This window comes from Streptomyces sp. NPDC091376 (assembly GCF_044757085.1).
GTDB classification, from domain to species: domain Bacteria; phylum Actinomycetota; class Actinomycetes; order Streptomycetales; family Streptomycetaceae; genus Streptomyces; species Streptomyces pratisoli.
The window spans coordinates 1-57671 of the sequence record NZ_JBIVUF010000003.1 but is presented as its reverse complement, the minus strand read 5'-3'; the positions used below and the strand labels follow the sequence as shown (position 1 = coordinate 57671).

At 72.4% G+C, this 57671-nt stretch carries 46 protein-coding genes; 27 read left to right on the top strand and 19 right to left on the bottom strand.

Annotation, left to right across the window (positions count from 1 at the left end; genetic code table 11):
• Positions 1 to 92 precede the first annotated feature (92 nt).
• The 3 genes from ACIQMR_RS08000 to ACIQMR_RS07990 all read left to right on the top strand — a co-directional run bounded on the left by ACIQMR_RS08000 (position 93) and on the right by ACIQMR_RS07990 (position 3948).
• Positions 93 to 1265, top strand: a complete 1173-nt coding sequence (locus tag ACIQMR_RS08000; RefSeq protein WP_401384235.1) for an acyl-CoA dehydrogenase family protein — start codon at positions 93 to 95, stop codon at positions 1263 to 1265.
• A gap of 390 nt (positions 1266 to 1655) precedes the next feature.
• Positions 1656 to 2777: a hypothetical protein gene (locus ACIQMR_RS07995; RefSeq protein ID WP_401384232.1), complete on the top strand. Its 1122-nt coding sequence runs from the start codon at positions 1656 to 1658 to the stop codon at positions 2775 to 2777.
• Between the two features lie 100 nt (positions 2778 to 2877).
• Positions 2878 to 3948, top strand: coding sequence for a phosphotransferase family protein (locus tag ACIQMR_RS07990; RefSeq protein WP_401384229.1), 1071 nt, complete (start codon positions 2878 to 2880; stop codon positions 3946 to 3948).
• Positions 3949 to 3976: 28 nt separating this feature from the next.
• On the opposite strand, the gene ACIQMR_RS07985 is transcribed toward ACIQMR_RS07990, so the two are convergent.
• Positions 3977 to 4381 carry a hypothetical protein gene (locus ACIQMR_RS07985; protein WP_401384227.1) on the bottom strand — a complete coding sequence of 135 codons (405 nt, stop codon included), beginning with the start codon at positions 4379 to 4381 and terminating at the stop codon, positions 3977 to 3979.
• A gap of 205 nt (positions 4382 to 4586) precedes the next feature.
• Here ACIQMR_RS07985 and ACIQMR_RS07980 point away from each other — a divergent pair, with 205 nt between their 5' ends.
• The 4 genes from ACIQMR_RS07980 (at position 4587) to fxsA (ending at position 8648) form a co-directional block, all read left to right on the top strand.
• On the top strand, positions 4587 to 5027 hold the full coding sequence (locus ACIQMR_RS07980; RefSeq protein ID WP_328724654.1) for an Lrp/AsnC family transcriptional regulator: 441 nt from the start codon (positions 4587 to 4589) through the stop codon (positions 5025 to 5027).
• Positions 5028 to 5037: 10 nt separating this feature from the next.
• Entirely contained in the window at positions 5038 to 6660 is a 1623-nt protein-coding gene (locus tag ACIQMR_RS07975; protein ID WP_401384223.1) for an amidohydrolase, read from the top strand.
• A gap of 564 nt (positions 6661 to 7224) precedes the next feature.
• Positions 7225 to 7992 (top strand): polyprenol monophosphomannose synthase, encoded by a 768-nt coding sequence (locus ACIQMR_RS07970; RefSeq protein WP_401384221.1) that lies wholly within the window; start codon positions 7225 to 7227, stop codon positions 7990 to 7992.
• A gap of 77 nt (positions 7993 to 8069) precedes the next feature.
• The gene (gene fxsA / locus ACIQMR_RS07965; protein WP_401384220.1) at positions 8070 to 8648 is read left to right on the top strand and encodes an FxsA family membrane protein; all 579 of its coding nucleotides are present in this window, start codon (positions 8070 to 8072) and stop codon (positions 8646 to 8648) included.
• Between the two features lie 263 nt (positions 8649 to 8911).
• On the opposite strand, the gene ACIQMR_RS07960 is transcribed toward fxsA, so the two are convergent.
• The 4 genes from ACIQMR_RS07960 to ACIQMR_RS07945 all read right to left on the bottom strand — a co-directional run bounded on the left by ACIQMR_RS07960 (position 8912) and on the right by ACIQMR_RS07945 (position 12397).
• Positions 8912 to 9286, bottom strand: a complete 375-nt coding sequence (locus ACIQMR_RS07960; RefSeq protein ID WP_003959706.1) for an RNA polymerase-binding protein RbpA — start codon at positions 9284 to 9286, stop codon at positions 8912 to 8914.
• A 268-nt stretch (positions 9287 to 9554) separates the two neighbouring features.
• The gene (locus tag ACIQMR_RS07955) at positions 9555 to 10916 is read right to left on the bottom strand and encodes an MFS transporter (protein WP_401384217.1); all 1362 of its coding nucleotides are present in this window, start codon (positions 10914 to 10916) and stop codon (positions 9555 to 9557) included.
• A 42-nt stretch (positions 10917 to 10958) separates the two neighbouring features.
• Entirely contained in the window at positions 10959 to 11732 is a 774-nt protein-coding gene (locus tag ACIQMR_RS07950; protein WP_401384214.1) for a glycerophosphodiester phosphodiesterase family protein, read from the bottom strand.
• Positions 11729 to 12397, bottom strand: coding sequence for a YitT family protein (locus ACIQMR_RS07945; RefSeq protein ID WP_401384211.1), 669 nt, complete (start codon positions 12395 to 12397; stop codon positions 11729 to 11731). The genes ACIQMR_RS07950 and ACIQMR_RS07945 overlap by 4 nt, the downstream gene beginning before the upstream one ends.
• A 101-nt stretch (positions 12398 to 12498) precedes the next feature.
• On the opposite strand from ACIQMR_RS07945, the gene ACIQMR_RS07940 reads away from it, so the two are divergent.
• Positions 12499 to 13998: a PLP-dependent aminotransferase family protein gene (locus ACIQMR_RS07940; protein ID WP_401384208.1), complete on the top strand. Its 1500-nt coding sequence runs from the start codon at positions 12499 to 12501 to the stop codon at positions 13996 to 13998.
• Between the two features lie 54 nt (positions 13999 to 14052).
• Here ACIQMR_RS07940 and ACIQMR_RS07935 read toward each other — a convergent pair whose 3' ends face one another.
• A complete protein-coding gene (locus ACIQMR_RS07935) occupies positions 14053 to 15756 on the bottom strand; it encodes a hypothetical protein (protein ID WP_401384206.1) in 1704 nt (567 codons plus the stop codon).
• 46 nt (positions 15757 to 15802) lie between these two features.
• Complete coding sequence (locus ACIQMR_RS07930; protein WP_266375929.1) at positions 15803 to 15997, bottom strand: hypothetical protein; 195 nt, start codon at positions 15995 to 15997, stop codon at positions 15803 to 15805.
• Positions 15998 to 16309: 312 nt separating this feature from the next.
• Between ACIQMR_RS07930 and ACIQMR_RS07925 the strand changes: the two genes are divergently transcribed.
• From ACIQMR_RS07925 to ACIQMR_RS07900, 6 genes are all read left to right on the top strand, one after another.
• Positions 16310 to 16702 carry an ankyrin repeat domain-containing protein gene (locus ACIQMR_RS07925; protein ID WP_401384204.1) on the top strand — a complete coding sequence of 131 codons (393 nt, stop codon included), beginning with the start codon at positions 16310 to 16312 and terminating at the stop codon, positions 16700 to 16702.
• Positions 16703 to 16921: 219 nt separating this feature from the next.
• Entirely contained in the window at positions 16922 to 18340 is a 1419-nt protein-coding gene (locus ACIQMR_RS07920; RefSeq protein ID WP_401384203.1) for a HEAT repeat domain-containing protein, read from the top strand.
• Between the two features lie 271 nt (positions 18341 to 18611).
• A complete protein-coding gene (locus ACIQMR_RS07915) occupies positions 18612 to 19727 on the top strand; it encodes a glycosyltransferase family 4 protein (RefSeq protein ID WP_401384200.1) in 1116 nt (371 codons plus the stop codon).
• Positions 19724 to 20905 (top strand): glycosyltransferase, encoded by a 1182-nt coding sequence (locus tag ACIQMR_RS07910; protein ID WP_401384198.1) that lies wholly within the window; start codon positions 19724 to 19726, stop codon positions 20903 to 20905. The genes ACIQMR_RS07915 and ACIQMR_RS07910 overlap by 4 nt, the downstream gene beginning before the upstream one ends.
• Complete coding sequence (locus ACIQMR_RS07905; protein ID WP_401384196.1) at positions 20902 to 21978, top strand: SGNH/GDSL hydrolase family protein; 1077 nt, start codon at positions 20902 to 20904, stop codon at positions 21976 to 21978. The genes ACIQMR_RS07910 and ACIQMR_RS07905 overlap by 4 nt, the downstream gene beginning before the upstream one ends.
• On the top strand, positions 21975 to 25604 hold the full coding sequence (locus ACIQMR_RS07900) for a hydantoinase B/oxoprolinase family protein (RefSeq protein ID WP_401384193.1): 3630 nt from the start codon (positions 21975 to 21977) through the stop codon (positions 25602 to 25604). The genes ACIQMR_RS07905 and ACIQMR_RS07900 overlap by 4 nt, the downstream gene beginning before the upstream one ends.
• Before the next feature lie 79 nt (positions 25605 to 25683).
• Here ACIQMR_RS07900 and ACIQMR_RS07895 read toward each other — a convergent pair whose 3' ends face one another.
• From ACIQMR_RS07895 to ACIQMR_RS07880, 4 genes are read right to left on the bottom strand one after another with little or no spacing between them, the layout of a single operon-like run.
• Positions 25684 to 26547 (bottom strand): biotin-dependent carboxyltransferase family protein, encoded by an 864-nt coding sequence (locus ACIQMR_RS07895; RefSeq protein WP_401384191.1) that lies wholly within the window; start codon positions 26545 to 26547, stop codon positions 25684 to 25686.
• A complete protein-coding gene (locus ACIQMR_RS07890; RefSeq protein ID WP_401384188.1) occupies positions 26544 to 27170 on the bottom strand; it encodes an allophanate hydrolase subunit 1 in 627 nt (208 codons plus the stop codon). The genes ACIQMR_RS07895 and ACIQMR_RS07890 overlap by 4 nt, the downstream gene beginning before the upstream one ends.
• Entirely contained in the window at positions 27167 to 27931 is a 765-nt protein-coding gene (locus ACIQMR_RS07885; protein ID WP_401384185.1) for a LamB/YcsF family protein, read from the bottom strand. The genes ACIQMR_RS07890 and ACIQMR_RS07885 overlap by 4 nt, the downstream gene beginning before the upstream one ends.
• 14 nt (positions 27932 to 27945) lie before the next feature.
• The gene (locus ACIQMR_RS07880; RefSeq protein ID WP_401384182.1) at positions 27946 to 29223 is read right to left on the bottom strand and encodes an MFS transporter; all 1278 of its coding nucleotides are present in this window, start codon (positions 29221 to 29223) and stop codon (positions 27946 to 27948) included.
• A gap of 213 nt (positions 29224 to 29436) precedes the next feature.
• On the opposite strand from ACIQMR_RS07880, the gene ACIQMR_RS07875 reads away from it, so the two are divergent.
• The 5 genes from ACIQMR_RS07875 (at position 29437) to ACIQMR_RS07855 (ending at position 38035) form a co-directional block, all read left to right on the top strand.
• Positions 29437 to 30153 carry a GntR family transcriptional regulator gene (locus tag ACIQMR_RS07875; RefSeq protein ID WP_401384179.1) on the top strand — a complete coding sequence of 239 codons (717 nt, stop codon included), beginning with the start codon at positions 29437 to 29439 and terminating at the stop codon, positions 30151 to 30153.
• A 92-nt stretch (positions 30154 to 30245) separates the two neighbouring features.
• The gene (locus ACIQMR_RS07870) at positions 30246 to 31772 is read left to right on the top strand and encodes a hypothetical protein (protein ID WP_266375942.1); all 1527 of its coding nucleotides are present in this window, start codon (positions 30246 to 30248) and stop codon (positions 31770 to 31772) included.
• Positions 31769 to 32152 (top strand): hypothetical protein, encoded by a 384-nt coding sequence (locus ACIQMR_RS07865; RefSeq protein WP_401384176.1) that lies wholly within the window; start codon positions 31769 to 31771, stop codon positions 32150 to 32152. The genes ACIQMR_RS07870 and ACIQMR_RS07865 overlap by 4 nt, the downstream gene beginning before the upstream one ends.
• The gene (locus tag ACIQMR_RS07860) at positions 32149 to 33060 is read left to right on the top strand and encodes a hypothetical protein (protein WP_401384173.1); all 912 of its coding nucleotides are present in this window, start codon (positions 32149 to 32151) and stop codon (positions 33058 to 33060) included. Before ACIQMR_RS07865 ends, ACIQMR_RS07860 begins: the two co-directional genes overlap by 4 nt.
• A 79-nt stretch (positions 33061 to 33139) precedes the next feature.
• Positions 33140 to 38035: a hypothetical protein gene (locus tag ACIQMR_RS07855; RefSeq protein WP_401384170.1), complete on the top strand. Its 4896-nt coding sequence runs from the start codon at positions 33140 to 33142 to the stop codon at positions 38033 to 38035.
• A 25-nt stretch (positions 38036 to 38060) separates the two neighbouring features.
• Here the strand turns inward: ACIQMR_RS07855 and ACIQMR_RS07850 are convergent, their stop codons facing one another.
• Complete coding sequence (locus tag ACIQMR_RS07850; RefSeq protein ID WP_401384167.1) at positions 38061 to 38474, bottom strand: hypothetical protein; 414 nt, start codon at positions 38472 to 38474, stop codon at positions 38061 to 38063.
• A gap of 436 nt (positions 38475 to 38910) precedes the next feature.
• Between ACIQMR_RS07850 and ACIQMR_RS07845 the strand changes: the two genes are divergently transcribed.
• The 4 genes from ACIQMR_RS07845 to ACIQMR_RS07830 are packed head-to-tail and all read left to right on the top strand — an operon-like array spanning position 38911 to position 43252.
• Positions 38911 to 41820: a nitrate- and nitrite sensing domain-containing protein gene (locus tag ACIQMR_RS07845; protein WP_401384164.1), complete on the top strand. Its 2910-nt coding sequence runs from the start codon at positions 38911 to 38913 to the stop codon at positions 41818 to 41820.
• Positions 41817 to 42251, top strand: coding sequence for a roadblock/LC7 domain-containing protein (locus tag ACIQMR_RS07840; protein ID WP_266375950.1), 435 nt, complete (start codon positions 41817 to 41819; stop codon positions 42249 to 42251). The genes ACIQMR_RS07845 and ACIQMR_RS07840 overlap by 4 nt, the downstream gene beginning before the upstream one ends.
• 10 nt (positions 42252 to 42261) lie before the next feature.
• A complete protein-coding gene (locus ACIQMR_RS07835) occupies positions 42262 to 42666 on the top strand; it encodes a DUF742 domain-containing protein (protein WP_266375952.1) in 405 nt (134 codons plus the stop codon).
• Positions 42647 to 43252, top strand: a complete 606-nt coding sequence (locus ACIQMR_RS07830) for a GTP-binding protein (RefSeq protein WP_401384160.1) — start codon at positions 42647 to 42649, stop codon at positions 43250 to 43252. The genes ACIQMR_RS07835 and ACIQMR_RS07830 overlap by 20 nt, the downstream gene beginning before the upstream one ends.
• A 141-nt stretch (positions 43253 to 43393) precedes the next feature.
• On the opposite strand, the gene glpK is transcribed toward ACIQMR_RS07830, so the two are convergent.
• The 4 genes from glpK to ACIQMR_RS07810 all read right to left on the bottom strand — a co-directional run bounded on the left by glpK (position 43394) and on the right by ACIQMR_RS07810 (position 47683).
• Entirely contained in the window at positions 43394 to 44914 is a 1521-nt protein-coding gene (gene glpK, locus ACIQMR_RS07825) for a glycerol kinase GlpK (protein WP_401384156.1), read from the bottom strand.
• A gap of 42 nt (positions 44915 to 44956) precedes the next feature.
• Positions 44957 to 45718 (bottom strand): MIP/aquaporin family protein, encoded by a 762-nt coding sequence (locus ACIQMR_RS07820; protein ID WP_401384154.1) that lies wholly within the window; start codon positions 45716 to 45718, stop codon positions 44957 to 44959.
• Positions 45719 to 46019: 301 nt separating this feature from the next.
• Complete coding sequence (locus tag ACIQMR_RS07815) at positions 46020 to 47195, bottom strand: lipid-transfer protein (RefSeq protein WP_401384915.1); 1176 nt, start codon at positions 47193 to 47195, stop codon at positions 46020 to 46022.
• 26 nt (positions 47196 to 47221) lie between these two features.
• The gene (locus ACIQMR_RS07810; RefSeq protein ID WP_401384151.1) at positions 47222 to 47683 is read right to left on the bottom strand and encodes a Zn-ribbon domain-containing OB-fold protein; all 462 of its coding nucleotides are present in this window, start codon (positions 47681 to 47683) and stop codon (positions 47222 to 47224) included.
• Positions 47684 to 47877: 194 nt separating this feature from the next.
• Between ACIQMR_RS07810 and ACIQMR_RS07805 the strand changes: the two genes are divergently transcribed.
• Together ACIQMR_RS07805 and ACIQMR_RS07800 are read left to right on the top strand one after the other, a co-directional pair.
• On the top strand, positions 47878 to 48717 hold the full coding sequence (locus tag ACIQMR_RS07805; RefSeq protein WP_401384149.1) for a M15 family metallopeptidase: 840 nt from the start codon (positions 47878 to 47880) through the stop codon (positions 48715 to 48717).
• Between the two features lie 41 nt (positions 48718 to 48758).
• On the top strand, positions 48759 to 49388 hold the full coding sequence (locus ACIQMR_RS07800) for an NUDIX domain-containing protein (RefSeq protein WP_401384147.1): 630 nt from the start codon (positions 48759 to 48761) through the stop codon (positions 49386 to 49388).
• On the opposite strand, the gene ACIQMR_RS07795 is transcribed toward ACIQMR_RS07800, so the two are convergent.
• On the bottom strand, positions 49379 to 51742 hold the full coding sequence (locus tag ACIQMR_RS07795; protein WP_401384144.1) for a glycoside hydrolase family 31 protein: 2364 nt from the start codon (positions 51740 to 51742) through the stop codon (positions 49379 to 49381). The two genes, ACIQMR_RS07800 and ACIQMR_RS07795, sit on opposite strands and share 10 nt — an antisense overlap.
• A gap of 247 nt (positions 51743 to 51989) precedes the next feature.
• Here ACIQMR_RS07795 and ACIQMR_RS07790 point away from each other — a divergent pair, with 247 nt between their 5' ends.
• Together ACIQMR_RS07790 and ACIQMR_RS07785 are read left to right on the top strand one after the other, a co-directional pair.
• On the top strand, positions 51990 to 53966 hold the full coding sequence (locus tag ACIQMR_RS07790) for an acetoacetate--CoA ligase (RefSeq protein ID WP_401384143.1): 1977 nt from the start codon (positions 51990 to 51992) through the stop codon (positions 53964 to 53966).
• 96 nt (positions 53967 to 54062) lie between these two features.
• On the top strand, positions 54063 to 54956 hold the full coding sequence (locus ACIQMR_RS07785; RefSeq protein WP_401384140.1) for a hypothetical protein: 894 nt from the start codon (positions 54063 to 54065) through the stop codon (positions 54954 to 54956).
• A 68-nt stretch (positions 54957 to 55024) separates the two neighbouring features.
• Here the strand turns inward: ACIQMR_RS07785 and ptsP are convergent, their stop codons facing one another.
• Positions 55025 to 56695: a phosphoenolpyruvate--protein phosphotransferase gene (gene ptsP, locus ACIQMR_RS07780; RefSeq protein WP_401384138.1), complete on the bottom strand. Its 1671-nt coding sequence runs from the start codon at positions 56693 to 56695 to the stop codon at positions 55025 to 55027.
• A 97-nt stretch (positions 56696 to 56792) separates the two neighbouring features.
• Entirely contained in the window at positions 56793 to 57242 is a 450-nt protein-coding gene (locus tag ACIQMR_RS07775) for a PTS glucose transporter subunit IIA (RefSeq protein ID WP_358662329.1), read from the bottom strand.
• Between the last annotated feature and the right edge of the window lie 429 nt (positions 57243 to 57671).

The following is a 57671-nucleotide window of genomic DNA, read 5'->3' as shown; positions in this document are numbered from 1 at the left end:
GGCAGCATCGGCGCATCAGGTGACATCCGGCGGCGCCGCCCAACCCTTCGCGCGCGACCGCCGCAGCGCCCGACAGGGAGGAGAGCGCCGCTATGCCCGACCGCGCCCCGCAGCCGGTGGACCGCATACTGCCCACCGAGGAGGCCAGGGATCTGATCACCCTGGTCCGTGAGATCGTCCAGCGGGAGATCGCTCCACGCGCGGCCGAGGAGGAGGACGCGGGACACTTCCCGCGCGAGCTGTTCTCCCTGCTCTCGGAGTCGGGACTGCTCGGTCTTCCGTACGATTCCGAGTACGGCGGCGGTGACCAGCCGTACGAGGTCTACCTGCAGGTTCTGGAAGAGCTGGCCGCGGCCCGGCTCACCGTGGGGCTGGGCGTCAGCGTCCACTCCCTCGCCTGCCACGCGCTGGCCAACTACGGCACCAAGGAGCAGCAGGGCGAGCATCTCGCCGCCATGCTGGGCGGCGGGCTGCTCGGTGCCTACTGCCTCTCCGAGCCGTCGTCCGGTTCGGACGCCGCGTCACTGCGGACGAAGGCCGTGCGGGACGGCGACGACTGGGTCATCACCGGCACCAAGGCCTGGATCACGCACGGCGGGGTGGCCGACTTCTGCACCGTCCTGGCCCGCTCCGGCGGCGAGGGGGCCCGTGGCATCACGGCGTTCCTGGTGCCGGGCGACGCCGAGGGGCTGAGCGCCGCGGCTCCCGAGAAGAAGATGGGCATGAAGGGCTCGCCCACCGCCCAGCTGCACTTCGACGGAGTGCGGGTCCCTGACTCGCGCCGGATCGGCGACGAGGGGCAGGGCTTCGCTATCGCACTGTCCGCTCTCGACTCGGGGCGTCTCGGCATCGCCGCCTGTGCGATCGGCGTCGCCCAGGCGGCGCTGGACGAGGCCCTCGCGTACGCCACCGACCGGAAGCAGTTCGGCCGCCCGATCGCCGACTTCCAGGGGCTGCGCTTCATGCTCGCCGACATGGCGACGAAGGTGGAGGCGGGCAGGGCGCTGTATCTGGCCGCCGCCCGGCTGCGCGACGCCGGCCGGCCGTTCTCGCGGCAGGCGGCCATGGCCAAGCTCTTCTGCACGGACACGGCGATGCAGGTGACGACGGACGCCGTGCAGATCCTGGGCGGCTACGGCTACACCGCGGACTTCCCGGTCGAGCGGCTGATGCGCGAGGCGAAGGTGCTGCAGATCGTCGAGGGCACGAATCAGATCCAGCGCATGGTCATCGCCCGTCACCTCGCTGGGCCAGAGTCCCACTGACCCAGCCGGTCCGCCCGGTCCACACCGGTGCCGCCGTGAGCCTGTTCCACTCCTGGTCACGGCGGCCCGGAAGGGTCCGTCCCGCACTGGCCCAGCGATGCATCAGATCGCTGTAGATGGGCGGATCGGCCGCATGCGGAACCGATTCTTCCTGACGTGGCGTCATCAGCCGGCGGCGGCCCGGGCCGCTCTTGGGGTGCTGCGCGGTCATGTCCGTCCAAACGGCGATCGGGCCCGCGGGGTCACCGCCGGTGTCATTCGAGCCCCTGTTCGTGACGTACCCATCGGGTGCCGGGGCGCCCGGTCCGCCCGTTTCCCCCGTCGGCACGCGTATGGCTCCCCCAAGGGTTCTGACGTACCGTCATCCTCCCGCCCGGCGAGGAGGCCGTCGTGTCCCAGGATCGTCCCATCGCGCTCGACGAGTACCCGGTCCATCAGGCTCCGCTCTCCATGAAGCACGTCGTCACCGGCGACCGGAACGCCTACGACCGGTGCATCTTCCAGGTGTTCGACCACCGGGGCCGCGCTCTGCTCGTCGCGGGGCTGGGGGTGTACCCCAACGCCGGGGTCATCGACGCCTACGCCACCCTGCGCACCGGGGACCGGCTGCACGCCGTACGCGCCTCCGACGCGCTCGGGGACGACCGGCTGCGGCTGACCGTCGGGCCGCTGAGCATCGTCGTCGAGGAGCCGCTGCGCCGGATACGCCTGCGCTGCGCGGACGATCCCGCGGATCCCGGGTCGTTCTCGTACGACCTCGTCTGGGAGGCCGACTTCCCGGCCGTCTGGGAGCCGCATCATGTGCAGCGCCGCGGAGACCGGCTCACGCTCGAAGGCCGGCGCTTCGTCCAGGCCGGCCGCTGCACGGGCACGATCCGGGCCGCGGGCGAGGAGATACCCGTCACGGCGGGGGAGTGGACGGGCACACGCGACCGCAGCTGGGGCGTGCGGCCCCTGCCCGGCGAAGAGGCGGGCCGCGGCGACGAGTTCCGCCCCGAGGGGTTCCACTGGCTCTGGATACCCGTCCGGTTCGACGACCGCTTCCTGATGGTCATCACCCAGGAGGACGCCGACGGACACCGCTCGCTCAACGAGGCCGTCGTCGTCCGCGACGGGGAACGCGACGTCCAGCTCGGCTGGCCCCGGACCGAGATCCGCTACCGCCCGGGCAGCCGCCACCCCGAACGGGCGGTCGTCCACCTCACGGATCCCGCGGGCAAGCCTCTCGAACTCACCGCGGAAACCCTCTGCTCCTCCCCCCTGGCCGTGGGGGCGGGCTATCCGCCCGCCACCGACTGGCAGCACGGCACCTGGCAGGGCCGCGGATGGACCGACCGGCGCACCTACGACCTGTCGGACCCGGCGACCCACCCCATGGCAGCCTTCGGCGTCACCGACCACGCAGCCCGGTTCACCCTCGAAGGCCGGACCGGCTACGGGATCTTCGAGCACGGCAGCTTCGGCCGCCACGACCCGAGCGGGTTCACCGGCTACGACTCCGTCGCCGGCTGACCCGCACGGCGCACGTTCCACGGCCTGTGGCGCACGGCCGCCGACCGGCCGACTCCCGTCGGCCCGCCCGCAGTTGAGCGAGGAGCAGAGGAGCACCGACATGGCCACGGCACCACGCCCCCGCACCACCACCCGCGACCCGCAGGCACTCGCCCTCCGGCTCACCGCCTGGCTCGACGCCCGGCTGCCCGGCGCCGAAGTCACCGGCGTCCGGGCCCCCGAGTCCAACGGCATGTCCAGCGAGACGCTGCTCTTCGACATCGACCATCCCGGAACTCCGCTGCGCGCCTGCGCCGTGCGCCTCGCCGCCGACCCCGACGCCTACACGGTGTTCCCCGTCTACGACCTGCGCCGGCAGTACGAGACGATGAGGGACGTCGCCCGGCACACCGATCTGCCCGTGCCACGGGTGCTCTGGCTGGAGGAGGACCCGGCTCCGCTCGGTGCGCCCTTCTTCGTCATGGAGCGCGTCGAGGGCCGTGTGCCGCCGGACGTGATGCCTTACACGTACGAGGGGAACTGGCTGCACTCGGCGACCGACGGCGAACGTGCCCGGCTGGAGGAGGCCACGATCTCCGTCATCGCCCGGCTCCACGACCAGTATCCGGTGGGGAGTCGCGAGGGGAGCGCGCTGCGGCGGCACGTGGACGCCCAACGCGCCTACTACGCCTGGGTGGTGGACGGGCTGCCGCGCTCACCGCTCATCGAGAGCGCTTTCGACCGGCTGGAGGCGCACTGGCCCGACGACGAGGGCCCGGCCGTCCTCACCTGGGGCGACGCCCGCATCGGCAACATCATCTACGACGGCTTCGAGCCCGCCGCCGTCCTCGACTGGGAGATGGCCGCCCTCGCCCCGCGCGAGGTCGACCTCGGCTGGACGGTGTACCTGCACCGCTTCTTCCAGGATCTGACGGCCGTCTCCGGACAGCGAGGGCTGCCGGACTTCCTGCGTCGTGAGCACATCGAGCGGCGCTACGCCGAACTGACCGGCCACACACCGCGCGACATGGACTTCCACACCCTCTACGCCGCCCTGCGGCACGCCATCGTGATGCTGCGCGTGGCATACCGCCAGGTGCACTTCAGGGAGGTGGCGGTGCCGGAGAACCCGGACCGGATGATCCTGCACCATGACAGCCTCGCCGCCATGGTGCGGGGAACCTACTGGTAGCGCCGGACGGACCCGGCGGACGATCCGCTCAGGCGGCCCGTCGCATCGGCGGCATCTTGAACGGGCGCGAGCCGGGACCGCCCACGTGCGAGAAGGGCTGCGTCCGCCAGTCGAGCCCCTGAGGGAGCGTCAACAGCAGTGCGGTGTCCTGCTCCTGGACCTCCAGCGACTCGTCGGCCGGACGCGCCTCCGTGGCGGACCGGCCGGTCCCGGCACAGACCGAGAGCACGAACGGGTTCCACGGTGTCGGGCACAGTGCGTGCTCCGGCAGCGCGACCTCGTCGGCGAGCAGCGCGATCGGCTGCGCGCAGTCCGGGCAGATCACCCGGTACATCTCGAAGGTGTCGTAGAAGTCCAGCTCGTCGTCCTCTTGAGGGCCAACGGGTTCAACAGGCTCCGGTTCGGTACGTCCGGTGCGCTTCACACTCTGCATGCAGTTTCTCCCCCTCGGGTGGGGCCGACCAGGCGCTTGCGGCCTCGACCACACCAAGCACTTCCCTTCGCGCCCCGGGGGTAACCGTGAGGTCCCGAAGGACACGGCCGCGTGGCTGTGGCATTCGTCACATGCCCCCCGCAGGTGCCCTTCCTGGACGGCGCCGACTGTGCCGATGGGCATCCGGGGCAATAGGTTGACCTGCATGGAGGAGCTGGATCGTCAGATCGTCGAGTTGCTCGTCAAGGACGGGCGCATGAGCTACACCGACCTGGGCAAGGCCACCGGCCTGTCCACCTCGGCGGTGCATCAGCGCGTCCGACGGCTCGAGCAGCGCGGCGTCATCCGGGGATACGCCGCTGTCGTGGACCCCGAAGAGGTCGGACTGCCCCTCACCGCGTTCATCTCGGTGAAACCCTTCGACCCCAGTGCCCCCGACGACATCGCCGAGCGCCTCGCCGGCGTGTCCGAGATCGAGGCCTGCCACAGCGTCGCCGGTGAGGAGAACTACATCCTCAAGGTGCGCGTGGGCTCCCCGCTGGAGCTGGAGGAGCTGCTCGGCCAGATCCGCTCGCTGGCCGGTGTCTCGACCCGGACGACCGTGGTCCTGTCCACCCCGTACGAGGCACGGCCGCCGCGAATCTAGGCTGTTCTCCATGAGTGAGAGCGTGCCCCCGGCCGAACACCGCACCGTGCTGCTGCGCGGTGGAGAAGTCCACAGCCCCGCCGACCCCTTCGCCACCGCCATGGTGGTCGAGCGCGGGCACATCGCCTGGGTTGGCTCCGAGGGGGCCGCGGACGCCTTCGCCTCCGGTGTGGACGAGGTCGTCGACCTGGAAGGGGCTCTGGTCACTCCCGCGTTCGTCGACGCGCACGTCCACACGACGGCGACCGGACTCGCGCTCACCGGACTCGATCTGTCCGGCGCCGAGTCGCTCGCCGGGGCGGCGGAGCGCGTCCGGTCCTACGCGGCGGCCCGTCCCGCCGACCGCATCCTGATCGGGCACGGCTGGGACGCCTCCCGCTGGCCCGAGCAGCGGCCGCTGACCCGGGCCGAGCTGGACGAGCTCACCGGAGGCCGTCCGCTGTACCTGACCCGGATCGACGTCCACTCGGCGCTCGTGACGACCGCGATGCTCGATCTGGTGCCCGCGGTCCGCGGCATGGACGGCTTCCGTGACGGCGAGCCGCTCACGGGCGACGCACATCACGCCGTGCGCTCCGCCGCGTACTCCGCCGTGTCGCCCGAGCAGCGCATCGAGGCCCAGCGCATCGCCCTGCGGCACGCCGCGTCCCTCGGGATCGGCACCGTCCACGAGTGCGGCGGGCCCGACATCTCCTCCGAGGACGACTTCACGGGCCTGCTGAAGACCGCCACCGACGAGCCGGGGCCCCGGGTCGTCGGCTACTGGGCCGACACCGACGTGGAGCGGGCTCGCGCCCTCGGAGCCGCCGGAGCGGCCGGAGACCTCTTCGCCGACGGCTCGCTCGGCTCGCACACCGCCTGTCTCCACGAGCCGTACGCCGACGCCGCCCACGCCGGCGTCGGCCACCTCGACGCGGCCGCCGTCGCCGCGCACGTCACGGCCTGTACCGAGGCGGGGCTCCAGGCCGGCTTCCACGCCATCGGCGACCGGGCGATCACCCATGTCGTCGAGGGGATGCGGGCCGCCGCGGCCGCCCTGGGCCTCGCCCGCGTCCGCGCCGCCCGTCACCGCGTCGAACACGCCGAGATGCTCACCCCGGAAACGGTCGCCGCCTTCGCCGAGTTCGGGCTCACCGCCTCCGTCCAGCCCGCCTTCGACGCGGCCTGGGGCGGTGACACCGGAATGTACGCACAGCGCCTGGGCATCGAGCGTGCCCGCACCCTCAACCCGTACACGGCGCTGCTGCGCGCCGGAGTCCCCCTGGCCTTCGGCTCCGACAGCCCCGTCACCCCGCTCGACCCCTGGGGCACCGTCCGGGCCGCCGCGTTCCACCGCACGCCCGACCACCGGATCTCCGTACGCGCCGCCTTCACCGCCCACACCCGTGGCGGCTGGCGCGCGATCGGACGGGACGACGCGGGCACCCTCGTGCCCGGCGCGCCCGCCGACTACGCGGTCTGGCGCACCGGCGAACTCGTCGTCCAGGCGCCCGACGACCGGGTCGCACGCTGGTCCACCGACCCCCGTTCCGGCACCCCTGGCCTGCCCGATCTCACCCCGGGCAGTGCCCTTCCCGTGTGCCTGCGGACCGTGGTGTTCGGACAAACGGTCTACGTACGGCCGGACGAGTGACATCGGGTCGATTCGCACCGTGGGCCACTGCTCCATGTGCTCCGTCGCGACCTGCGGATCTTCGTCGCTGACCAGCCGAATCGGTCAATCGCCGCAGATCGCACGACTGTTGACAGAGTGCGCCCACCGGCCGGTAGGTTCGGCCGAGTCCACCACAGGACGTCCGACCGGTCGAACCTCCACGCAGTCGTCGAACGCCGCTGGGTCATGGGGTGGCGCGCCGCACCGGCGCACCACCACTGGGAGCCAGGTTCAGCGCCCGCGCCTCGGGGGCGAGGGAGGGTTTCGACCGGTGGGGGTCCCCCCTGCTCCGCAGGAGCTCGGGGGAAGGTGCGACCCGGGTGGGGCCCGGCGTTCAGTAGACAACGGCTCTCGGTCGACCCGCAGCCAGCGGTTCCCAGGCCGGCCCGAAGGACGCCGGGCCCGATCCGTTCCCGTTTCTTCCGGGCCCCTTCTCCCACCGTCCGCTCTCCCACCCGTCCGCCCGCCCGTCCGTGCCGTCGCGGCTCCGTCACCGGCGCTCGCTATGGTGGGTCTCTGCGTACGGAGAATTAAGGGGCAGCAGTGAACGACGGCGGTCAGAGGCGGTACGGCCCGCTCGGCAGAGCCTTGGTGATCATTCCGACCTACAACGAGGCGGAGAACATCAAGCCGATCGTCGCCCGTGTGCGCGCCGCCGTTCCGGAGGCGCACATCCTGGTCGCCGACGACAACAGCCCCGACGGCACCGGCAAGATCGCCGACGAGCTGTCTGTCGAGGACGACCACGTCCACGTCCTGCACCGCAAGGGCAAGGAGGGCCTCGGCGCCGCCTATCTCGCGGGGTTCCGCTGGGGCATCGAGCAGGGATACGGCGTCCTGGTCGAGATGGACGCCGACGGCTCCCACCAGCCCGAGGAGCTGCCTCGGCTGCTCACCGCCCTCAAGGGCGCCGATCTCGTCCTCGGCTCCCGCTGGGTGCCCGGCGGGCGCGTCGTGAACTGGCCGAGGTCCCGTGAGTTCCTCTCCCGGGGCGGCAGCACGTACTCGCGGCTCCTGCTCGGTGTGCCGATCCGCGATGTCACCGGCGGCTACCGCGCCTTCCGCAAGGAGACCCTCGAAGGGCTGGGGCTCGACGGCGTCGCCTCCCAGGGCTACTGCTTCCAGGTCGACCTCGCCCGCCGCGCCGTCGAGGCCGGCTTCCATGTCGTCGAGGTCCCGATCACCTTCGTGGAGCGCGAGCTCGGCGACTCCAAGATGAGCCGCGACATCGTCGTGGAGGCCCTGTGGCGGGTCACGGCCTGGGGCATCGGGGCACGGGCCGGAAGGATCATCGGCCGCAAGCCCTTCTGATCCCCGGATTCCTCGGGAATCTCCGCACTGGTCCCGCCTTTACGACACTCCTGCGAGCGCCCAGGCACACTGGAGCCATGACGACCGGCGTAACGACACCGACCGCCCGCAGGCGCTCACGCGCGCGCACCTTCCTCCCTCTCGGCATCGCCGCCTGGCTGGTGCTGGAGATCTGGCTGCTGACCGTCGTCGCCGAAGTCGCCGGCGGGCTCACCGTGCTCATGCTGCTCGTGGGTGGCGGTGTGCTCGGCGCCGTGGTGATCAAGCGGGCCGGCCGGCGTGCCTTCCGGAATCTCTCGGAGACCCTCCAGCGGCAGCAGTCGGGCGTCGCGCCGGCCACCGGAGACGACCGGCCGAGCACGGGCAACGGGTTTCTGATGCTCGGTGGAGTGCTCCTCATGCTGCCGGGGCTGATCTCCGACGCGGCGGGTCTGCTGCTGCTCCTTCCCCCGGTCCGCACGGCCCTCGGCCGCTATGCGGAGAAGTCGCTGGAGCGGCGGGTGCGGCAGTCCGCTCCCGGTTCCCTCGGCGATGCCTTCCAGCAGGTCCGCATTCACCGCCCGGACGGAAAGATCGTGCAGGGTGAGGTCGTCCGTGAGGACGCGCCCACGGCTCACCACCATGAGCCGGATCCGCGCCCTCCGCTCACCTCGTAGCGTCCGAGCCGCCCTACTCGTGGCCCTGGCCCAGCTGTGGTCCGGGCGAGCAAGCGGTCCGGGCGAGCATGTGGTCCGGGCCGGGCAAGCGGTCCGGCTCACCTCGCGCAGTCCGTCCTCGCCTCGCGCTCCGCGGCGCGCTGTGCGCGCCGGCGGAGCGACGCAGACGCAAAGGAGCCGCGGGCTGCGGCACACAATCCGTGTGCGGCAGCCCGCGGCTCCTGTGTTCTGTCGCGCTCCCTGGGAGCGCTTGTGGTGCGTCGTTACGCGGACTTCCGGCTGTCGCGCGGATGCACCGCGATGTTCATGGCTCCGGAGCGAAGGACCGCCAGCCGCTCGGCCAGCACCTCCTCGAGCTCCTCGCGGGTGCGCCGCTCCATGAGCATGTCCCAGTGCGTACGCGCGGGCTTGCCCTTCTTCTCCTCGGGGCCATCCCCGTCCACCAGGAGTGCCTGGGCGCCGCACGCCTTGCACTCCCACTCCGGCGGAATTTCCGCCTCTACCGAGAACGGCATCTCAAAACGATGTCCGTTCTGGCATGCGTACTCCACCGCCTGGCGCGGGGCCAGATCGATGCCGCGGTCGGTCTCGTAGCTGGTCACCACGAGGCGCGTGCCGCGAAGAGCTCGCTCACTCATGAATCGTGCCTCCCGGGCTTGTCGCCCACAGGACAGGTGTCGCTGTCGTCGTCATCCGGTCAACGTCCGGTCGGCGGTAAAGATTCCCGTTGCCGGTCATGCGTCGTCGCCCGTCGTGCCGCTGCTTTTCCAGGGTTTGGGTACCCACCAGTGCCCGGTTTGTCACATCTGGCAGAAAGTGTCACCCAGCGTTCTGAGTTTCTGAGCGCGCAGTAACGGTCCGCCTGGCAGGCCAAAGGCGTACACTACCGGCCTTTCACTTCAACGTCTAAATCCGTTCCGGGACCGGGTTCCCCGCGGCGGCCACCGCGCGCCGTACCGGAACCCGTGCGAGCAGCACGAATCCCAGTCCGAAGAAGATCACCAAAGAGATGATCGCATCCCGGTAGCTGCCCGTCAGCTGGAACGTCAGACCGAACACGAGGGGCCCCATCCAGCTCAGTCCGCGGTCGCTCATCTCGTACGCGGAGAAGTACTCCGCCTCCTTGCCGCGTGGCACCAGATGAGAGAACAGTGACCGCGACAGCGCCTGGCTGCCGCCCAGCACCAGACCGATCGCGGCGGCCAGCGCGTAGAACCACACCGGTGTCCGCGCGGGCAGGAAGTATCCGGCGGCGAGGATCAGCGTCCACACCGCGAGTGAGCCGAGGATCGTGCGCTTCGCCCCGTACGAGCGGGCCAGCCGGCCCATCCCCAGCGCGCCCGCCACCGCCAGCACCTGCACGAGCAGCACCGCCGTGATCAGCGTGGTCTGATCCAGCTTCAGCTCCTCCGAGCCGTACACGGACGCCTGTGAGATCACCGTCTGCACGCCGTCGTTGTAGACGAGGTAGGCCAGCAGGAACGACAGCGTCAGCGGATGCCGGCGCATGTCCCGCAGGGTCGCCACCAGCTGCCGCCAGCCGGCCCCGACCCCGCCGCCGGCCGCGACCTCGCCCGCGGCCACCCGCCGGTCCCGCAGCCGCCGCAGCGGCACCAGCGTGAACGCGCCCCACCAGAGCCCGGCCGAGGCCAGACAGATGCGGACCGCCTCCGACTCGGACAGACCGAAGGACTCGTGGCCGCTGTAGAGGACCAGGTTCAGGAGGAGGACGAGCGCTCCCGACGTGTAGCCGAAGGCCCAGCCGCGGGAGGACACCGTGTCCCGTTCCTCGGGCTCGGCGATCTGCGGCAGATACGCGTTGTAGAGGACCATCGACACCGACAGCGAGGCGTTGGCGACGATCAGCAGGAACGCGCCGAGCAGGTAGCGGTCGCCGTCCAGGAAGAACATCGCCGCCGTGGCGCCCGCCCCGAGGTACGCCGTGACGGCGAGGAGCGGCTTCTTGCGGCCCGTACGGTCGGCGATGGCCCCCACCATGGGCATCACCAGTACCGCCAGCAGCACCGAGACGGACACCGCGTACGGGAACAGCGAACCGGCGCGGACCGGGACGCCCAGCGGATGGACGAAGCCGTCGTCGTCCGCCGCGGCCTTCGCCACGGCGGTGAGATACGGGCCCAGGAAGACCGTCACGACGCTCGTCGAATAGACGGAGCAGGCGAAGTCGTAGAAGTACCAGCCACGTTGCTCGCGCCGACGGCCTGCGTCGTCCGTCCCGGCGGTGCCCTCCGCGGTGTCAGCGGCCACGCCGCGCCCCCTCGCTCGTCCCCGTGGTGAGACGCGCGACGCTCAGACCCAGACTCCCCTGTCGGTCATCACCGTGCGCAGCATCTCCAGATGATCGGTCATGATGCCATCCACTCCGAGGTCCAGGAGAGCGGCCACCCGATCCGGGTCGTTCACGGTCCACACATGCACCTGCAGCCCGCGCGCGTGGGCCTCGCGTACGAAGCGGCGGTCCACCACCCGGACGCCGCCCTGGGACTCCGGCACCTGTGCGCACACCGCGCCCGCGCGCACCGCCGCGGGGATGCCGAGCGAGCGCAGCCGCAGCCCCAGCACCCCGCGCACACCGTACGAGGTCGCCAGCCGCGGTCCCGCGAGCCGGGACGCCCGGGAGACCCTGCTCTCCGAGAAGGAGCCGACGCACACCCGGTCCCAGGCCGCCGTGCGCCGCACGAGGTCCACCAGCGGTTCCAGTGCCCCCTCGGCCTTGATGTCCACGTTCCAGCGGACCTCCGGGAACTCCTCCATCAGGTCCTCGAACAGCGGGAGGGGCTCCTTGCCGGCCACCCGGGCCCGGCTCACCTCGCTCCACGGCAGCTGTGCGATGCGGCCGCGGGCGTCCGTCACGCGGTCGAGCGTCGGGTCGTGGAACGCGACGAGCCTGCCGTCGGAGGTGGTGTGCACATCCGTCTCGAAGTAGCGGTAACCGGCCGCGGCCGCGCGCCGGAAGGCAGCCGCCGTGTTCTCCAGCCCGTCGGCCGTGCCGCCGCGGTGGGCGAACGGTATGGGGGAGGGGTGGTCGAGGTAGGGGTGCCTGGGGCGCGCTGCGGGAGTCACGTTCGCAGTATGGCCTGCTCCGGTGTCGAGCCGGCGACCACCGTGCTTCCTGCTTCCGCAGACGGGATGGCGAACACGCGCAGGAACAGCTGCGCGAGCGGGCCGATCGACAGCGCGTACACGACCGTGCCGGCGCCGACCGTGCCGCCGAGGACGAATCCGGTGGCCACGACCGCCACCTCCAATGCCGTACGGACCAGCCGGACCGACCGGCCCGTGAGCCGGTGCAGACCCGTCATCAGACCGTCGCGCGGGCCGGGGCCGAAGCGGGCCGAGATGTAGAGGCCGGTCGCGACTCCGTTGAGCGCGATCCCGGCGAGCATCACCGGGATCTGTACGGCCAGTCCGCGAGCGTCGGGCACGACGGCGAGGGTGCCGTCCATCGCGACGCCGACGACGAAGACGTTGGAGACGGTGCCGAGCCCGGGCTTCTGCCGGATCGGGATCCACAGCAGCAGAACGACGGCGCCGACGATGATCGAGACGACGCCGATGGTGAGCCCGGTCCGCTCGGCCAGCCCCTGGTGCAGCACCCCCCAGGGTTCGAGCCCGAGGCCGCCGCGGACCAGGAGCGCGGAACTGGCGCCGTACAGCGCCAGACCGACGTAGAGCTGCAGCAGCCTGCGGGGCAGACGCGCGCCCCGCAGGCCGGAGGTGATGGACAAGGTTCCGGCCCCCAGTGGTGTGAGTGGACTGATGCATGACACTCTGTGGCAGGGAACGAGAGGCCAACCACGGCCAATTCGAGGAAGGTGGACCGACTTCCATGGCGGAGTGGACTTCGGCGGTCGGAGCGGTCGCGCTGGCCCGGCAGCTCCAGGCACAACAGGCCCGTCCGGCCGGCCCCGGCACCCGCAGGCCGCCCGCCTACCGGGCACTCGCCGACGGCGTACGGCTCCTCGTCCTCGAAGGCCGGGTCCCCGTCGCCGCCCGGCTGCCCGCCGAGCGTGAGCTCGCCGTGTCCCTCGCCGTCAGCCGCACGACCGTGGCGGCGGCGTACGAGGCGCTGCGGGCCGAGGGATTCCTGGAGTCCCGCAGGGGCGCCGGCAGCTGGACGGCCGTGCCCGCCGGGAACCCGCTGCCCGCCCGAGGACTCGAACCCCTGCCGCCGGAGTCGCTCGGCTCGATGATCGACCTCGGCTGCGCGGCCCTCCCGGCGCCCGAGCCCTGGCTCACCCGGAGCATCCAGGGCGCGCTGGAGGAGCTGCCGCCGTACGCGCACACCCACGGCGACTACCCGGCGGGTCTGCCCGCGCTGCGCCGGACGCTCGCCGACCGGTACACCGAGCGCGGCATCCCCACGATGCCCGAGCAGATCATGGTCACCACGGGCGCGATGGGCGCCATCGACGCCATCTGCCATCTCTTCGCCGGACGGGGCGAGCGCATCGCCGTCGAGTCGCCCTCGTACGCGAACATCCTGCAGCTGATGAGGGAGGCCGGGGCCCGGCTGGTGCCGGTGGCCATGGCGGAGGGCCTGCGGGGCTGGGACATGCCCCGCTGGCGGCAGGTGCTGCGCGACGCCGCGCCCCGGCTCGCCTATGTCGTCGCCGACTTCCACAATCCGACCGGGGCGCTGGCGGACGAGGACCAGCGGCGCCGGCTTGTCGACGCGGCCCGGTCCGCCGGTACGGTCCTCGTCGTGGACGAGACGATGTCCGAGCTCTGCCTCGACGACGACACCGACATGCCACGGCCCGTCTGCGCCTTCGACCCCGCCGGCTCCACCGTCCTCACGGTCGGCTCGGCCAGCAAGGCCTTCTGGGCGGGCATGCGGATCGGCTGGGTCAGGGCGGCCCCCGATGTGATCCGCTCCCTCGTCGCCGCCCGGGCCTATGCCGACCTGGGCACCCCCGTCCTGGAGCAGCTCGGCGTCAACTGGCTGATGGGGACGGGCGGCTGGAACGAGGCGGTGGCCCTGCGCCGCGACCAGGCGCGCCGGAACCGCGACGAGATGGTGACGGCGCTGCGCCGGGAACTGCCCGGCTGGGAGTTCGAGGTGCCGCACGGCGGTCTGACGCTGTGGGTCCGCGCGGGCGGTCTGTCCGGTTCCCGCCTCGCGGAGGTGGGCGAACGCGTCGGCGTGCGGGTCCCGTCGGGGCCGCGCTTCGGCGTGGACGGCGCCTTCGAGGGGTACGTACGCCTGCCGTTCACCGTCGGCGGTCCGGTCGCCGACGAGGCGGCGGCCCGGCTCGCGGCGGCGGCCCGGCTGGTCGAAACGGGTGTGACGACGGGCACGGATGCCCCGAGGACGTTCGTGGCCTGATGCCGCCGGGGGCGGCGTGCCTCGCGCGGCGAGGCCGGCGCAGGGCGGGGCGGGTCAGCCCTCGGCCGGCACCGGCGTCGTGGCGGGCCGCGGCCGGGCGCTCGCGGCCGGTTCCGGGGCCGGCCCGGTCAGCGGCTCGGCGAGAGGCTCCATCGAGGGTTCGGGCAGGGGATCGGTGAGCGGCTCCGCCACCGGCCCGGTCCGCGGGTCTGCCGCGCGCCGCTCGTCCTCCGCTCGCTGCTCGTCCGGCGCGTTCTGCCGCTCCGGGAGCAGCTCCAGCACCGCCTGGCGATGGGCCTCGCTGGTCGCGTCGTCGTACGGGTCGGGCGTCGCCGGCACCTGGAGCCTGAGGACTCCGCCGGTTCCCATCCGGGCGTAGCCCCGCCCGGGCGGGACCTCGGACGTCGGTGTCGTGTGCGGGGGCGTGCCCAGCACGTTCTCCACCTGCGCCGGAGTGGCCGGGCCGAGCACGGCACGGGCGCGGGTGTGCGTGCGGACCGTCTCGCTCAGGAACTCCAGGCTGTCGAACTGGTCGGCCACGACCACGGTGACGTGCACGGCTCGGCCGTGCCGCAGCGGCACCTGGAGCAGTTGCTGGGGGTCGGTCCGCCCGTCGGCCGCCGCGAGGTGGCTGAACACGCTGGGCCGGTCGACGAGGACGTACAGCGGCCGTCTGGTGTCCTCGGGCGCGGGATGCCCCGCCTGCCGGGCCCGGTTCGCGGTGATGAGCCGCCGCTCCGTCTCGTGCGCCGCCCATTCCAGGCTCGCCAGCGCACCGGCCAGGCCGCATTCGACGGCGAGCACACCGGCCCGCCCGGTCAGACAGGCGTACTCGCCGGTCCCGCTGCCCTCCACGATCAGGACGTCGCCCTGGGTCAGCGCCTGAAGGGCGATCGAGCGCAGCAGCGACGTCGTACCGCTGCCGGGATGCCCCACCGCGAGCAGGTGCGGCTCCGTCGAACGGGGGCCGGTGCGCCAGACCACGGGCGGCGCGTCCCGGCTCTCCTCGCCGTCCACGACCGGAACCGTGCGCTGGACGGCGCCGGGATCGGTGAAGCCCAGGACCAGCTCGCCGGGGGCGGTGACGAAGCGCTGGGCGGCGACCGTGGTCGGGAGCGGGGACAGCACGCTCATGAGCAGCTGATTGCCTTCTTCGTCCCAGTCGAACAGGTACTCGCGCCCGCGTCCGGACTTGGCGTGCAGCAGCTGTTCGATCCGGGCGCGTGCCTCGGCCTCGCCGTCGGTGAAGTACGCCGGGTACTTCACCCGCAGCCGGGTCAGCCGCCCGCCGCTGTCGAACCGGTGGTCGCTGAACGTCTTGGCCCACTCCCCGCCGTGGGCGAAGAGCGGACTCGGATCCTCGGGGACGGAGAAGTACGGGACGAGCGCGTCGTAGAGGGCCTGCAGCCGCGTGGTCTCCGCCTCGGTCGGCCCGGTCCGCGCCGGGGTGCGTTCGCGCCCCCGCCACGCGGCCACTCCCATCAGTGTGATCAGGGCGAGCAGCGGCCCGTACGGCGCGAGCCCGACTCCCAGCACGCAGACCGCCGCCAGGAACAGCGTCGGGCCACGCCGTTCCTTGGGCGTGTCGGCCCACTTGCGCAGTCCGGCGGCGGCCAGCAACCGTAGTCCGCGGCTGATCGTGATGAGCGGGTGGAGGACGTCGGTGGCGTTGTCGGCGGCCGTCCGCGCCAGCTCTCGGGTGCGAGCGATCCGGTCGCTGCCGCTGATCGGAAGGCGGGGGAGTGGTCGCCGGGCCACGTGGTTCTCCTGCTCCTCGAGTGGTGGAAGGGGCGGTGCGGGAAGGTCAGAACTTGATCCCACCCAGGAGGCTGGCCAGGCTCGCGCCTCCCGCGGTGATGCTCGGGGCGATGGCCGTGCCCGCGAGGTAGAAGCCGAAGAGAGCCGAGATCAGTGCGTGCGACGCCTTCAATCCGTCCTTCTTGAAGAAGAGGAAGACGATGATTCCGAGCAGCACGACGCCTGAGACGGAGAGGATCATGAGGAGTTCTCCTGGTTGAGGGGACAGTCACCATGAGTTCTTCCATCCTCACAGAAGGTACCTATGTGACAAAAGCGGCATTCGGGTGAAAATTCAGTATTTTCACTGAAGTGGCGGATATCGGATCGTTGCCTTGAGCGTGTCGATCTTGGTGGCGGGTATGGACGATCTTCGCCGTGCGTGCGGCGCCGGACCCCGCTGTACGGGCGGAGCCGTGCTCGCCCACCGGGCAGTACGCTGTCGGTTCACTCGTGCGGGGCTGCCCGGCCCGTACGCCGTGCCAGGTCAACGCAGTGAGAGGCGGTCCTTCCGATGAGTGAAGTCCCGGATCCCGAGGTGGTCGAGCTGGCCTCCAAGATCTTCGATCTGGCTCGCCAGGGGGATGCCGAGGCACTCGCCGCCTACGTGGACGCCGGTGTACCGGTGAACCTCACCAACGACAGGGGCGACTCGCTCCTGATGCTCGCCGCGTACCACGGGCACGCCTCCGCGGTGACGGCCCTCCTGTCCCGCGGCGCCGAGGCGGACCGGGCCAACGACCGCGGCCAGACCCCGCTCGCGGGCGCCGTCTTCAAGGGCGAGGACGCCGTGATCCGTGCCCTGCTCGACGGCGGGGCGGATCCGGAAGCAGGAACTCCGTCCGCGGTGGATACCGCGCGGATGTTTGGGAAGGCGGACCTCCTGGAGCTGTTCGGCGCCCGGTGAACGGGTGTTGAACACCAGGTGAGACGGTCGCCGTAAATGTGGTCGCGGCGACGAAACGGCTGGGTCATCATGACGTCGGGCCCGCAAGGGGCCACCGACGAGAGGCAGTGGAAGATGGTTTACACCAAGCGGAAGACGACGGGCAGCCGATCATGTTGCCGCGTGGCCTAGGCGAACACACCCCCGGTCGCGTCGACAGCTTGATGTGAGGCACTTTCCATGTTCGAACCAGTCATAGCGCCGAGCGGTACCCTCCTCGGCCTGCTGCAGAGGGGCCGCGGTGACGGCACCCTGCACGCGCTCGCCGCCCCCCGCGCCGAAGCCCTCGCGGCCCTCAACCACTGTGTGCTGAGCGACCCCCGCCACGACTGGCAGGTCGAGAACCGCTCCCTCTACTACGCGCGCCTCTACCTCGATCTCGGCGGCGGCCTCGAAGAGATCGAGGCCCACCTCTTCGCTGCCGAGGACCACTTCGACAGCGACGACACACGGACCGGGCTCGCGCTCTCCGTGCTCGGCCACCTCGCCTCCTACGGACGCGACGACGCCCTGCTGCTGCTGCGGCGGTACGCCGCGACCGGATCCAACTGGGCCTGGGCCCTCGACGAGCTGGCCCTGCGCGACGACGACTCCGGACTGCGCTCACTCGCCGGCGCCGTCCTCGGCCGCTTCCCGGCCACCCCGGAGGGCGACGCCGAGCTGGCCGCCGCCGTACGGGACGCCTTCGAGCCGCGGCCGTGGCGCCTCTGGGCGGAGGACCGGCGGGACACGGTCGGGACCCGGGTGCGCGCCGCACAGGAACACGGATCCTTCGACCGCTGGCAGCGACAGCTCCGGCCGACCGGGCCCCGCCCCGGCTGGAGTGTCCAGGCCGTCTTCGAATGGGCCCAGCAGGGACTGGAGCGCGGCAGCGCGCTGCACGTTCCGGCGGCACGCTGTCTCGGCGCGGTCGCCGGGCCCGAGGACCGTCCGCTGATCGTCGAGGCGGCGCGCGGCGGCCCCGACGGCGCGCGCTGCGCCGCACTGCACTACCTGGCGGAGGCCCGTGACCCCGCGGTGCTCGATCTCATCGACACCGCGGCCGCCGATCCGTCCCGGACGGTCGCCGACGCCGCCGTCGCCGCGTTCGAGCGGATGTGCGGCGAAGCCGCCGTCGACCGGGCGCGCGGCTGGGTCCACCGCCCGGACGCCCTCGGCGCCTCGGCCGCCGGCGTCCTCGCCTGCCGCGGCGGCGCCCAGGACACCCAGCTGGTCCTCGGCGCGCTCCGCGAGACCGTCCGGGCCGACGGACCCGACGCTCCCCTGCTGTGGACCCTCGTCGACGGCACCGGCCGGCTCGGCATCGGCTGCGCGGCCCCCGTGCTGCGCCATGTCTACCGCGAGACCACCTCCTCCCAGTTGCGCGGCCGCGCGGCCCGCGCACTGGCCGCGACCGACCCCTCCTTCGCCACGGGCTTCGCCGTCGAATGCCTCTGGGACTGCGAGGAGACCACGAGAGAGGTCGCCGCGCTGCACGCCGAAACCGGTGACGCGCGTGTCGCCGAACGCCTGCGCCGGCTCGCCGCCGACCCGGCCGAGGAGGCCGAGGTCCAGACGGCCGTCCGCAGCCGCATAGCGCCGGACGTACCGCCGCTCTGACGCGACGGCGGGCACGCGCATCGCCCGTCCCCGCTTTCCCGGGCCCGGGTGATCGGGCCCATGATCACGCGCCACGACGGCGCGCGTGGCGCCCTCGCCGGAACTCCGTCCTGCCCTTGGCCGAAAGGCATGGCCGAAACGGGCAGGGTGGGGCATCGCGGGGCAGGTCCGGTCGGTGGACGGGGGGCGTGGCACAAACGCTCATGGGACGTTTCACGTGCGGAAAGATCCACGTTGGCCGGACCACCCCCGGCGGGACGAGAACACCCATATGCGTGTCGTCATCGTCACCGAATCCTTCCCGCCCGACGTCAATGGTGTGGCGCACTGCGCCCTGCAGACCGCCCGGCATCTCGCCGCGCGCGGTCATGACCCGCTCGTCATCGCCCCGGCCGTGGCCGGGCCCGACATCGAAGCACCCTGCCCCGTGGTGCGTGTGCCGTCGCTGCCGCTACCCGGCTATCCGCAGGTCCGTGTGGCCCTGCCCAGTCGGCGGCTGGCCGCGGCGCTCACAGCGCACCGGGCCGATGTCGTCCATCTCGCCAGCCCGTTCGTACTCGGGGTGCGCGGGATGGGGGTCGCGGCGAAACTCGGGCTGCCCGCCGTCGCCATCTACCAGACCGACCTCGCCGGATACGCCCGTACGTACATGGGCGCGGGCGAGAACACGGCGTGGCGACGCATCCGTACCGTGCACACCGCCGCCGACCGGACGCTCGCTCCCTCCACCGCCGCCGTGCGGGACCTGGAGGAGCACGGAGTCCCCCGAGTACGGCTGTGGCCGCGCGGTGTCGACACCGTACGGTTCCGGCCCGAGCTGAGGGACGAGGCACTGCGGCGCGAGCTCGCCCCGAACGGCGAGACGATCGTCGGATACGTCGGCCGGCTGGCGCCCGAGAAGTGCGTCGAACTGCTCTCGGGAGTCTGCGGACTGCCGGGGGTCAAGGTCGTGGTCGTGGGCGACGGGCCCAGCGGCACGTCGCTGCAGAGCTCCCTGCCCGGGGCCGTGTTCCTCGGCCGCCGCACCGGCGAGGACCTCGCCCGGATCTTCGCGTCCTTCGACGTGTTCGCGCACACCGGCCCGTACGAGACCTTCTGCCAGACGGTGCAGGAAGCCATGGCCAGTGGCCTGCCGGTCATCGCACCGGCCGCAGGCGGACCCCTGGACCTCGTCGACCACGGCCGCACCGGGCTGCTCGTACCGCCGCACGACGCGCGCGAGGTGCGCGACGCGGTGGCGGCGCTCGTGGCCGACCCGGCGCGCAGTCAGGCGTACGGGCAGGCCGGCCGGGCCACGGTCGAGGGCCGGACCTGGGCCGCGGTCGGCGACCTGCTGGTGGGCCACTACACCGAGGTGCTGCGCGAGCGTACGGCGGTGGCGGCATGAGCGGCTCGCGGGTCACCGACGGGACGGGCGGGCTGCGGATCGTACGGCTCGCGAACTTCGTCACGCCCGCGTCCGGCGGGCTGCGCACGGCCCTGCGCGAGCTGGGCCGCGGCTATCTGGCGGCCGGCCACGAACCGGTGCTGGTCGTCCCCGGCGACGCGGAGACCGACGAACTCACCCCGCAGGGACGGGTCATCACCATCCCCGGACCCGAGCTGCCGGGCACCGGCGGCTACCGGGTGCTCGCCGGCCGGACCCGGCTGCGGCAGCTCCTGGAGGAGCTGGCCCCGGACCGGCTGGAGGTCTCCGACCGCACCACCCTGCGGTGGACCGGGGAATGGGCACGGCGCCATCGCGTCCCCTCGGTCATGGTGTCGCACGAGACGGCCGACGGTGTGCTGCGCACCTGGGGCGTGCCCGGCGCGTTCGCCGAGCGCACCGCGGACCGGCTGAACAGGCGCAGCGCCTGGTCGTACTCGCGGATCGTCTGCACGACCGAATGGGCGGAACGGGAGTTCATCCGCATCGGGGCGGGCAACGTGGTGCGCGCGCCGCTCGGGGTCGAGCTCGAACGGTGCCGGCCGGGGCGGCGCAGCAAGGTGCTCCGCGCCCGCTACGCGGAAGGCGCCGAGGTCCTGCTGCTGCTCTGCTCGCGGCTGTCCGTGGAGAAGCGCCCGGGCATGGCGCTCGACGCGCTCGCCACGCTCCGCGCGAGCGGCGTCCGCGCGTCGCTGGTGGTCGCGGGGGAGGGACCGCTGCGCAGCGGGCTGACCCGGCGGGCCCAGGACGCCCGGCTGCCGGTGCACTTCCTCGGTCATGTCGCCGACCGTGAGGCCCTCGCGGACCTCCAGGCGGCGGCGGACATCTGCCTCGCGCCCGGGCCCGCCGAGACCTTCGGGCTCTCCGCCCTGGAGGCACTCGCCTGCGGCACCCCTGTCGTCGCCAGCGCGTCCTCGGCCCTGCCCGAGGTCATCGGCGACGCGGGCATCGCGGCGAACGACACCCCGGAGGCCTTCGCCGACGCGGTACGGGAACTCCTCGCCCGCGCCGAGGACGACCGCCGGGGCGCCGCCCGCGCCCGCGCGGAACTCTTCGGCTGGGACCGCGCGGTCGCGGCCTTCCTCGCCGCTCACGACGCCCCCGCCCGCATACCCCGCCACCCGGAGGTCGCGGCATGACCACCGACCTGAGCCCCCCGGCCCCCAGCCCCCAGACCCTCCCCGGCCCCGAGACCCTCTCCACCCTCTCGGCCGTCATCGCTCCGGAGCCCTCCGCGCCGCCCGCCCCCGTAGGTGGTGCGGGGGCGCTGGTGCCCGCGCCGGGGCCCGAAGGCAGCGACGCCACGGCGCCGCGAGTCGTCGCCACCCTGAGCGCCGAGGCGTCCGCGCCCTCGCGTCCGCCCCGCTTCGCCGCCCTCGGCGACTCGCTCACCGAGGGCGTCGGCGACCGGGTCGACGGGGCCTGGCGCGGCTGGGCCGCGCTGCTGGCCCAAGGGCTGGGCGAGCCCGGCAGACCCGCGGAGTTCCGGAACTTCGCCGTCAGCGGGGCGCTCGCACGCGACGTCCACGAGCGCCAGACGCCCGAGGTCCTCGGCTACGCCCCGGATCTCGCCTCCGTCATCGTCGGGGTGAACGACACCCTGCGGCACACGTTCGACATCCACGACCTCGCCGTCCGTCTCGACGAGGTCTGCGCCGCGCTCAGCGAAACCGGCACCCGGCTGCTGACCGCCTGCCTGCCCGACCCCGGCACGATGCTCGCCCTGCCCGGCCCGCTCGCCCGCCCCCTCGCCCGCAGGCAGCGGACCGTCAACGCCGTCGTCCACGCGCTGTCCGAGCGGTACGGCGCCGTGCACCTGCACATCGCCGACGCCGGCTGGGGCGAGGACCGCTCCATGTGGAGCGCGGACCGGCTCCACCCGGGCGAGCGCGGACACCGCATGATCGCCCGCCGCTTCCATGAGCTGCTCACCGCGGAGGGCTTCGCCCTCGGGACCGCCCCCGGCGCCGAACCCCAGCAGCCCGTGCCGAGCCGTATGGCCAAGGCCGCGTGGCTGGCCACGGCCGGCACGGCCTGGGTGGCCCGCCGGTGCACCGACCTCCTGCCGCAACTGGTCGGCCTCGCCGGTTCCGAGGTACGCCACTGGGCCCGCGGCACCAGCGCACGCCTCGACCACGTCGCCGAAAACGCGCTGCTGTCCGCGCTCGCCTCGCTGTCACTCGACCCGCCGCTTGCCAGAATGGGGGAATGAGCGGGCGCTGGGAGTTCTGGATCGACCGTGGCGGGACCTTCACCGATGTCGTCGGCAAACGCCCCGACGGTCATCTCGTCACCCGCAAACTGCTCTCCCACAACCCCGAGCACTACCCCGACGCGGCCGTCGCCGGCATCCGGCTGCTCCTCGGGCTCGGCCCCGAGGACACCGTGCCGGCGGACCGGATCGACGTCGTCAAGATGGGGACGACCGTCGCCACGAACGCCCTGCTGGAGCGCCGCGGCGACCCGACGGTCCTCGTCGTCACGGAAGGCTTCCGGGACGCGCTGCGCATCGCGTACCAGAACCGCCCCCGGCTCTTCGACCGCCACATCGTCCTCCCCGAGGCCGTGTACGACCGTGTCATCGAGGTCCCCGAGCGGATCGACGCGCACGGTGAGGTCGTCAGACCACTGGAGATCGCGCCGGTCGAGGAACAGCTGAGGGCTGCCCGCCGCGACGGTTTCGCGAGCGTCGCCGTCGTCCTCATGCACGGCTACCGCCACCCCGGCCACGAGTCGGCCGTCGCCGACGCCGCCCGCCGGCTGGGCTTCACCCAGGTGAGCTGCTCGCACGAGGTGAGCCCGCTCATCAAGCTCGTACCGCGCGGCGACACCACCGTCGTGGACGCCTACCTCTCGCCGATCCTGCGCCGCTACGTCGACGAGGTCGCCGAGGAACTCCGGTCCATCCGGCTGATGTTCATGCAGTCCAACGGCGGGCTGCGCGAAGCCGCCCACTTCCGTGGCAAGGACGCCGTGCTGTCCGGCCCGGCCGGCGGAGTGGTCGGCATGGCACGCACCTCCGAGCAGGCGGGCTTCGGCCGTGTCATCGGCTTCGACATGGGCGGCACGTCCACCGACGTCTCGCACTACGCGGGGGAGTTCGAGCGGGAACTCGGCACCCAGGTCGCGGGCGTGCGGATGCGCGCGCCGATGATGAACATCCACACCGTCGCCGCGGGAGGCGGCTCGATCCTCCACTTCGACGGCCAGCGCTACCGTGTCGGCCCCGACTCGGCGGGCGCCGTACCGGGACCGGCCTGCTACCGGCGCGGCGGCCCGCTCACCGTCACCGACGCCAATGTGATGCTCGGCCGCATCCAGCCCGCGCACTTCCCCGCGGTCTTCGGGCCGGACGGTGACCAGCCGCTCGACGCCGACGTCGTGCGGGAGGAGTTCGAGCGGCTCGCCGACGAGGTGCGCGAGGCGACGGGCACCGGGCGCAGCCCGGAGGAGGTCGCGGCGGGTTTCCTGGAGATCGCCGTCCTCAACATGGCGAACGCCGTCAAGAAGATCTCCGTGCAGCGCGGCCACGACGTCACCCGCTACGCCCTGACCTGCTTCGGCGGCGCCGGCGGCCAGCACGCGTGCGCCGTCGCCGACGCCCTCGGCATCAACACCGTCATCGTGCCGCCGCTCGCCGGGGTGCTCTCCGCGTACGGCATCGGGCTGGCCGACGCCACCGCCATGCGCGAGCAGTCCGTCGAGGCCGAGCTGAACGAGGACACCCTGCGCCGGGTGGAGAAGCTCTGCGACGACCTCGCCGCACGCACCCGCGCGGAGCTTCGCGACGACGCCGTTCCCGACGACGCGATCAGCACCCGTGCCCGCGCGCTCGTCCGTTACGCCGGAACGGACGCGGGGATGCCCGTACCGCTGGGCACGCTCGACGGGATGCGGGAGGCGTTCGCCTCGGCGCACCGCGCGCGGTACGCGTTCACCATGGACAAGCCGCTCGTCGTCGAGGCGGTGTCGGTCGAGGCGGTGGGCACGGCCGGGCCGCACGGCTCGGTCGTCGTCGAGGAGGCCGCGCGGGGCGGCGCGGGTCCCCGGGCGCGGGACACGGTCCGGATGTTCCTCGACGGCAGCCCCGCGGACACCCCGCTCCACCAGCGCAAGGACCTCTCCCCGGACGACACCGTCGAGGGACCGGCGATCATCGCCGAGGCCGATGCCACGACCGTCCTCGACGCCGGCTGGCAGGCCGCCGTCGGTGAGGGCGGACATCTGCTGCTCACGCGCGTCCGGCCGCGGCCCGCCCGTACCGCCGTGGGCACGGACGTCGACCCCGTGCTGCTGGAGGTCTTCAACAACCTCTTCATGGCGATCGCCGAGCAGATGGGCGTGCGCCTGGAGAACACCGCCCACTCCGTCAACATCAAGGAACGGCTCGACTTCTCCTGTGCCCTCTTCGACGCCGAGGGCAATCTCATCGCCAACGCCCCCCACATCCCGGTGCATCTGGGATCGATGGGTGAGTCCATCAAGGAAGTTCTGCGGCGCAACGCCGGTGAGCTGCGACCGGGCGATGTGTACGCCATCAACGACCCGTATCACGGCGGCACACATCTGCCCGATGTCACCGTCGTCACCCCCGTCTTCGGCGAGGACGGGCACGAGCTGCGCTTTCTCGTGGCCTCGCGAGGCCACCACGCCGAGATCGGCGGCATCACTCCCGGCTCGATGCCCGCGTTCAGCCGCACCATCGACGAGGAAGGCGTGCTCTTCGACAACTGGCTGCTCGTACGCGACGGACGGCTGCGCGAGGCCGAGACGCGCGAGCTGCTCACCGGCGCGCCCCATCCGTCCCGCGACCCGGACACCAACCTCGCCGACCTCAGGGCCCAGATCGCCGCCAACGAGAAGGGCATCAGCGAACTCGGCCGCATGGTCGAGGAGTTCGGCCTCGACGTCGTCCAGGCCTACATGGGACACGTACGCGACAACGCGGAGGAGTCCGTGCGCCGCATCGTGGCCGGGCTCCACGACGGCTCCTGCCGGTACGAGACCGACGGCGGCGCGGTCATCGAGGTCGCTGTGACCGTGGACCGGGAGGCGCGCAGCGCCGTCCTCGACTTCACCGGAACCTCCGAGCAGCAGCCCGGCAACGCCAACGCGCCGAAGTCGGTGGTGATGGCGGCCGTGCTGTACGTCTTCCGGACCCTGGTCGCCGACGACATCCCCCTCAACAGCGGCTGTCTGGAACCGCTGGAGGTACGGGTGCCGGAAGGGTCGATGCTCGCGCCGGCCTACCCCGCGGCGACGGTGGCGGGCAACGTCGAGACCTCTCAGTCCGTCACCGGCGCGCTGTACGCGGCGCTCGGGGTGCAGGCGGAGGGCTCGGGGACGATGAACAACGTCACCTTCGGCAACGACCGTGTGCAGTACTACGAAACGGTGGCGAGCGGCTCCGGCGCTGGCGACGGCTTCGACGGCGCCGACGCCGTGCAGACCCATATGACCAACTCCCGGCTGACCGACCCGGAGGTGCTGGAGTGGCGCTTTCCCGTGCGGGTCGACGCCTTCGCGGTACGCGACGACGGCGGGGGTGCGGGACGGTGGCGCGGCGGCCACGGAGTGGTGCGGAGGATCCGCTTCCTGGAACCGATGACCGTGGCCCTGCTGACCGGCCATCGCAGGGTGGCACCGTACGGGATGGCCGGCGGCGAGCCGGGGGCGCTGGGCGCCAACACCGTCGAGCGGGCGGACGGGACCGTCGAGAACCTGCGCGGCGTGGACTCGGTCGAGGTGGGCCCCGGAGATGTCCTGGTCGTACGAACCCCGGGCGGCGGGGGATACGGCCCGGCGCCGGGCCCCGGCGGTCCGACCGGCGGGCCGTGATCGGTGGGCCGTGATCGGCGGGCCGACCGGCGGGCCGTGATCGGTGGGAGCCCGGGCCCAGATCGGTGGGCGCCCGCGCCTACCGCACGGGTACGAACCGCACCGGCGTTCCCGGCACCGCCTGCGCCGCCGCCGCGAGGTCGGGCTCGCGCACGACGGCGACCACCGGATAGCCACCGGTCGTCGGGTGATCGGCGAGGAACACCACGGGCCTGCCGTCCGGCGGGACCTGGACCGCACCCAGCACCATGCCCTCGCTGGGCAGTTCGGCCCGGACGGCACGCTCCAGCGGCGGCCCCTCCGTGCGCAGCCCGATGCGGTTGCTCGCCGCCGACACCCGGTACGCACCGGTGCTCAGCGTCCGCAGGGCCGTGTCCGTGAACCAGTCGTCGCGTGGGCCGAGCCGAACCCGCAGCACCAGCTCGGCCGGCGGCCCGGGCCACGGCGTGCCGTCGATGCGCCCGGCCGGACCGGCCGGCGGGCCCAGCGCGAGCACCACGCCGTCGGCCAGCGGCGGCGGTCCGAGCCCGGACAGCAGATCCGTCGACCGGCTGCCCAGCACCGGATCGGCCGCGACGCCCCCGGCGAACGCCACATAGCTCCGTACGCCGCGCACCGCGCCGCCCACCTCCAGCAGCTGCCCGGCTCCGACCAGTACCGGCGCGCCCCAGGCCACCGGGCGGCCCTCCACCCGCACCGGGCACGGTGCCCCGCCGACCGCCACGGTCACGGCACTTCGTGGCCGCACCGCGCACCCGGTGAGCGTGGTCTCCAGCACCGCCGCGTCCCGGAGGTTGCCGACGAGCCGGTTGACCAGGCGCAGCGCAGCCGGATCGAGCGCACCGGAGCGCGGTACGCCGAGGTGCGCGTACCCGGGCCGGCCCAGGTCCTGCACGGTCGTCAGCGCCCCTGCCCGCACCACCGCGAGGGCACGGTCGGTCATCGGCCGTCCTCCGCCCCGGGCACGAAGCGCACCCGCGCACCGGGGATCAACAGCGCGGCGGGCTCCCGCGCGTCGTCCCACAGAACCGTGTCCGTCGTCCCGATCAGCTGCCATCCGCCGGGGGAGGAGCGGGGGTACACGCCCGTGTAGGGCCCGGCAAGCGCCACCGCTCCCGCGGGTACGGATGTCCTCGGCGTCGCCCGGCGAGACACCGCGAAGCGTTCGTCGAGCCCGGTGAGATAGCCGAAACCGGGTGCGAACCCGCAGAAGGCGACATGGAATTCGGCGGACGAGTGGATCGCGGCGACCTCCTGAACCGCCACTCCCCACAGGGCCGCGACGTCCGCGAGGTCCGGTCCGTCGTACCGCACGGGTATCTCGATCACGTCCCGGGTGCCGGCGGTGAGGGGCGGGACGATCCAGTGGGGCAGCTCGGCGGCAAGCCGGCCCGGCTCCTCGACGCCGTCGAGGAGGACGGTCCGTGCCGCCGGCACGATCTCGCCGACCGGGGGGAGCGTGCCGGCGGCACGGCGGCGCAACAGCTCGGCGTGGAGCGACTCGGCCTCCACGCCGCTGCCCAGCTCCACCAGCAGCGCCCGGTCGCCGACGGGCAGCAGTCTCATACGAAGGCCTCCACCCGGACACCCGACTCCTCCAGCCGCGCACGCACCGTGCGGGCCAGGGCGACCGCTCCCGGGGTGTCGCCGTGGACACAGAGCGAACGTGCACGGACGCCGACCGGTCGGCCGCAGTGCGAGGTGACGACCCCGAACCTGGCCATCGACACCGACCGTTCGACGACGGCGTCCTGATCGGTCAGGACGGCACCCTCCTGCCCCCGTGGCACCAGGGTGCCGTCCGCCGTGTAGGCCCGGTCGGCGAAGGCCTCGGTGACGACGGGGAGTCCGGCCTTCTCCGCCATCGTGTGCAGCGTCGAGCCGGGCAGGCCCAGCAGCGGCAACCGCTCACCGGTGAGCATGACCCCTTCGACGACCGCCTCCGCCTGCTGCTCGTCGTGGACGACCCGGTTGTACAGCGCTCCATGCGGTTTGACGTACGAGACGCGCGTTCCGGCGGCGCGGGCGAAGACCTCCAGCGCACCGATCTGGTACGCCACTTCGGCGGCCAGTTCGTCCGGCGGGACATCCATCGAGCGTCGGCCGAAGCCCGCCAGGTCGCGGTAGGAGACCTGGGCGCCGATCCGCACCTTGTGCTCGGCCGCCAGGATGCAGACCCGCCGCATGGTGGCGGCGTCCCCGGCGTGGAAGCCGCAGGCCACATTGGCGCTGGTGACGACCGAGAGCAGGGCCTCGTCGTCGGTCAGCCGCCAGCGGCCGAACCCCTCGCCGAGGTCGGCGTTGAGATCGATCGAGGCCCAGGTCATGGTGTCGGCTCCTTTCAGACCAGCTCGCGGCCGCGGGTCTCCGGCAGCCCGAACAGCGCGATGACGGCGAGTGCGTATCCCACGGCGCCGAAGACGAGGGCGCCGCCGACTCCCCAGCTGTCGGCCAGGAACCCGACGAGGGTGGGGAAGAAGGCCCCCACCGCGCGGCCGGTGTTGTACGTGAACCCCTGGCCCGTGCCGCGAACCGCCGTCGGATACAGCTCGGAGAGGAACGAGCCGAAGCCGCTGAAGATGGCCGACATGCAGAAGCCGAGCGGGAAGCCGAGCACGAGCAGCAGCCCGTTGGCTCCCGACGGGAGGTTCGTGTACGCCAGGATGCAGGCGGCGGAGAGCACGGCGAACAGGGCGATGTTCTTCTTCCGGCCGAGCACGTCGGTGAGATAGCCGCCCGTGAGGTAGCCGATGAAGGCACCGGATATGAGGAACGCCAGATAGCCGCCGGTGCCGACGACGGTGAGGCCCCGCTCGGACTTGAGATACGTCGGCACCCATGTGGCCAGCGTGTAGTAGCCGCCCTGGACGCCGGTGGAGAGCAGGACGGCGAACAGGGTGGTGCGCGCCAGGTCCTTGCGGAAGATCGCGGAGAACGAGCCGCGCTCGCTGCTCGCCCGGCGCCGCTCCGCGGCCTCGGGCGCGTCCGTCACGTTCCGCCGGACGTACACGACGAGCAGCGCGGGCAGCGCGCCCGTCCAGAACATGACGCGCCATGCGGTGTCGCTGTCGAGGAACTGGAACACCAGGGTGTAGACGATCACGGCGAGGGCCCAGCCGGCCGCCCAGGCGCTCTGGACCGCGCCGAGGGTGCGCCCGCGGTGCTTGGCCGTGGAGTACTCGGCGACGAGGATCGCGCCGACCGCCCACTCGCCGCCGAATCCGAGGCCCTGAAGGGCGCGGAAGACCAGCAGGGTCTCGTAGTTGGGCGCGAATCCGCACAGCACGGTGAACAGCGCGTACGTGATCACCGTGATCATCAGGGCCCGGACCCGGCCTATCCGGTCGGCGAGGATCCCGGCGAGCGCTCCGCCTACGGCCGAGACGACCAGGGTGACGGTGGTGAGGAGTCCGGTCTGGCCGCTGTCCAGACTGAAGAAGGCGGCGATCGCCACCATGCTCAGCGGCAGCGTGAAGAAGTCGTAGGAGTCCAGGGCATAGCCGCCGAACGCGCCGCCGAAGGCCCGGCGGCCGCGCGGTCCGAGCGCGCGCAGCCACGCGAACGCGCCTGTGTCCTCGGGCAGTTCGCCCTGCTCGCGCTGGGTCTGGGTCGTGCTCATCGGCACCTCGCAGAGGGGGAATTGGGTGCGGCTGAGTGGGGTGCGTGGTGATGCTGAGTGATGCGCCGGTCCTGCAGAGTGACGCTCACCACACCGTAGAGGATTGTTCAACGATCCGACAAGAGTCTCGTTGCTTTGTTCTTGCTTCTACGATGGAATCCGGATGACGGCGCCGGGCCACCGGCGGTGGGGAAGAACGGAATTGAGGGCGCTGTGGAGACGACGGGGTCCGAGCTCGGTGAACTGGCTGACGACCGCCGACTGCTGGGCCGTACGAGCACGGCGGAGCGGGTCGCGGACATCCTGCGGACCCGGATCGCGGAGGGCTTCTTCCCCCCGGGGGCGAGGCTTTCGGAGGACAGCATCGGCGGTGCGCTCGGCGTCTCGCGCAACACCCTGCGCGAGGCGTTCCGGCTGCTGACCCATGAGCGGCTGCTCGTGCACCAGCTCAACCGGGGCGTGTTCGTCCGGGTCCTCACCGTCGAGGACGTCGAGGACATCTACCGCACCCGCCGGCTGGTCGAGTGCGCGGTCGTCCGCGGGCTCGGTGAGCCGCCGTTCGTGCTCGACGGGCTGCGGGCCGCGGTCGTCGGCGGTGAGCAGGCGGCGCGCGAGAAGCACTGGAAGGGCGTCTCGACGGCCAACATCCACTTCCACCGGGAACTCGTCGCCCTCGCCCGCAGCGCCCGCACCGACGAACTCATGCGGGGTGTCCTCGCCGAACTCCGTCTCGCCTTCCACGTCGTGGACGATCCTCGCGGGCTTCATGAGCCTTATCTCGTGCGAAATCGGGAGATTCTGGAAGTGCTGAAGGCGGGGAGGCGCGACGACGCGGAGCAGTTGCTCGCCGACTACCTCGACGGCTCGCGCACCCGCCTCGTCCAGATCTACGCCGGGCTCGTGCCGGAGGGGGACGCGGCCGAGCGCTGACCGGCCGGAGCTCCTCGCCCGCCCGTGCCCATGAGCGGGGGGTTTCTGCGCCGTTTCGACCGTTGTCAGTGCGAGGACCTAGTCTGTGCACCGTGACTTCGCCTGCCTCGACGGAATCCGTTCCGCCCCAGCTCAGCGCGGGGCCGCGCCCCGCTCAGGGCCCGGCCGCCGACGAAGGGCTCGCGCGGCGGCTCCGCGCGCTCGCGTGCACCGCGCCGCTGCACGACCTGGACACGCGCAAGGCGAATCTGGCGGGGGAGTACTCCATCTACGCGATGGCCGAGGTCGCCCTCGCCGCCATCGATCTCGTCACGCTCAACATGGACTTCGACACCGGCGCCGACCACGAGCAGATAGTGGCCAGACTGCTTCCCAGGGTCGCGGCGCAGGCCCCTCGGCGCCCCGTCGCCGAGCACGAGCGCGTCGCACGCTGGGTGCTGGAGAACCTGATCAACGTCGGCAGCGTGGACCGCGGCTTCCGTGCGGTTTACGGCACTTTCGGTCCTGACGGCGTGTATGTCCGCCGGGACTACGACTTCAAGCTCATCGAGGAGGTCCCGGGCTACGGCGGCAGTGTCTATCTCCGCACGACCGACGAAGCGGTCAACGTCCTCGTCGGAGCCCTCGACACGGACGTCACCAGCGCGCAGATCGCGGCGGAGGTGAAGCTGGAGGTCCTCATCAACCGCGGCCGGCTCGCCGACGCCCAGCTCGCCGCCGAGCAGGCGCGTTACCGGACCGTGCAGTACGCGGAGACGCTCCGCAGGACCCTCGAGGCCACCCGGCGCAATGTGCGCGCCGTCGACTGGCTCAGTGCCGTGCCCGACATGATCGCCGAGGCGCTCGACCACGTCGCCGACCGCTACCGCCACGAGAACGCGATCCTGACCAACATCCGCAAGGCGCGTGACGAGGCCGAGGACCACGAGCACAAGCGCCGCGCCGCCGAGCTCGTCGACATAGTCAAGGACTGCATCCGCCGCCACACCCAGCTCCAGTCCCGGCTGCTGGAGGCCGGGCCGCTCTTCCGCGCCGAGCAGGACCGCCAGGCCTTCGCCGCACCCGCCGCCCGCTCCGGGATCGATCTGTACGGCCACCTCGTCGCGCCGCTGCTTCCCCTGCCCGTCGGCCAGGCCATCCGCGTCACCGACGCGTTCTTCGCCCGCGGCACAGGACTGCGTACGCCGGCCTCGGTCCGTGTCACCGACCTGGTCGACATGCTCCTCAGCCCACCGGTGGAGCGTGAGCACCTGGGTGCCGAGATGCCCGAGCCCGACCTCATCGCGACCCCGGACGACAGCCGCTTCAGCGAGGAGCAGCTGGCGAGTGCCATGGAGCTGCTCGATCTGGAGCATGACGCCCCGCGCCGGCTCTCCGGGCTCCTCGCCGAGGCGCGCCGCCGCGATCCGGACCTGCCGTATCTCGTCGCTCTCCTCGCCGTCCACGCGGCGAGCCCTCCGGTCGGCACGGCCTACCGGCAGGGCGAGCAGCGCCTGCTCTTCGCCGTCGACGACGGCACCGAGCTGGACGACCCCGAGTTCGGCGGCGCCGACCTGATCGTGGGCACGGCCCTGCTGGACGCGGCGGGCATGGCGGCGGACCGGACGGAGGCGGCGTGAGCACGCGCCGGGCCAGCGGCGCCGCCCACTGCCGCCCCGCCACGACGCACCGGCACACCCGGCGGATCGTCCTCGCCCTCCGGGCCCCGGGCCGGCCGACGCGAGCGGCCTCCGGCAGCGGGCCGTTCCGCGCGTCCGTGACCGCCCCCGCGGCCGACGGCACGCCAGGACAGGGCTCGGCCGTGACCCGTCCCCGTGGGGGCTCGCGCGCCCAGGAGCCCAGCCGCGCGGCGACAGCGTCCCCCGGCCGCACACCCGAACTCGACCCTGCAGACGTCCTCGACGCCGCAGCCGTACTCGACGCCGAACCCGCACCCGTCCTCGACGCCGAACCCGCACCCGTACGCGCAGAGAAACACCGCAAGGAGCCGCAGCCGTGAGCGACCAGCACGCAGAGCACGCCGGGGCGTGGAGCGAGCCGGGCACGCCGCAGGGGCCGCCGGCCGGGCCGATGTCCGCGTCCGGCGCCATCACTCCCGCGGACGCGGCCGACGCCGCACGGCTCGTCTCCTTCGGGCTGCAGCCCAAGCTGATGCCCGCGCGCGACGCGGAGTACGCCGAGTTGCTGCGGCGCTACCGCGAGGAGTCCGCCTTCGCGCGGCTCGCCGACGCCGTCGCCACCGGCCTCGGCCTCGTGGTGCTCGAGGTGTCGCCGCGCGCGGGCATGGCCGTCACCGCCGGCGAGGACTCGGTCTTCGCGGTCCGCATGGGCGACTACGCGCGCCGTGCCTCCGCCGACTCGGCCGACCGCTTCCTGCACGGCCTCGCCCATCTCGCCGTCGCCGCCATGGCGTTCCCCCGACCCGAGGACCTCGCCGACGACGGCTACATCGGCCGGATCACGGTCAACGGAGTCGACGCATTCGTCCGCCAGGCCTGTACACGCCTGGAGGAGCGCGCCGAGGAGCAGGGGGAGAACACCGACCCGGCCTCCGACGCGCCCGGACTGGAGGCCGCCTGGCGGATCTACGCACGCCGCAGCGCCACCGGTGCCACGAAGGACGCCCGCCGCCTCGCGGGCTCCACCACCGGCATCGTCGGCAAGGCCGTCGCCTTCCTCACCGACTCCGGCTTCCTGCAGCGCACCGGCGACGACGCGGGCGGTGCGTACCGGACCACCGCGCGCTACCAGCTGCAGGTCCGGGACATGGCCGGCAGCGTGGCCATGGCCGAGCTCCTGGAACTCGGCGTCGTCCCCGTCACCGACGGCACCGCCACGCTCGTGGCGGCTCCCGACGCCGACGACCTCGACCTGGCCGCAGACGCCGGCCTGCCCTTCCACGCCTGACCCGCCGGCCCCCGCCCGAACCCGGCACCACCTGCCGGTCCCCGCTTGACCCTGCTGAGAACGACGAGAGTCCGCCGCCATGTACGAGCTGTCCCGGGTACGCCTCTACTCCATCGGGCCCGCCGGTGCGCGCTATGCCGACACCGTGCTGGATCTGCGCGGGGTCGGCGCACCCGTGCCCGACCCGGCCCCCACGCAGGCCGAGTTCTTCGAGGAGGAGCCCGTCGGCCCGCCGCGCCGCCCCGCGCCCGCCGGCGTGCTCTTCCTGGAGAACGGCGGCGGCAAGTCGGTCCTGCTCAAGCTGATCTTCTCGGTCATGCTGCCCGGCCACCGCAACACCCTGGGCGGCGCCAGCTCCGGCGTTCTGCGCAAGTTCCTGCTCGCCGACGACTGCGGGCACGTGGCCCTGGAGTGGCAGCACACCCTCACCGGTGAACTGGTCGTCGTCGGCAAGGTCAGCGAGTGGCGCGGCCGTCAGGTCTCCAACGATCCCCGGAAGTTCGCCGAAGCCTGGTACTCCTTCCGGCCGGGACCGGGACTCGGCCTGGACTCGCTGCCCGTCGCCGAGTCCACCGCCGTCCGGCCGCCCGTCGAGGGCGCCTCCGGCGCACAGGGCCGCCGCCGCACCATGAAGGGCTTCCGGGACGCGATCACCGAAGCGGGCAAGGCGTACCCGCATCTGGAGGTGTTCTGGGAGGAGATCCACGACCGCTGGAACGAGCACCTCGGCGATCTCGGACTCGACCCCGAACTCTTCCGCTACCAGCGCGAGATGAACGCGGACGAGGGCGAGGCGGCCGGTCTGTTCGCGGTGAAGAAGGACTCCGACTTCACGGACCTGCTGCTGCGCGCCGTCACCGACACCCGTGACACCGACGGTCTCGCCGATCTCGTCAGCGGCTTCGGCAACAAGCTGGGCCGCCGCGCCGAACTCACCGCCGAGCGCGACTTCACGGCAGGCTCCGTCGATCTGCTCGGCCGCATCGTGGAAGCGGCCGCAGCGCGCGACCGGACGCGTGACATCCACGCGGGAGCCGAGCGCCGCACCCGCACGCTCGCCCGGCGGCTCTCCGCCCGTGCAGGCGAGGAGCGCGGCCGTACCGCGGAGCTCGCCCAGCAGGTCACCGCCGCCGCGCACACCGTGACCGAGGCCGAGCAGTCCCGCAGCCGAAGCTCGCTCATCGCCGCCGAACTGGCCTACCGCAACGCCTCGCTGGCGCTGACCGCAGCGGAGAAGGCCGCCGCCGCACAGCGGCGCGAGCTGATCGACGCACGCACCCTGCACTCCGCCTGGCAGGCCGCCGAAGCGGTGCTCCGGCACCGGGCCGCGGCCGACCGCTCCACCCGGGTCGCCGCCGCCATCCGCGAGGCGGAGCGGGACGCCGCACCCGCGCTGGCAGCACGCGCCACGGCTGCCGCCGACCTCGTGCGCGCGCTGCACTCCGCCGCCGAGGACGGCGAGCGCGTCGCCAACGAGGAGGAGGAGCGCTCCGCCGCGCTCCAGGAAGCGGGCGAGTCCGCCCACCGCGACGCCACCGCGGCCGCCACCGACGCCCAGCGGGCCCGCAGTGAGGCGGGCCATCTGCGCCAGCGCCTCGCGGAGGTCGGGCAGGAGACCGCTGAGGCGGTCCGGGCCGGCTGGCTCGACGACACCGCGCCGGACGCCGATCCGGCCCGGGCCGCGCTCGCCGCCAGTGACGCGGAGAAGACCGCCGTCGCCGCCTGGGACGTGGCCCGTGACTCCGCCCGCACGGCCGCCGACCGTGCCCGTGAGGCCGCCGCCGCCGAGACCCGCGCCGAACTGGCCGCGGCCCGCGCCTCGGACGCGTCCCGTGCCGCGGCGCACGCGTACGAGGCCGAGCACCTCGCCGCCGCCTCCATCGCCGAGTCGGAGCGGCTCGCGGAACTGCTGAGCCTGCCCACCGGCCCCACCGGCCCCACCGGCCCCAGCATCCCCACCGCCCGGGCCGTCCCCGGCCCCCGGCAGGGTCAGGCCGCGAAGGACGCGGCCCAGACGGATGACCAGGCCGCGAAGGACACCACACCCGGCAACGGCGGACCGGCCGGATCCCCGCAGCACACGGCCTCCGCCGCCGAAGGCCCCCTCGGTGCCGAGGAGTTCGACCGGTACGCCGACGAGCTGCGTGAGCTGCTGGAGCAGGGCGTCGTCACGGCCGAGCGGCAGCTGTTCGACCTGCGCACCGCCGCCGCCGACGACGCCCGCATCCTCGGCGCGCTCGGCGACGGCGGACTCCTGCCGCCCGGCCCCGATGTGCTGGCGACCGTCGAATTCCTCGGGGAGCACGGCATTCCGGCGCTGCCCGGCTGGCGCTATCTCGCCCAGGCCGTCGACCCGGCCGACCACGCCGCCGTCCTGGCCGCCCGGCCCGAACTGGTCGACGGCGTCGTGATCACCGACCCCGTCTCCTACGCCCGCGCACGCGAGGTGCTGACCGGAGCCGCGCTGCTGCCGCGGTCCGCCGTCGCCGTCGGTACGGCCGCCGCCCTGCTCGCGCCCGTACCCGGACCGGGCGCCGCCGGGGACACGGACGTGTTCCTCGTGCCTCCCAACCCGGCCATGCACGACGAACACGCCGCCGACGAGGAACGGCGGACGCTGCGTACCAGGGCGGCCGCGCGGGACGAGGAGATCAGGATCCTCGCGGCCCGGCTGGCGGGCGACCGTGCCCTCGCCGCACGCATCGGCTCCTGGCGCGCCGACTGCCCGCCGGGCATGCTCGCCGAGCTCGCGGAGGCCGCGCGTACCGCTGAGGAAGTCGCCGAGGCCGCCGAGGAGACGCTCTCCGGGGCCCGCACGGCACGGGCCGAAGCGGAGGAGACCGCCGCCGACACCGCCCGGGTCCGCGACGAGCGGCAGGACGCGGCCCAGCGGGCCCGCCGCGCGGCCGACGCGCTCGCCGGGCTGGCCTTCCGTCTCCGGGAGCGCGCCGGCTGGCAGGCCAAGCTGCGTGAACTCGCCGATGACGCGGCCGAGTCGGACGCCCGCGCGACCACCTGCCTGGAGCGGGCCAGGGCCGCCGACGAGGACCGCCGCGCCGCACAGCGCGCCGCCGACGACGCCCGGCGTACCGCCCGGGCGCTCCGGGCCGAGCGCGCAGAGATCGCCGGGGCCCCCGAGCAGCTGCCGGCGGCCGACGCCGCCCCCGACACCCCGCGCCCCGCGCTTCCCGCCCTGCGCGAGGCCTACCGCGCCGCCTCCCAGCTGTACGAGAAGGTCGGCGTCGGCGCCGATCTGCGCGCCGAACAGGCCCGCGCCGAGAGCGACGAGAGCGCGGCGCTGGCCGAGCTCGACCGGCTCACCAACAAGGTCCGCACCCGCGCCGCCCAGCTCCTGGAAGGCACCGACGGCGCCGACGGACCGTCCCGCCAGGCCGCCGCGGCCCGTGCCGAGTCGCTGGTGCAGATGCTGGAGTCACGCGCCTCCGAGGCGAGCGAGAAGCTCGGCAGGCTGCGCGGCGAGGCCGAGCGCCTCGCCCCGGCGGACGGCGAGGCGCACACCGAGCTGCCCGAGGAGCTGGTCCCCGTCGACGCTCAGCGGGCCCAGGCCCTGCTGCGTACGGCCACGGCCGAACTCGCCGCCCGCACCGAGGCGCTGGACACCGCCCGGGACACCCACACCGGGCTGCTGCGTGCCCATCGGGCCGCCGAGGACGCCGCCGGCGGCTTCGACGAGACCGCGGCGCTGCTGCGCGATCTGCTCAGGGACCACACGGAGGAGGAGCCGGGGGACCCCGACCCGTATCCGGGCACGCTGGAGGAGGCGCGGCACTCCGCGGCCGAGGCCCGCCGCTCGCTCCGCGGCTGCGCGGCCGACCTGTCCGCCGCCGAGTCCGCCGTGCGTGAGGCGAGCGACGTGCTCGTACGGCACGCCAACTCCACCCGCTACGAAGCGGTACGCACACCGGCCCGTCAGCAGATCCGCGAACTGCCCGCGGCCGCCCTGCCCGAGCACGCCGCGAAGTGGGCGGAGGCGTTCGCGCCCCGGCTGCGCGTGCTGACCGACGAGCTCGCCCAGCTGGAACGCAACCGCGATTCCATCGTGGACCGGCTCCGCGGGCTGGTGGAGTCCGCGCTGACCACGCTCCGATCGGCACAGCGGCTCTCCCAACTCCCTGAAGGGCTCGGCGAGTGGTCGGGCCAGGAGTTCCTCCGCATCCGCTTCGAGGAACCGGACCAGGCGACCCTCACCGAACGGCTCGGCGAGGTCATCGACGAGGCCACCCGCGCCGCGGTGAGGAAGAACTCCGATCTGCGCCGGGACGGCATGTCCCTGCTGCTGCGCGGTGTCCAGGCGGCGCTTCAGCCGAAGGGCGTCGCCGTCGAGATCCTCAAGCCGGACGCGGTGCTGCGCGCCGAGCGCGTACCGGTCGGGCAGATGGGCGACGTGTTCTCCGGCGGCCAGCTGCTCACCGCCGCGATCGCGCTCTATTGCACCATGGCGGCGCTGCGCAGCAACGACCGCGGCCGGGACAAGCACCGGCACGCCGGCACGCTGTTCCTCGACAACCCCATCGGCCGTGCCAACGCGACCTATCTGCTGGAGCTTCAGCGCGCCGTCTCGGACGCCCTCGGTGTCCAGCTGCTGTACACCACGGGGCTGTTCGACACCACGGCCCTCGCCGAATTCCCGCTCGTCATCAGGCTGCGCAACGACGCGGACCTGAGGGCCGGCCTGAAGTACATCAGCGTGGAGGAGCATCTGCGCCCCGGCCTGCCCCAGCAGCGCACCGACGGCGAGACGGTGCACGGCGAGATCACCGCGACCCGGATGTTCAAGCGCGCCGCCGACCACCAGGCACCCGCGGCAGCCTCCACCCGTCCAGGACCCGAGGAGCGGCCCGCCTCCCCGTCTCAGGGCTCGGCGTCGGCGTCCTCGCCACAGCACCCGGACTCACTGCCACAGCACCCGGGCCCACCGCCACGGCACCCGGAGACAGCGCACCGGAACCCCTAGGCAACACGCCCCCGGGCGCGGGAGTTCAGGCCTGCGACAGCCTGCCCGCGCCCCGTCGCCGTATCCGCGCCGCCTCCCGTGCCGCGACACGGGCCGTCCGCCGTGCCCGCCGCCGCTCACGCCGCAACTGCCGCGCCGTGCTGCTCGGCACCGACACCACGCCGTTGCGCTGGTTCCACACCTGGCGGGTGACCCATACGTCCAGCACCGCCCAGGTCGTGACGACCGTGCTGCCCACGCTGCTCAGCAGCATGGGGAACGCCAGCCATGACCCCGTCAGCGTGCAGAAGAAAGCCACCATCGCCTGGATCATCGTCACCGACGTCACGATCACGGCGCGCACGGCCGCCGTACGCACCGGGTCGGGCATCCGCCGTCGCCCCACCGGCTCGTCGGCCCAGAGCGGCCGCTGCACACCCGTCTCGTCCGCAGTCCCCATGGTCTGCGCTCACTCCCCACATATGTCCGACTGCAGGGTGGCTGCCCGGCTCCGGTCCGTTTACGCCGCCGCGCCCGTGCGCATTCGCGCACGGTCCCATCCCCCGCAACTCCTGTTCCCCGTACGGAATGACGATCGGTCGGCCCGGAAGATTCCCTTCTGAACGAGCGATTCCAGCCATCCGCGCACGGAGCGAACGGGACGCTCTGTCGCGTGTCCTAGGCCACACTGCGGAATGCCATCTCCCCGGATACCAGGACAACCCATGATCAACGTGCCGAGCTGCGGCTGAAAATCGTCCGGACGTGTCTTCGAGTTGTCTGTGTGTCAGTAGTAGGCTCGCGCCGTTTGTTGACGCACACCACAGACCAGGCACCACACACCAAGCGGACATCACCACCCGCGTCCTGTCACGCGGGTCGAGCTGGGGGAGGCCATGCGCTTTCGCGGGAAGTCGATCCGCCGGAAGATCGTGGCGTTGTTGCTTGTGCCGCTCGTGTCCCTGACCGCGCTCTGGGGCTTCGCCACCGCACTCACCGGCCGTGAGGCCAAGCAACTGCTGGACGTCGGCTACATCAGCGAGAAGGTCGGCCTTCCGATCGAGGACACGGTCCGTGTCATCCAGAAGGAACGCCGCCAGACCCTCGTGTACCTCGCCGACCCCCGGGAGGCCGAGGCCCTCATCACCTTGCGGCGGCAGCGCGCGGACACCGACAGGGCCGTGGCCGAAATCCGCGCCAGCGCCCAGGACTCCGGCGTCCGTGACTCCATCAGCCCGGACGTCTCGCGCCGGCTCACCCTGCTCGTCGACGCCCTCGACGGACTGGGCTCGCTGCGCCGCAACGTCGAGCAGAGCGCGATCACCCGCGCCCAGGCACTGGAGTTCTACAACCGGCTCGTCGACCCCTGCTACAGCTTCCTCACCTCCCTCCACGCCCTGGAGGACGTCGAGTTGGAGAAGCAGAGCCGGGCGCTCGTCGGTGTCGTACGCGCCCGCGAGCTGCTCTCCCGCGAGGACGCGCTCGTGACCTCCTCACTGGTCGCGGGCAAGGTCACCGCCGACGAGATACGCGCGGTCTCGGACCTCGCCGCCAACCGCAAGCTCCTGTACGAGATCAACCTCGAGGTCCTGCCCTCGTCCGAGCGCGAGATCCTCGAACAGTACTGGCGGAGCCCCGAAACCCAGCCGCTGCGCGAAGCCGAGGAGAAGCTGCTCGCCGCGGGTGCCACCAACAAGCCGCGCGTCGTCGACGCCGCACGGTGGCAGCAGCTGGCCACTCCGGTCCTGGACGATCTCGCCCAGCAGTCCACCGAGGCCGGCGACCGCTACCAGCACCGCGTCGAGCCCGCCGCGTACAGCGTCCTCGTCAGGGCCGGCGTCGCCGGCGTGCTCGGCTTCCTCGCCCTCCTGGTCTCCGTCGGCGTCTCCGTACGCGTCGGCCGCGATCTGGCCCGATCGCTGTCACGGCTGCGCAAGGAGGCCCACGAGGTCTCGGGCGTCCGTCTCCCCAGCGTGATGCGCAGGCTCGCCGCCGGCGAACACGTCGACATCGAGACCGAGGCACCGCACCTCGACTACGAGAAGGACGAGATCGGCCAGGTCGGCCAGGCGCTCAACACGCTCCAGCGGGCCGCCGTCGAGGCCGCCGTCCGGCAGGCCGACATGCGGCGCGGCGTCTCCGAGGTCTTCGTCAACCTCGCCCGCCGCAACCAGGTGCTGCTCCACCGTCAGCTCACGCTCCTCGACACGATGGAGCGGCGCACCGAGGACGCCGAGGAACTCGCGGACCTCTTCCGGCTCGACCACCTCACCACCCGTATGCGCCGGCACGCCGAGGGCCTGGTGATCCTCTCCGGCGCGGCCCCCTCCCGCCAGTGGCGCAAGCCGATCCAGCTGATGGACGTGGTGCGGGCGGCCGTCGCCGAGGTCGAGGACTACGAACGCATCGAGGTCCGGCGGCTGCCGCGCATCGGCGTGGGCGGCCCCGCAGTCTCCGACCTCACCCACCTCATCGCCGAACTGCTGGAGAACGCGACCGTGTTCTCGCCCCCGCACACCGGGGTCCAGGTACACGGCGAGCGGGTCGCGAACGGCTTCACCCTGGAGATCCACGACCGTGGCCTCGGGATGACCCCCGAGTTGCTGCTCGACGCGAACCTGCGGCTCGCGGAGACCCCCGAGTTCGAGCTCTCCGACACCGACCGGCTGGGCCTGTTCGTCGTCAGCCGGCTCGCCCAGCGCCAGAACGTGCGGGTCTCGCTGCAGCCGTCGCCGTACGGAGGCACCACCGCGGTCGTCTTCATCCCCGCCACGGTGCTCACCGATGCCCCCGACACCGAGGGCACGGGATTCCGGCTCGACCGCAAGGGTGCCGCGGCCGCGGCAGTCCGGGACGGCGGCGGCCGCTCCGAAGGCGGCCGGCTCGCCGCGCTCGCCCAGGTGCCGACGGGGCTGACCGGATCCTCCGTGCTCGACGGACCCGTCGAGCTGGAGGCACCCGTCGGCGCGCTGGGCTTCGAGGACCGTCCCGCCCTCGGCGGTTTCGAGCGCATCGACACGGCCGACCCGATCAACACCGCGGCGGACATCGAGGACACCGAGAGCGAGCGCGGCGGGCTGTTCCGCGCCCGCGACTTCCTGCGCCCGCCCGACGAGCAGCACCAGCAGGCCACTGACCAGGCGCCCGAGCGGCCGAGGAGCGGTCCGCGCCGGTCCGCCACCAGTTCGGGCACGGGCCCGATCCCGCTGCCGCGGCGCAAGCCGCCGACCCTGGTCGCCGACCACGGCCGCCGGGTGGACGAGCGGGGCCGCTCGCACCCGTCCCCGACGGCGGACACGCCGGACGGCGCCACCCCCGCCTCGGATACGCCGAACACCCCGGTGCCCCGTCCCGCCGCCGGCCCTGTGCCGCTCAGGGGCCCCCGGCCTCCCGTCGCCGACACCCCCGGGCGCCCCGGCGACGCCCCGGCCTGGCGCGCTGACGCGGGTCCAGCGCCCGCCACCGGTGCCGGGTCCGGCTCCGCGGCCGGTTCCGCCCCCCGCGCCGGGTCCGGTGCCGCTGCCGGGAGCGGCACCGCCGGGCAGACGCTGGGCGGACTGCCCCGCCGCGTCCGTCAGGCCAGCCTCGCCCCGCAACTGCGCGAGACCTCCGCCGGGCGGTCCGCCGAAACGCGCGCCGCGGCCACCGCCGAGGTCCAGGACGTCGAACGAGACGCAGAAGAAGTACGCGACCGCATGGCCTCGCTGCAACGCGGATGGCAGCGCGGACGCCGTCAGAACGCCGAGGACGCCACCGGCCCCGGCGAGACAGCACCAGGAACGACACCGGAGGGGAACGGTCGATGACCGCACCGAACGCCGCTGCACCCGACGCGACCACGACTGGCGAGCTCAACTGGCTCCTCGACGAACTGGTCCAGCGGGTCGGGTCCATCCGCAAGGCCCTCGTGCTCTCCAGCGACGGTCTCGCCACCGGTACGTCCAAGGACCTCACCCGCGAGGACGGCGAGCATCTCGCCGCCGTCGCCTCCGGGTTCCACAGCCTCGCCAAGGGCGTGGGCCGTCACTTCGACGCGGGACGGGTACGGCAGACGGTCGTCGAGCTCGACGACGCCTTCCTCTTCGTCACCGCGGCGGGCGACGGCAGTTGTCTCGCCGTCCTGTCCGACGCCGACTCCGACGTCGGCCTTGTCGCCTACGAGATGACGCTGATGGTCAAGCGCGTCGGCGCCCACCTCGCCACGGCACCACGCACCGGACTGGCCGCCGGAGGGTGAGTGGAGCGGCATGACTGACGCCAGACAGCAGGTCCGGCAATCGCACCACTGGTTCGACGACGAAGCCGGACCGGTGGTCCGTCCGTACGCCATGACCCGTGGCCGGACGAGCAGCAGCGCGCGGCACCGGCTGGATCTGATCGCGCTGGTCGTGCCGGAACCGGCCGCCGACGACCCCGGACGGGACCAGACGCTCTCGCCGGAGCACGTCGACATCGTCGAACGCTGCAGCACCACACCCCAGTCGATCGCCGAGCTCGCGGCGGGCCTGGACCTCCCCGTCGGGGTGGTGCGGGTCCTCGTGGGCGATCTCGTCGACGAGGAACTGGTCCACGTAACCCGTCCCGTTCCGCCGGCCGAACTGCCGGACGTGAGTATTCTCCGCGAGGTGATCAATGGTCTTCGGGCGCTCTAGCCGCAAGGAGACGCCGGTGGAGCCGGTGACACTGAAGATCCTTGTCGCCGGTGGCTTCGGGGTGGGCAAGACCACCCTCGTGGGCGCGGTGAGCGAGATCAAACCGCTGCGCACCGAGGAGACCCTGAGCGAGGCCGGCCGGCCCGTGGACGACCTCGAAGGCGTCGAGTCCAAGAGCACCACCACGGTCGCCATGGACTTCGGCCGGATCACGCTGCGCGAGGACCTCGTCCTCTATCTCTTCGGCACCCCGGGCCAGGACCGCTTCTGGTTCCTCTGGGACGAGCTGGCGCAGGGCGCGCTCGGCGCGGTCGTCCTCGCCGACACCCGCCGCCTGGAGGACTCCTTCGCGGCCATCGACTACTTCGAACGCCGCGGGATCCCGTTCACCGTGGGGGTCAACTGCTTCGAGGACGCCGACCGGTTCCCCACGGACACCGTACGGGCCGCCCTCGACCTCGACCCCGAGGTGCCGCTGATGATGTGCGACGCGCGGGACCGGGAGTCGGTCAAGGCCGTGCTCGTGGCGGTCGTGGAGAACGCCCTGGTGCGCTCCACCAGGGAACGCGAGCCCGCGACCACCTGACCCGGGGAACGCGAGCCCGCGACCACCGCGACGTGCGGACGGACGACACGACCCGTACCCCCACCGACAGGGGTACGGGCCGTGGTTCATGGGGCCGTACGCAACGGCCTTCGAACGGCGTTCACGCGCCGTCCACGCGGTTCACGCACCGTCCTCCCTGTGCCAGCCGAAGCTCCGCTCCACCGCCCTGCGCCAGTTGTCGTACTCCCGCTCGCGGACGTCCGCGGCCATGCGGGGCGACCACTCCACATCTCGCTGCCAGTGGGCCTTCAACTCGTCCAGCCCGCCCCAGACCCCGGTGGCGAGGCCGGCCGCGTACGCCGCACCGAGACAGGTCGTCTCGGACACCTTCGGCCGGATCACCGGTACGCCCAGCACATCCGCCTGATGCTGCATGAGCAGCTGGTTCGCGGTCATCCCGCCGTCGACCTTCAGCGTGGTGATCGGCACCCCCGAGTCCTGGTACATCGCGTCGACCACCTCACGCGTCTGCCAGCTCGTGGCCTCCAGCACCGCCCGCGCCAGATGGGCCTTGGTGACGTACCTCGTCAGACCCGTGATGACGCCGCGGGCGTCGGCGCGCCAGTAGGGCGCGTAGAGACCGGAGAACGCCGGGACGATGTACGCGCCACCGTTGTCGTCGACGCTCGCCGCGAGCGTCTCGATCTCGTCGGCGCTGCGGATGATCCCCAACTGGTCGCGGAACCACTGCACCAGGGCGCCGGTGATCGCGATGGAGCCTTCGAGGCAGTAGGCCGGGGCCGAGTCGCCGATCTTGTAGCCGAGGGTCGTGATGAGACCGCTCTTGGACGGGACCGGCCGGCTTCCCGTGTTGAGCAGGAGGAAACTCCCCGTCCCGTACGTGTTCTTCGCCGTGCCCGTGTCGTAGCAGGCCTGGCCGAAGACCGCGGCCTGCTGGTCGCCGAGTGCGGAGGCGACCGGTACGCCTTCGAGCTGGCCCACGGCCGTCCCGTACACCTCGGCCGAGGACCTGATCTCCGGCAGGACCGCCTCCGGAACGTTCATCGCGGCGAGGATCGAGGAGTCCCACTGCAGGGTCTCCAGGCTCATCAGCATGGTGCGGGAGGCGTTGGTGACGTCCGTGACGTGGACGCCGCCCTCCGTGCCGCCGGTCAGATTCCAGATCAGCCAGGAGTCGATGGTGCCGAACGCGATCTCCCCGCGCTCGGCCCGCCCCCGCAGCCCCGGCACATGGTCCAGCAGCCAGGCCGCCTTGGGACCGGAGAAGTAGCTGGCGAGCGGCAGTCCGGTGGTCTCGCGGAAACGGTCCTGCCCGTCCGTGCCGCCCAGTTCGGTGCACAGCGCCGCTGTCCGCGTGTCCTGCCAGACGATCGCGTTGTGCACGGGCTTGCCGGTCGCCCGGTCCCACAGCACCGTCGTCTCGCGCTGGTTGGTGATGCCGAGCGCGCTCAGCTGTGCGGCTCGCAGCCCTGCCTTGGCGAGCGCTCCCGCGACCACCGCCTGGACCTTGGACCAGATCTCGGTGGCGTCGTGCTCCACCCAGCCGGGCTTGGGGAAGATCTGACGGTGCTCCCGCTGATCGACGGCGACGATCGCGCCGTCCTGGTCGAAGATGATGCAGCGGCTGGACGTGGTGCCCTGGTCGATGGCGGCGACGTACTTCTGGGAGGTGTCCGTCATGACGTCCCTTTGGGTCTGGGGGCCGGGCCCCCGGTTTCATGGTCAGAACACTGCGTTGAAGACGATGCCCGAGAGGAGTCCGCCGACGAGGGGTCCGGTCACGGGAATCCAGGCATAACCCCAGTCGGACGTGCCTTTGTTGGGGATGGGCAGGAGCGTGTGGACGAGGCGTGGCCCCAGGTCGCGGGCCGGGTTGATGGCGTATCCGGTCGGCCCGCCGAGCGACAGGCCGATGCCGACGACGAGCAGCGACACCAGCAGGACCGAGATCCCGGAGCCGTAGATCCCGGCGGCCTCGCCCGGGATCGGGCCGATTCCGATGCCGGCGTTGCGGCCGAAGGCGAGGATCGGGAGCACCAGAGCGATGGTGGCGACGATCTCGGTGACCAGGTTCGCGACCGGCTTGCGGATCTCCGGGGCGGTCGAGAAGATTCCGAGCGTCGGCTGGGCGTGCGTGAGGTCGGCGTTCGCCTGGAACTGCGCGTAGTAGGCCAGCCAGGCCAGTACGGCGCCGAGTGCCGCCCCGACCAGCTGGGCCGCGATGTACAGGGGCACCTTGCCCCACTCGCCGGTGTCGACCGCGATGCCCACGGTCACGGCCGGATTGAGATGGCCGCCGGACAGCGGCGCCGCGGTGTACGCGCCCGCCAGCACGCCGAAACCCCAGCCGAAGGCGATGACGATCCAGCCCGACGCCTTCGCCTTGGAGTGGTGCAGGGTGACCGCGGCGCACACACCCGCGCCGAAAAGGATCAGTATCGCTGTCCCGATGACCTCACCGAGGACGATGTCTGCGTTGCTCATGGCGGCTCCTGGGCTGGGTGTGGTTCCCATGGCTACGGAGCCGATGGCAGGGCGGACCACAGGGATGCCCCATGCCGTGCACGGCGTCCGTGACGAGCGTGGTGAGCGTGCCGGACCGCGGTGGTGCCGAAGGCACCGGCGCCGACGAAGAGGCAGTTTTCCCCGGGGTTACTGCCCCGTCAAGGTCGCCGACAGCACGCCCAGTTCACGGCACGTGGCGGACTCGTCACAGGGAACGCCAACCCGGGCCGGACGGTCGTTCCCCCAGATGGTCGGTCCCCCTCCCGGGCCGGGCGGTCGGTCACCGGACGGCGACGACCGCCGAGCCATGGCCGAAGAGCCCCTGGTTCGCGGTGATTCCGGCCCGGGCCCCGGGGACCTGGCGTTCGCCCGCGTTGCCGCGCAACTGCCAGGTCAGCTCGCACACCTGGGCGATGGCCTGCGCGGGGACGGCCTCGCCGAACGAGGCCAGCCCACCGCTCGCGTTGACCGGCAGCCGGCCGCCGAGCGCCGTCGCGCCCTCCCGCACCAGCTTCGCCCCCTCACCGACACCGCACAGCCCGAGGTCCTCGTACCACTCCAGCTCCAGTGCCGTGGACAGGTCGTACACTTCGGCGAGCGCCAGGTCCTCGGGGCCGAGTCCGGCCTCCTCGTAGGCGGCGAGCGCGATCGCCGCCCGGAAACCCGGCGGCGACGGTTCCATGGCGACGGCCGGGTCCATGGCGACCGCCGAGTCCGTGGCGATGTCGGGGAGGTCGAGCACGGTCCTCGGGTAGGTGGGGGTCACGGTCGAGACGGCTCGGACACGGACGGGATCGGGCACGCCGTGCCGACGGGCGTACTCCATGCTCGACAGCACCAGAGCGGCGCCACCGTCCGATGTGGCGCAGATGTCGAGGAGCCGCAGCGGATCGGCGACGACGGCCGATGCGGCGACCTGCTCGGCGGTCACCGTCGTGCGGTAGCGGGCGTACGGATTGAGCGCCCCGGCCGCCGCGTTCTTGACCTTGACCTGCGCGAAGTCGTCCACCGTGTCGCCGTGCAGGGCCATGCGGCGTCGGGCGTACAGCGCGAAGTAGGCCGGGTTCGTGGCTCCCAGCACCCGGAAGCGCAGCCAGTCCGGATCGTCCGGACGGTCCCCGCCCGCAGGGGCGAAGAACCCCTTCGGCGCGGAGTCCGCGCCCACCACCAGCACCACATCGGCCATGCCCGCGAGGATCTGGGCCCTCGCCGTGTTCACGGCCTGCGCCCCGGACGCGCAGGCGGCGTACACACTGGTGACGCGCGCCCCCTGCCAGCCCAGGGCCTGGGCGAAGGTGGCCCCCGCGACATAGCCCGGGTAGCCGCAGCGGACCGTGTCGGCCCCCACCACCGACTGGACGTCCTGCCAGCGGATCCCCGCATCGGCGAGCGCGGCCCGTGCCGCGGCGGTCCCGTACTCGACGAAGTTCCGGCCCCACTTGCCCCACGGGTGCATGCCCGCCCCGAGCACCGCGATGTCGCTCACCGGTCCGCCTCCGCCGGGCGCCAGTGCCACGTCGTCCAGACGGTCTCGGCGTCCTCGTGAAGGATTCCGGGTACCACTTCGACCTCCATGCCGACGCTCAGGTCCGCGACGGTCACACCGGGAGCCGCCTGCCCGAGGACCACCATCCCCTCCGCCGCGAGCTCGACGGCGACCAGCGTGCAGGGCTCCCATTCCACTTCCGGGTCGGAGACGTACGGCGGCGGCGGCCGGTATCGGCCGTCCGTGTACGACCACACCCGGCCGCGCTTCGACAACGGGACCTCCTCCGGCTCGCCGCCCGCACAGGCGGGATTGCGGCAGAAGGAGTCCTCACGCGGGAAGAACACCGCGGAACAGGCGGGGCAGCGCGTGCCGAGCAGCCGGAACTCCCGCCCGTCACCGTCCTCGGTGAGCTCGGTGAACCAGCCGGCCACCACTGGTGTACGCGTACGCGCCAAGGCCACTCCCGGGATTCCAGCGTCAGCTGACGATCCGTCAGGTACGGGGTCAGTGTGCCACGGTCCCGCGAACGACGACGACCCCTCGTCCGGAACGAGAACCGTACGAGCCCGTTCGGCGTCCGGAACGAATGAACGGGTGGCCGGAATCCACGGGGGTGGTCCCGGCCGCCCGTTCCTGGTAGACGGTGCGCATGATGCGCATGAGACGACTCGCCACCGCATTCCGCGCCCTGACCCTCACCACCGCATTCCGCGCCCTGACCCTCACCACCGTGGCCCTGCTCGCGGCCACCGCCACGGCCCCGCCCGCCGCCCGGGCCGCCTCCGAACCCAAGGCCCCCGAGGAGTTCGTCGCACTGCGTGCCGTGGATCCGACGATCATCCAGGAGATGCGCTACACGACCGCGCACAACTTCGTGGGTGAACGGATCGACGGTTATCGCCAGCCGCTGTGCATCCTCACCCGCCCGGCCGCCCGGGCCCTCCACGAGGCGCAGCGAAAGCTGCTGCGCCAGGGCTACTCGCTCAAGGTCTACGACTGCTATCGCCCGCAGCGCGCCGTCGACCACTTCGTGCGCTGGGCCGAGGACCTCGCCGACGAGCGGATGAAGCCGGAGTTCTATCCACACGTCGACAAGTCGAGACTCTTCGCGGACGGCTACATCGCGGAGAAGTCCGGCCACAGCCGCGGCAGCACCGTCGACCTCACCGTGGTCCGCCTCCCCGCGAAGAAGACCCGGCCCTACGTCCCCGGCGAAACCCTCGTCCCCTGCTACGCCCCGCAGTCGGAGCGCTTCCCGGACAACTCCGCGGACATGGGTACCGGGTTCGACTGCTTCGACACCCTGTCGCACACCGAGGACCCACGCGTCCAGGGCGCGCAGCGCGCCAACCGGCAACTGCTCAAGAACACCCTCGCCGATGCGGGATTCGTCAACCTGCCCGAGGAGTGGTGGCACTTCACCCACAAGCCGGAGCTGTTCCCCGACACCTACTTCGACTTCCCGGTGTCGTGGAGGTCGCTGACCTGACCGTACGGGCCGCGGGGCCCGCCGTCGCGTACAGTCCGCGTGTGACCGAGCCCCGCGAACCCGTGCCCGATTCCGCCGATGCTCCCGATCCGGCAAGCGCCGCAGCGGCGACGGCCGCCGCAACGGCAGGAGAAGGAGGAGCAGTTCGCGCGTCCACGCCCCCCACGCCCGTGAGGGACTCCCACTGCTCCAGTTGCGGCGCCCGCTACCTCGGCGCCACCGCCTGGCCCCGCAGCTGCCCCGCCTGCGGCGACATCGCGTACCGCAACCCGCTTCCCGTCGCCGTCGCACTCCTGCCCGTCACCACCACGCACGGCACCGGACTGGTCGTCATCACCCGCACCATCGAGCCGCAGCTCGGCGGGATCGCCCTGCCCGGTGGGTTCATCGACCAGACCGAGGACTGGAAGCACGCGGTCGTACGGGAGCTGAGAGAGGAGACCGGCATCGAGGCTGCGCACGCGGACGTCCGGCTGGCCGACGCCCTCAGCTCGCCCGGCGGACATCTGCTCCTCTTCGGGCTGCTCCCGCTGCGGACTGCGGCCGAACTGCCGCCGTCCGCCCCCACCGACGAGACCGAGGGCTGGCACGTCCTCCACGAACCCGCGGAGCTGGCCTTCCCCCTGCACACGACGGCGGTACGGAACTGGTTCGCGGGCCGCTACGCCTGAGCGCCACCTTCTCCCCGTACCCGCAGCGGACGTTCCACCCGCACCGCACCGGCGCCGGACACCCGCTCCACCACCACCCGGCCGTCCACCAGCCGCGACGCGTACCGCTCCACCACCGGGCGCGGCGACACCCCGGCCGTGTCCTCGACGACCACACCCGTGCCGGTACGTCCCGGCGCGGGCGCCCACACCTCCAGCTCGGTGCCGCCGTCCTCACCGCGTACGGGAACCACCGCACCCGCCCGCGCCAGCACCGGTATCCGTGACAGCGGTGCGTCCAGCAGCACCTGCCCCGGCCCCTCGTACGCGCGGCCGGACACGGTGTCGTACCAGAGCCCCCGCGGCAGCCGCACCGCCCGCCGGTCCGCGCCGGGCTCCAGCACCGGAGCCACCAGCAGCGCGTCACCCAGCAGGAACGCGTCCTCGCAGTCACGCAGCGCCCGGTCGCCGGGCGCCCCCCACCACAACGGCCGCACGTAGGGCGCCCCCGTGAGGTGCGCCAGCTGCGCCAGGGTCACGAAGTACGGGCGCAGCCTTTCCCGTTCGAGCAGCGCCGCCTTGGCATGGCCAAGGACCTGCGGCCCGAACTCCCACGGTTCCCTGCGCCCCGCGTCGATCGCCGCATGCGTACGGAACAGGGGCAGATACGCACCCAGCTGGAACCACCGCAGGAACAGCTCCGGCGAAGGGCTGCCGTCGAAACCGCCCACATCGGGACCCGAGTACGGCACCCCGCACAGGCCGAGCCCCAGCACCAGTGACAGCGACGCCCGCAGCCCCGGCCAGCCCGTCGCCACATCACCGGACCAGGTCCCGCCGTACCGCTGCATCCCCGCCCAGCCGGACCGGGAGAACAGGAACGGGCGCTGCCCGGGCCGGAGCCGCCGCAGCCCTTCGTAGCCGGCCCGGGCCATCCCGAGCGCATACACGTTGTGGGCCTCGCGGTGATCGCCTCCCCGGCCCTCCAGCGCGTGCCGGGCGGAACGGGGCAGCGTCATGTCGCCGAACGGAGCGAACGACACCGGCTCGTTCATGTCGTGCCACACGCCGGCGAAGCCCTGGGCGAGCCGCTCCTCGTACAGCTCGCCCCACCAGGCACGGACCGCCTCGTCGGTGAAGTCCGGATACACACACTCGCCGGGCCACACCACACCGCGCACCGCCCGGCCGCGCCCGTCGCGTACGAACGCGCCGGTCGCGGCGCCACCGTCGTACACGGCATACCCGGGCTCCGCCTTCACCGCGGGATCGACGATCGACACCAGCCGCACCCCGTCCGCACGCAGCTCCTTCGCGAGCCCGGGCAGGTCCGGGAAGCGCTCACGGTCGACGGTGAACGCCCGGTGCTCGTCGTAATGGTCGATGTCCAGATGCACCGCTGAAAGCGGAAGCCCCCGTTCCCGGTAGCCCGCCACCACCCGGCGGACCTCCTGCTCACCGCCGAAGCCCCAGCGCGCGTGCTGCGGGCCCAGCGCCCACGACGGGGGGAGTGCGGGCGCGCCCGTGAGCGCCGTCCAGCCGCGCAGTACACGCGCCGGCGTGCCCACGACCACCCAGCAGCGCAGCGGCCCGCCCCCCATCCGGACCTCACTCGTACCCGGCCGGTCATGGCCCGAGCCCGCACCTTCCTCACCCTCGCGCAGGGTGACCTGCCCCTCCCACGAGTTGTCGAGGAACGCCAGATGGGTACCGGCGTCCGCGACCACCAGTTGCACCGGCATCGTGATGTACAGCGGATCGTCGCCCGGCCCGAAACTTCCGCGCGGATCGGTGTTCCACAGCCGGTACGCACCGTCCCTCAGCCGCGGTCCCGACGCTCTGCCGCCGAGCCCGAAGAAGCGGGCGTCCGCGGCGACTTCGCTGCGCTGCAGCCAGCGCGACGGCCCGCCGTCAACCGGTTCCCACCAACGCGGCGGCAGATCCTTGCGGAGCACGACCCCGCCCGGTGTCCGGATCTCGACCCCGCCGTACCGGGACACCGCCACCGTGACCCGTTCGGACACGATGCGCCAGCCGCCGTCCTTGTCCGGCTCCAGCTCGGCGCGGGGATCGGCCTCCGGGGCCGCGCCCTCCAAGGCGTACGACGGCTCGGGCTCCGCACCGTCCCAACCCCAGAAGACGACACCGGCGGCCGTGACCCGCACCCGGAGCTCGGAACGGGCGAACCGGACGATTCCGCCCCCCGGCAGCGGCTCGGCCCCGGTCACCGCGCCCGGCACCCGCGCACGTTCCGCGCCCCGCGGCTGCAGGCCCCATGCGTCCGTACGTCTCCGGCGCCACGCCGAACGCGCGGCGCGCAGCCCCTGCACCGTCCCGAAGACCCTTACCGAACGCACCAGCTCACGACCGTCCATGCTGCTCAGCCTGCCATCCACCAGGGGCTTGGCGGGGATCGTTCAACTGCCGTTCACCCGTGGTGGGAGCACACAATCAGCCGGTTCGCCATGGGTGGCGAACCCTGGTGCGGAAGACGATCACATGGCATCGTCCCTGTCAGCCGCGCGAAAGCACACCCACGCTCCGCGCGGGAACACACGTAGACCACGTGCCGACCACCTGCCGACCACGCGCAGAGCCACACCGCCGCCCGGGAGCCGCCCCATGACCTCAGCAGTGAACCCTGCCCCCCTCTGGCAGCCGGACGCCGACCGCATCGCCGCCGCCCGGATCACCCGCTTCCAGGCCTGGGCCGCCGAACGGTACGGCGCCCCGGCCGAAGGCGGCTACCCCGCGCTGCACCGCTGGTCCGTAGACGAGCTGGACACCTTCTGGCAGGCGGTCGCCGACTGGTTCGACGTACGGTTCTCCACCCCGTACGAACGCGTCCTCGCCGACCGCACCATGCCCGGCGCCCAGTGGTTCCCCGGCGCCACGCTCAACTATGCCGAGCACGCCCTGCGCACCGCCGATGACCCCGCCCGCGCCCACGAACCGGCCCTCATCCATGTGGACGAGACACATGACCCGGCCTCCATCAGCTGGACCGAGCTGCGCCACCAGGTCGGCTCGCTCGCCGCGCAGCTGCGCGCCCTCGGCGTACGCCCGGGCGACCGCGTCAGCGGCTACCTGCCCAACATCCCGCAGGCCATGACCGCCCTCCTCGCCACCGCCGCCGTCGGCGCCGTATGGACCTCCTGCGCCCCCGACTTCGGCGCCCGCAGCGTCCTCGACCGCTTCCAGCAGGTCGAACCCGTCGTCCTCTTCACCGTCGACGGATACCGCTACGGCGGCAAGGAACACGACCGGACCGACACCGTCGCCGAACTCCGCCGCGAACTGCCCACCCTCCGCGCCGTCGTCCACATCCCGCTGCTCGGCACCCCGGCCCCCGAAGGCGCCCTCGACTGGTCCGAACTGACCTCCGCCGACACCGAGCCCGTCTACGAGCAGGTCTCCTTCGACCACCCGCTCTGGGTCCTCTACTCCTCCGGAACGACCGGCCTCCCCAAGGCGATCGTCCAGTCCCAGGGCGGCATCCTCCTCGAACACTTCAAGCAGCTCGGCCTGCACTGCGACCTCGGCCCCGGCGACCGCTTCTTCTGGTACACCTCCACCGGCTGGATGATGTGGAACTTCCTCGTCTCCGGCCTGCTCACCGGCACCACCGTCATCCTGTACGACGGCAGCCCCGGCCACCCCGACACCGGCGCCCAGTGGGCCATCGCCGAACGCACCGGAGCCACCCTCTTCGGCACCTCCGCCGCCTACGTCATGGCCTGCCGCAAGGCCGGCGTCCACCCCGCACGCGACCACGACCTCTCCCGCGTCCAGTGCGTCGCCACCACCGGCTCCCCGCTCCCGCCCGACGGGTTCCGCTGGCTCCACGACGAGGTCCGCGAGGACCTGTGGATCGCCTCCGTCAGCGGCGGAACGGACGTCTGCAGCTGCTTCGCCGGCGCCGTCCCCACCCTCCCCGTCCACATCGGCGAACTCCAGGCGGCCTGCCTCGGCACCGACCTCCAGGCCTGGGACCCGCACGGCAAGCCCGTGATCGGCGAGGTCGGCGAACTCGTCGTCACCAACCCCATGCCGTCCATGCCGATCCACTTCTGGAACGACCCCGACGGCAGCCGCTACCACGACAGCTACTTCGAGATGTTCCCCGGCGTCTGGCGCCACGGCGACTGGATCACCATCACCGACCACGGCTCCGTCGTCATCCACGGCCGCTCCGACTCCACCCTGAACCGCCAGGGCGTACGCATGGGTTCCGCCGACATCTACGAAGCCGTGGAACGACTGCCCGAGATCCGCGAATCCCTCGTCATCGGCCTCGAAGAACCGGACGGCGGCTACTGGATGCCGCTCTTCGTCCACCTCGCACCCGGCGCGGTCCTCGACGAGACCCTGCGCGCCCGCATCAAGCAGACCATCCGCGAACAGCTCTCCCCACGCCACGTCCCGGACGACATCATCGAGGTCCCCGGGATCCCCCACACCCTCACCGGCAAGCGCATCGAGGTCCCGGTCAAGCGCCTCCTCCAGGGCACCGCCCTCGCCAAGGCCGTCAACCCCGGGTCGGTCGACAACCTCGACCTGCTGCACTTCTACGAGGACCTGGCCCGCAACCGGGGCTGATCCCCGCCGACGGACCTCGCGACGTCACGTTGTCAGTGCTCATGGTTACGGTGAGTGAGCACTGATCAACAGCGCTCACGGGGACCAGGGGGATTCATGACCCGAACCAGGAACAAGACGCGCACCAGGAACAAGCGGCAGTCCGTGCGGCGAGCACTGCGCCGTGACGTGGCGTCCACCGTCGGCCTCCTGGCCGACGACCACGACTTCGCGGCCATGCGCCGCTACCGGAGCTTCGCCTTCGACGACCACCCCGACTATCTCCACCACGTCGAGGACCTGCTCAGAGGACTGTCCGAGCAGGGAGGGCACACCGCGGTAGCCCTGTTCGACCCGGAGGACTTCGCCGCATTCTGCACGGAGCGCGGACTCGACCCGGACTCCTCCGCCAGCCGCGGCCGCTACACCGCGGAGGTCGCGGCCGCCGGCGCCGCCGTCGCCTACACCGGCCAGCCGATCGACGACCTCGTTCCCCTGCTCGTCAACCTCTCCGTCCGCCACGCCACATGGCAGTACGCCACCGCCCTGCTCGGAGACCTCGGCGGCTGCACGGACTGCGGCGACCACCTCGGCCGCTCCGCGTTCGAGCGCGCCTCACAGCTGCTGCTCGCTCTTCTCGCCGGCGCGGGCCCGGGGACCCACCACCTCGTGTGCAGTGTCCCCGCCACCGAGGACGAACTCCTGGCGGTCCTCCACACCACCACACGCGACGCCACCGCACCGGCCGAGCTCGACCCCACCGAAGGCGCCGAGTTCACCACGGTCCTCGCCGTCGGCATCGCCCTCGGCAGCCCCGGAGGCGTCGTGCTCCGGACGTCCGCGGCCGACGCCCCCGACCGGCTCCACGGCTGGCGACTCCACCACGGCCGCCTCGTCCCGCTCACCGAGGGCGAGGTCTTCAGCGCCTACTGCACGGACGCGGACACCGGAGAGCCACTCTCCCCGGAGCCCGGCGTCCAGTACTGCGCGGGCTTCGACCTGGGCGACTGACCCCGGGGAACGAAGGAGGGGCTCCCCGCCGCACAGGCGGGAAGCCCCTCCACACACCGGCCGTCAGGTCACTCCCCGGACAGCACCGCCTGCGCGGCGAGCCGCGCCTCCTCGGCGGTGTCCGCTGCACGCGCCGCGGCGGCCGCACGCTCGCACTGAGCCAGCGTGTACTTCGCCAGCGTCGCCCGCACATACGGAATCGACGCCGCGCCCATCGAGAGAGAGGTGACTCCGAGACCGGTCAGCACACAGGCCAGGAGCGGATCCGACGCCGCCTCACCACAGACACCACAGCTCTTGCCCTCGGCCTTGGCCGCATCCGCGGACAGCGCCACGAGGTCGAGCAGCGCGGGCTGCCACGGGTCCTGCAGCCGCGACACCGCACCCACCTGCCGGTCGGCCGCGAACGTGTACTGCGCCAGGTCGTTCGTGCCCAGCGACAGGAACTCCACCTCCTGCAGCACCGAGCGCGCCCGCAGCGCGGCGGACGGAATCTCGACCATCGCGCCGAACTTCGCGTTCAGCCCCGCCGCACGGCACGCGTCTGCGAACGCCTTCGCGTCCGTGCGGTCCGCGACCATCGGCGCCATGACCTCGAGATAGACGGGCAGCCCCTCGGCGGCCTTGGCCAGCGCGGTCAGCTGCGTCCGCAGAACGTCGGGATGATCGAGCAGAGTCCGCAGCCCGCGCACACCCAGCGCCGGGTTCGGCTCGTCCGCGGGCGTCAGGAAGTCGAGCGGCTTGTCCGCACCCGCGTCCAGCACCCGCACGACCACCCGGCCCTCGGGAAACGCCTCCAGCACCTTCCGGTACGCCTCGACCTGCTTGGCCTCCGACGGCGCCTGCTTGCTGTCGTCGAGGAAGAGGAACTCGGTGCGGAACAGACCGACCCCCTCGGCCCCGGCGGCCACCGCCGCCGGCACGTCCGCGGGACCGCCGACGTTCGCCAGCAGGGGCACCTTGTGCCCGTCGGACGTCGCACCCGGACCGGTGGACGCCGCGAGCGCGGCCTTCCGCTCCGCAGCAGCCTCGGTCAGCGCCGCTCGCCGCTCGCCGCTCGGCTCCACGAAGATCTCACCCGTACTGCCGTCCACCGCGACGACCGTGCCCTCCGCCAGCTCACAGGCGCCCGGCAGCGCCACCACGGCCGGGACCCCGAGGGCCCGCGCCAGAATCGCGCTGTGGCTGGTCGGCCCGCCCTCCTCGGTGACGAAACCGAGCACCAGCGTCGGGTCGAGCAGCGCCGTGTCCGCGGGAGCGAGGTCCCGCGCGATCAGTACGTAGGGCTCGTCGCTGTCCGGCACACCCGGCATCGGCACACCGAGCAGGCGTGCCACGATCCGGTTCCGTACGTCGTCGAGGTCGGCCACACGCCCGGCCAGATACTCACCGGCCCCTGCCAGCAGAGCCCGGTACGCGGCGAAGGCGTCGTACACGGCCCGCTCGGCCGTGCTGCCGACGGCGATGCGCCGGTCGACATCCGCCATGAGCTCCGGGTCCTGGGCCATCATGGCCTGTGCCTCGAGCACGTGCTGAGCCTCGCCGCCGGCCAGATTGCCGCGCGCGACAAGATCGGCGGCCACAGCGTCGACGGCGTGCCTGGCGCGCCCCTGCTCGCGCTCGGCGTCCTCCACCGGGATCTGCTTGGCCGGCGGTTCCAGAACCGCCGTACCCATGTGCCGAACCTCGCCGATCGCCACCCCGTGGCTCACGCCGACGCCTCGCAGCGTTGTCTCCATTTCACCCGTCTCCGATTGTGCGGCGGTCCCAGCCGCCGCGATGGATCTACCACTGGCCCGTCTCCACGACGGCGAATCCGTCTCTACGACGGCGCGGTCACTGCCAGCTGAACAGCTCGTCGCCGGACTTCACATCGCCGTCCTCACGGACACCGGCCAGTGCGTCGGCCGAGGCCTCGAGCGCCACGACGGGGCAGATCGGGGACTTGCCGGCCGCCTCGACGGCGACGGGGTTCCAGCGCACGACGGCCTGGCCACGGGTCACGGTGTCGCCCTTGTTGATGAGGAGCTCGAAGCCCTCCCCATTGAGCTGCACCGTGTCGATGCCGAGGTGGGTCAGCACTCCGTGCCCCTCGGAGTCGACGACGACGAAGGCGTGCGGGTGCAGGGAGACAACGATGCCATCCACGGGAGACACGGCCTCGGACGGTTCACGTACGGGATCGATCGCGGTACCGGGGCCGACCATCGCACCGGAGAACACCGGATCGGGCACAGCGGCAAGCCCGATGGCACGGCCGGCCAGAGGCGACGTCACGGTTGTCATGGGGGGCCTCCCAGGGGTGGAGATTCAACTGTCGCCGTCACTGCCTGTCCTGGACGGCGTACTGTTCAGAAGCGTATGTCATAGGAAGTCCAGGTTCCGTACGAGAGCTACCAGTTGAGCGGACCTGGAGGGCTCCGGAAACGATTTGCCTCGTCTACCGGCGACATGTACTGTCGTACCCCTGCCTGGCCACGACGCGACTACGTGTCATGGGTCGGCAGCGCCTATCAAGCCCCGACATCGTAACTGGTCTACACCTCTGCATGTCCGCAGACGTGGTCGGTCAGACGGACGGAAAAAGGCTGATAGAGTTCCGAAGTCCGGAAAGGGAAATCGCGAAAGCGGTAGAACGGCCCGGCAGCCCGCTCCAGCGGGTGGCAGAAACGGAAATCGGATCTGCTAAGCTGGAAACACCGAAGGGAAGCGCCC

What these genes read in the sequence shown, in the direction of transcription:
- ACIQMR_RS08000 (WP_401384235.1), top strand. Translation starts at nt 93, where the DNA reads ATGCCCGACCGCGCCCCGCAGCCGGTGGACCGCATACTGCCCACCGAG.
- ACIQMR_RS07990 (WP_401384229.1), top strand. Translation starts at nt 2,878, where the DNA reads ATGGCCACGGCACCACGCCCCCGCACCACCACCCGCGACCCGCAGGCA.
- ACIQMR_RS07985 (WP_401384227.1), bottom strand. Translation starts at nt 4,381, where the DNA reads ATGCAGAGTGTGAAGCGCACCGGACGTACCGAACCGGAGCCTGTTGAA.
- ACIQMR_RS07980 (WP_328724654.1), top strand. Translation starts at nt 4,587, where the DNA reads ATGGAGGAGCTGGATCGTCAGATCGTCGAGTTGCTCGTCAAGGACGGG.
- ACIQMR_RS07975 (WP_401384223.1), top strand. Translation starts at nt 5,038, where the DNA reads ATGAGTGAGAGCGTGCCCCCGGCCGAACACCGCACCGTGCTGCTGCGC.
- fxsA (WP_401384220.1), top strand. Translation starts at nt 8,070, where the DNA reads ATGACGACCGGCGTAACGACACCGACCGCCCGCAGGCGCTCACGCGCG.
- ACIQMR_RS07960 (WP_003959706.1), bottom strand. Translation starts at nt 9,286, where the DNA reads ATGAGTGAGCGAGCTCTTCGCGGCACGCGCCTCGTGGTGACCAGCTAC.
- ACIQMR_RS07940 (WP_401384208.1), top strand. Translation starts at nt 12,499, where the DNA reads ATGGCGGAGTGGACTTCGGCGGTCGGAGCGGTCGCGCTGGCCCGGCAG.
- ACIQMR_RS07930 (WP_266375929.1), bottom strand. Translation starts at nt 15,997, where the DNA reads ATGATCCTCTCCGTCTCAGGCGTCGTGCTGCTCGGAATCATCGTCTTC.
- ACIQMR_RS07925 (WP_401384204.1), top strand. Translation starts at nt 16,310, where the DNA reads ATGAGTGAAGTCCCGGATCCCGAGGTGGTCGAGCTGGCCTCCAAGATC.
- ACIQMR_RS07920 (WP_401384203.1), top strand. Translation starts at nt 16,922, where the DNA reads ATGTTCGAACCAGTCATAGCGCCGAGCGGTACCCTCCTCGGCCTGCTG.
- ACIQMR_RS07915 (WP_401384200.1), top strand. Translation starts at nt 18,612, where the DNA reads ATGCGTGTCGTCATCGTCACCGAATCCTTCCCGCCCGACGTCAATGGT.
- ACIQMR_RS07910 (WP_401384198.1), top strand. Translation starts at nt 19,724, where the DNA reads ATGAGCGGCTCGCGGGTCACCGACGGGACGGGCGGGCTGCGGATCGTA.
- ACIQMR_RS07905 (WP_401384196.1), top strand. Translation starts at nt 20,902, where the DNA reads ATGACCACCGACCTGAGCCCCCCGGCCCCCAGCCCCCAGACCCTCCCC.
- ACIQMR_RS07900 (WP_401384193.1), top strand. Translation starts at nt 21,975, where the DNA reads ATGAGCGGGCGCTGGGAGTTCTGGATCGACCGTGGCGGGACCTTCACC.
- ACIQMR_RS07895 (WP_401384191.1), bottom strand. Translation starts at nt 26,547, where the DNA reads ATGACCGACCGTGCCCTCGCGGTGGTGCGGGCAGGGGCGCTGACGACC.
- ACIQMR_RS07890 (WP_401384188.1), bottom strand. Translation starts at nt 27,170, where the DNA reads ATGAGACTGCTGCCCGTCGGCGACCGGGCGCTGCTGGTGGAGCTGGGC.
- ACIQMR_RS07885 (WP_401384185.1), bottom strand. Translation starts at nt 27,931, where the DNA reads ATGACCTGGGCCTCGATCGATCTCAACGCCGACCTCGGCGAGGGGTTC.
- ACIQMR_RS07880 (WP_401384182.1), bottom strand. Translation starts at nt 29,223, where the DNA reads ATGAGCACGACCCAGACCCAGCGCGAGCAGGGCGAACTGCCCGAGGAC.
- ACIQMR_RS07855 (WP_401384170.1), top strand. Translation starts at nt 33,140, where the DNA reads ATGTACGAGCTGTCCCGGGTACGCCTCTACTCCATCGGGCCCGCCGGT.
- ACIQMR_RS07850 (WP_401384167.1), bottom strand. Translation starts at nt 38,474, where the DNA reads ATGGGGACTGCGGACGAGACGGGTGTGCAGCGGCCGCTCTGGGCCGAC.
- ACIQMR_RS07845 (WP_401384164.1), top strand. Translation starts at nt 38,911, where the DNA reads ATGCGCTTTCGCGGGAAGTCGATCCGCCGGAAGATCGTGGCGTTGTTG.
- ACIQMR_RS07840 (WP_266375950.1), top strand. Translation starts at nt 41,817, where the DNA reads ATGACCGCACCGAACGCCGCTGCACCCGACGCGACCACGACTGGCGAG.
- ACIQMR_RS07835 (WP_266375952.1), top strand. Translation starts at nt 42,262, where the DNA reads ATGACTGACGCCAGACAGCAGGTCCGGCAATCGCACCACTGGTTCGAC.
- ACIQMR_RS07830 (WP_401384160.1), top strand. Translation starts at nt 42,647, where the DNA reads ATGGTCTTCGGGCGCTCTAGCCGCAAGGAGACGCCGGTGGAGCCGGTG.
- glpK (WP_401384156.1), bottom strand. Translation starts at nt 44,914, where the DNA reads ATGACGGACACCTCCCAGAAGTACGTCGCCGCCATCGACCAGGGCACC.
- ACIQMR_RS07820 (WP_401384154.1), bottom strand. Translation starts at nt 45,718, where the DNA reads ATGAGCAACGCAGACATCGTCCTCGGTGAGGTCATCGGGACAGCGATA.
- ACIQMR_RS07815 (WP_401384915.1), bottom strand. Translation starts at nt 47,195, where the DNA reads ATGCACCCGTGGGGCAAGTGGGGCCGGAACTTCGTCGAGTACGGGACC.
- ACIQMR_RS07805 (WP_401384149.1), top strand. Translation starts at nt 47,878, where the DNA reads ATGATGCGCATGAGACGACTCGCCACCGCATTCCGCGCCCTGACCCTC.
- ACIQMR_RS07795 (WP_401384144.1), bottom strand. Translation starts at nt 51,742, where the DNA reads ATGGACGGTCGTGAGCTGGTGCGTTCGGTAAGGGTCTTCGGGACGGTG.
- ACIQMR_RS07790 (WP_401384143.1), top strand. Translation starts at nt 51,990, where the DNA reads ATGACCTCAGCAGTGAACCCTGCCCCCCTCTGGCAGCCGGACGCCGAC.
- ACIQMR_RS07785 (WP_401384140.1), top strand. Translation starts at nt 54,063, where the DNA reads ATGACCCGAACCAGGAACAAGACGCGCACCAGGAACAAGCGGCAGTCC.
- ptsP (WP_401384138.1), bottom strand. Translation starts at nt 56,695, where the DNA reads ATGGAGACAACGCTGCGAGGCGTCGGCGTGAGCCACGGGGTGGCGATC.
- ACIQMR_RS07775 (WP_358662329.1), bottom strand. Translation starts at nt 57,242, where the DNA reads ATGACAACCGTGACGTCGCCTCTGGCCGGCCGTGCCATCGGGCTTGCC.